We start from the raw sequence: 56022 nt of genomic DNA, 5'->3' as shown, positions 1-56022 counted from the left end.
GACCCCAAGTTTATGCACCGCAACTATACATGGCCAATCCACCCAAAACACGACAACAAAACAGGCAAAAACACGCCCACAAAACCCGGATTGTTCAACACATCTAGCCCCACAACCTGCACACATAGCTTAAAAAACACTCAGGTTTCACCACAGGCAACCCAACATGTTCAACAAACCCACCGACACCTGTCGACGGGTGTTCAACAATCAACCCACCCGCATATTATGCGCATATATGCAAGGGTTGGTAAGAGATTGCTAAGCAAATCGGGATTACCAGGCACGACATGTGTCATTCGACACGTGTCGCCGACACTATTAATACACAACCTTTTTATACCAAAAACCTTTCGTGGTCTGGTGTAGCCAAACTTAGGCCCTATGGATGCGTTAGGCAGACCTTTTCGTGATCGTTGAACAGTTGGTACCCCCGTGTTTTACCCCCGTTGGGTTGGGTCGAAAGTATGAAAGGCCCGAACCAGCATGATGCTTGTACTGGTTCGGGCCCGGCAAACAACGCCAACACATCGACGTTAACTCGCCCACTATCGCGTGAGATCTACATGTTCCCCGCCGCTCGCGCCTTCGCAACTACATCAGCGATGTTCTGGACAAAGTAGTCGACGTCCTCACGTGTGTTCGTTCGCCCCAGCGAAATTCGTAGCGCGCCCAAGCCGAGCGCTTCCTCCACGCCCATCGCCTCAAGCACATGACTCATTCGGGTCACACCACTTGCGCATGTAGACCCAGTTGATACAGCGATGCCCAACGAGTCGAGCAGCATCAGCATCGCGTCCCCGTGGGCACCGCGGAACATGAAGTGGGCATGCCCCTCCACAGCTGGCTCCTGGGTTGTTACCACCACGTCCGGGACCTCACGCTGTACACCTGCCACGAGTGCATCGCGAAGTTCCTTCACGCGTTCGCGTTCACGATCCATCTCAGAGCATGCTTCCGCCAGTGCTACAGCTGTTGCAGCGGCAGAGGCCACGTCTACCGTCCCTGGTCGCAGTCCACGTTCCTGGCCGCCACCGTGAATCGATGCGGTCGGCGCCGGCGAGCGTTTCGCTAGCAGTAGGCCGGTTCCGCGTGGCCCACCAAACTTATGTGCGCTCGCTGCCAATGTGGTAGCACCGAGGTCGTGGAAGTGAACGGGGACCTTTCCAACGGCCTGCACAGCATCCACATGAACAGGAGTGTTCTGAAGCGCAGCTCTGCGAACAACCTCCTTCACTGGCTGGAGTGCGCCAGTCTCATTGTTTGCCCACATCACTGCGGCCACAGCTGCCGGAGTGTCAAGCGCCTCGAGGTCCGACAGGTGGCCGTCGTCGCCTACCGGGAGCCAATCCACGTGCTGTGCTCCTAGTGCCTTGACAGTCTCGAGCACTGCCGAGTGCTCAACCGGTGAACACACCACCCGGTCCCCTTGCTTGCCACGCATGGCTTCGTAGAGACCGCGGACCGCGATGTTGTCTGCCTCGGTGCCCGAGCCTGTGAAAATCACTTCAACCGGGTCCGCGCCAAGCAACTCCGCGACTTGTTCTCTTGCATCGGCAAGCACCGCGTTGGCTTGGCGTCCCGCTGCGTGTTGCGCACCGGGATTCAACGCACCTGCGTGTTCAACCCAGGCATCGATTGCTACCTGACGCATCGGAGTAGTTGCAGCGTGATCGAGATACTTCATGCGCACTACCCTACGCGCTGATGCTCCCTTGCCTCGCAAATGTATGCAGTCGGGCTGTTGCCTGTTCGCGCAATAAGTACCGCCATCTGTCGGTGCCCTTTCAGCTTCATCTTCTTCCGAAGCTGGTCCGGGTTGACGTCTACCCCGCGTACGAGGATCTCAAGCGCCCCCGCTTGATAGTTGGCCAGTGCTGCCTTAAGACGCTTGAACGGCACAGCCTCTAAGAAACGGAAGCCACTCGTTGCTGCGGGAAGCTCATCACCCGTAAGAAATGCAATGTGCGGGTCCACCATCCACAAGCTGTGCCGGTGCGCCCAGTGGCGAACTAGCCCGGCGCGGATGATCGCTCCGTCGGGCTCGATCATCCAAGTACCTGGTTCGGCGACAGTGGTGTCGTCAGGCTCGTCCGACCTCACTATCTCTCGCGAACCGTCCGCGCGCAGCACCACCGCTTCGCGAATGCCGGATCCGAAACCTTCTGTGTACAGGCAGGTTTCTTTGACGCCGCCATCGAGAGAGACGACGCTGACGAGCCCGCTCCACTCGCTGTAGTCGATTCCGGGTGCACACTTTACTGCGAGTTCTCTGCCACGATGTGCTTCCACGAGGTCTGGCAGGGGTGGTAGGAGTTTTGCTGGGTCGGTGATTCGTCGGCCGTTGGCGCGTCGTGCTGGGTCAGCCACGATGACATCGGCGCGGCTAATGGGTTGCAGTGCATCGGCTTGGCAGAGGAGCACGTTGGCGTCGGCAAGGTTTGCTTGAGCCATCGCAAGCCGTACGCGATCGAGATCGGAGCCTATCCAAGAGAGCTGTTGTTTTCTTATCGACGCCCCTTCGCTTCCCACTGAACAGGTCACGTCGTGGACCGTGGCTGCTCCGAAATCCTTGATCAGCTGCGCTCTGTATTCGGCAACGAGCTGTGGCGTTGCTTGTTGCGCGGCGTCGCTATCGGTAAGCCAATGTTCGGGCATCTTCCCACGGGCGCTGCGCTGCGCAGCGAGTAACTCCGAAACGACACGGGCATGATCGCCGAATTCCTTTTCCAGTACGGCTCTGTCGCGAATTAGCGTACTTGGAATGAGTTCGAGGTCCGGTCCAAGCGCCAGAATCTTTTGCAGGTTGTCCCGTAGGAACCCAACCTCGTCCAAAGTAAAACTCATTTGGGCGTCCCGATCCTATCTGTCGGGTGCTGGTGGAAAAACTCGTGGTAGCGCGGATCATCGGCGGGGTCTCCGATGATCGGGCGCATGTCGGCGTTGCGTGCAAGTTTGACCGCATCCTCGAAGGTGTCGCAGGAGCACAGCTGTTGGAGTTGCCCCCATGTTGATGGCACGAAGCGAACGAGCCCGGCGCGCCATCCTTCCATGAGTAGCTTCGGGGAGAACCAGTTTGCGTCGTCTGCCTCGCCGGTTTCCGCGTCTGGTTCTTGTCCGATGGGTGCTTTTGCGAGGAAGCTGAAGGTGTCGAACCAGTTACCTCGGTGCGAGCAACCTACCCAGCGTGCAAATGGGATGAGGAGGTCGCTGCAGACGTTGAGTTCATTGGCCTGCAGCATGTCCGTAAGCGAGATCTCGTGCGAGACGAGTTTGAGCCGTTGGTCGTGGAAAGGACGTGCGTCGCCGAGTAGGGTTCCTTCGTCGTCAACGGCGAGCAGTGTTCCGGTTTCTTCGAACAATTCGCGAACAGCGGCAAACAGCAGGGCATGTGCCTTGTATTTGGTGACGCCGAGCCTTCGTGCAACAGAGACTGCCGACTTGCCAATCCACAGGTCTCCGTCATTCCAGGCGCGGGGTGGGAAGTCGCGACTATCGACGCCACCTCCGGGAAAAACTGTCATGCCTGGGTAGTTTTTCATGCTCATGACTCGTTCTTGCATCCACACCTTGATTCCGTCGGGAGTGTCGCGGATGAGGATGACGGTGGCAGACAGGCGTGACCCGTTGAACCCACTGGTTTCTGTTGCGTCGACGGCGTCTGTTGCGTCGACAGAAAATGCGCCGGTTTTGCGGTACACGGTGCTCCACCTCCTCGCGTGGTGTTATGCGCGGTGCGCACCACTTCGTGCGCTTCGTGCACGGCGTGCATAGAACCGGCCGTCGTCGTGCTGCACTTCGATTGGCTGATGATACGCCTTAGAGACGTTTTCACTGGTCAATACGTCTTCGATAAGACCTTGGGCGATCACTGTTCCTTCGTCGAGCAGCAAGGCATGTGTAAAACCATATGGGATTTCTTCCAGATGGTGGGTGATCATCACCATAGCTGGCGCATCGGGGTCGAGTGCGAGGTCGCCGAGGTATGCGATGAGGTCCTCGCGTCCGCCGAGATCCATACCTGCCGCCGGTTCGTCCATGATGAGCAGTTCTGGGTCGATCATGACCGCGCGGGCGATGAGGACGCGCTTCTTTTCTCCATCTGAGAGCGTTCCCCACGTGCGGTCGATAAGGTGCATAGCCCCGACCTGTTCCAGGACTTCGAGTGCTTGCTCGTAGTCGACGTCCTCGTACTGCTCGCGCCAACGCCCGACGACCGCGTAGCCTGCGGAGACGACGACGTCGCCAACTTTTTCACTTGGCGGAATCATCGAAGCAATCGCTGAGGACGTCAATCCGATTGCCGCGCGAAGGTCACGCATATCTGTTTTACCGATGCGCTCTCCGAGTACGAATGCGACGCCGCGCGATGGGAACTCTTGGGCAGCCGCCATTCGGATCAGTGTGGTCTTGCCGGCGCCATTTGGGCCGACGATGACCCAACGTTCGTCGAGCTCCACCTGCCAGTCGATAGGGCCAACAAGCGTGTTGCCTCCGCGAATAAACTCGACTCCTCGGAAGTCGATAAGCAGATCTGGATCAGTGGTTGGTTCGTTCACGGCTACCATTCTGGCTTCTTTCTACTTCGGCGTCTTGGTGGATAGAAAAACAAGCGACTGAGTTCTCAGTGTAACCATATCGTTGTATGAGAATCGCCACGGATGAAAGCGAACCCTTATGTCGATATTTAACGCGAGAGTTAGCTAGTCTGAGAGAAGAAAGAGCACACCTATAGGTGTGTCCGACTTCCATCGGCCACATGTGAGGACAAAAACGACATGGTTGCACGCTTTGGTATCGACGACGTACGCCCTCAAGTTTCCGGGCGAACTCTTCCGGCAAAGGCGGTGGTAGGTGAGGTTGTGCCAGTCTCTGCCCTGGTGTGGAGAGAAGGCCACGACGCTATCGCTGCAAGCTTGGTTATTACGGATCCGAATGGAGAACAGTACTCCATTCACATGCAGCAAGAACCGTACCGCCCGGACTACACCCATGCGGTGTTTGTCCCCGATGCTCAGGGGCTGTGGCGCTACCGCGTTGATGCGTGGAGTGACGTCATGGCGACGTGGCGCAACGCCGTCACAAAGAAGCTGGAGGCCGGGCAGACTACCGAAGAAATGGCGAACGACATCGCCCACAGCATCCACCTTTTTGAAGCCGCAATTGCGCAGACTCCGGCCCCAGACCGCGAGGTGCTCGAACGGGCCGCTGCGGCGCTTGATAATCCCGCGCTGCCACTGGCTGAACGAATTCTCGCCGGCATTTCTGACGAAGTACTCGAAGTACTCAATGCTTTTCCGCTTCGGGAGCTCGTCACCCATGGGCCTATTTGCGATATCTACGTAGAACGACGCGATGCGCTGGTGAACTCGTGGTACGAGCTCTTCCCGCGTTCCACCGGCGGTTGGGACGATGAAGGCAACCCGGTTCACGGTACCTGGGCTACCACTGCGAAGGCGCTCGATCGCGTTGCTGCAATGGGCTTTGACACGGTCTACTTCCCTCCTATCCACCCAATCGGTGAGATCAACCGGAAGGGCAAAGACAACACACTTGTCGCCGAGGAGGGTGATGTCGGCTCCCCGTGGGCGATCGGTTCACGAGACGGTGGGCACGATGCCTTCCACCCGCAGCTCGGTGGTGAGAAAGAGTTTTGCGCGATGCTTGACCATGCGCACGAACTCGGATTGGAGGTAGCGCTGGATTTGGCCTTGCAGGCTGCGCCGGATCACCCTTGGGCGAGCGAGCACCCCGACTTCTTCACCATCTTGGAAGACGGCACGATTGCTTACGCCGAGAACCCGCCGAAGAAGTACCAGGATATCTACCCGATCAACTTCGATAACAACCCGGAGAAGGTCTACGAGGAGATTTACCGGGTTGTCATGTACTGGGTAGACCTGGGCATCCGAACGTTCCGTGTGGACAATCCGCACACGAAGCCGGTGAACTTCTGGCACTGGTTGATCACCCGCGTCCACGAGACGCACCCCGACGTCATCTTCTTGGCCGAAGCGTTTACCCGCCCACCAGTGATGTACGGGCTGTCGAAGGCAGGGTTCTCCCAGTCCTACACTCACTTCACCTGGAAAGTATCTAAGAGTGACCTCATCGACTTCGCTGAGCACATGGTCGACGTCGCGGATGTCTCGCGCCCGAACCTCTTCGTGAACACGCCTGACATCTTGCACGCCTCGCTGCAGTACGGAGGTCCAGCCGCGTTCGCAATTCGCGCCACGCTTGCCGCCACAATGAGCCCATTGTGGGGCGTATATTCCGGCTTTGAGCTCTTCGAAGGCGAAGCCGTCGCAGAAGGTAGCGAAGAGTACAACCACTCCGAGAAGTATGAACTGCGCCCACGCGACTTCCAGACAGCCCTCGATAACGGGCAGTCTCTAGAGCCTTACATCACTTCGCTGAACCGCTTCCGCAAGGCGCAGCCTGCGCTGCAGCAGCTACGTCAAATTCGCTTCCATCACGTGGACAACGACCAGATCCTCGCGTACTCGAAGGTCGATGCGATCTCTGGCAACGCGGTCCTCGTCGTCGTTAATCTCGACCCTTGGAACGCGCAGGAAGGCACGCTGTACCTCGACGCGTCGGCAGTTGGTCTCGAATATGGTGCGCAGTTTGCCGTCCATGACTTGGTAACTGACGCGTACTACGACTGGGGATCAGAAAACTACGTGCGCCTCGCACCGGAAGTCAACGTCGCTCACATTCTCAAGCTGCCTGATGTTGCGCCACAGAAGCGAGAAGCGCTCGCATTCCGACAAATTTCAGATCACGACTACCGCCCATAACAACCGCGACCAAACAGACGCTAGAAAGATCATTATGTCTGCAAAATCAGTCAACCCAGCACTGCTGATCCCAGCACACGACCGGCACCGCCTCCTCGAATGCAAGCACCACGCACCGCACGACTTCTACGGATGGCACGCAGCACCCGAGGGCTCCCTCATTCGCACCCGATTCCTCGGCGCAACGAACGTCGAGTTACTCATCCACGATGAGATCCGGCAAATGCAGTCCCTTGGCGACGATATTTGGGCGATCGGCTTGACCGACACCACTGCGCCCGACTATCGCTTCAAGGTTCACTACCCCGAGGGCGACCCGGTGACCGTCGCCGACGCATATCACTTCCTGCCTACACTCGGCACGCTCGACCTGCACCTGATTAGCGAAGGCCGCCACGAGCGTCTCTGGGAGGTGCTCGGCGCCAACGTCCGTACTTACGAGACGACGCTCGGCACCGTCACTGGTACCTCGTTCGCTGTGTGGGCACCGAATGCACAGGGCGTGGCCGTCGTCGGTGACTTCTGTGCATGGAACCCAAACCAGTACCCGATGCGCGTCCTCGGTTCGACTGGAGTGTGGGAGATCTTCATCCCGGGCATTGAGGCAGGCACCACGTACAAATTTGCAGTACAGACGTCCGACGGCCGTCGCATCGACAAGGCCGACCCTCTGGCGAAGCAAACGCTGACACCTCCAGAGACCGTCTCCGTGGTTGCCGCCCCTTCCGAGTTCAAGTGGACAGATGAGGATTGGGCGCAAAAGCGCTGCGAAGCAGACCCGACCAACTCCCCAATGAGCGTCTACGAGTGCCACGTCGGCTCATGGAAGAAGGGCGCAACCTTCCAGACGATGCGCGACGAGCTCGTACCGTACCTCGTGGAAAACGGCTTCACCCATGTCGAGTTCCTCCCGGTGGCCGAGCATCCATTCGGTGGCTCTTGGGGCTACCAGGTCACGGGGTACTACGCTCCAACCGCCCGTTGGGGAACTCCAGATGATTTCCGCGCACTCGTCAACGACCTACACGCAGCAGGCATCGGGGTCATCGTCGACTGGGTGCCAGCCCACTTCCCGAAGGATGACTGGGCACTCGCCCGCTTCGACGGCACCGCCCTCTACGAGCACCCCGACTGGCGCCGTGGTGAGCAGAAAGACTGGGGCACCTACGTCTTTGACTTCGGACGCAACGAAGTTCGCAACTTCCTGGTCGCTAACGCCCTGTACTGGTGCGAAGAGTTCCACATCGATGGCCTCCGCGTCGACGCCGTCGCATCAATGCTCTACCTCGATTACTCCCGCCAGCCTGGCGAATGGCTCCCGAACCAGTTTGGTGGGCGCGAAAACTGGGACGCCGTCCAATTCCTGCAAGAGATGAACGCAACGGTTCACCGCAACCACCCAGGCATCGTGACCATCGCGGAGGAGTCTACTGCTTGGCCAGGCGTGACCGCTATGACGGAACACGACGGCCTCGGTTTCTCCCTGAAGTGGAACATGGGCTGGATGAACGACACCCTCGAGTACTTCTCTCTCGACCCGATTCACCGCTCATACCACCACAACGAAATCACGTTCTCACTGGTCTACGCGTTTTCCGAGCAGTACGTCCTGCCGTTTAGCCACGACGAAGTAGTCCACGGCAAGGGCTCGCTTTGGCAGCGCATGCCTGGCGATGACTGGAACAAGGCCGCCGGCCTTCGCACGCTCTTCGGCTATATGTTCTCCCACCCAGGCAAGCAGCTCCTCTTCATGGGCTGTGACTGGGGCCAGACCACCGAGTGGGACGAAGCGAACTCAATCAACTGGGATAATATTTCCGACGGCTGGGGCCACGAGTACCACCGCGGTATCCAGCAACTGGTTCGCGACCTCAACCGGGTGTACGTCGACACCCCTGCGTTGTACGCGCAGGACAACGTGCCTGCCGGATTCCAGTGGGTCAAGGGCGACGACTCACAGCACAACATCCTCGCCTACCTCCGGTGGGATACCGAGGGCAACCCTGTGCTGGCCGTCATCAACATGTCCGGAGCTTCCCAGCCAAATTACCGGATCGGCCTGCCGGTCGCCGGTGAGTGGGAGCTACTCATCAACACGGACGCAGGCGTCTACGGCGGTGCCAACAACGACCTGCCACACACTGTGCACAGTGACGATGTTCAGTGGGATCACTTCCCTTACTCGATCGAGCTGCACGTACCAGCAATGAGCGCACAGCTGTACAAGCTGAGCCGCTAGAACGCTAGAGCCCGGGCCTCAGGAGTTCCTGCAGGCCCGGGCTTTTGCATGTCACGCTAGAACAGAGCACTCGCAAGCTTCGTACGAGCGGCGAGCACACGCGGGTCGCCGGCGTCAAAAAGCCCGAAGAGCTCGAGCAGTCGCTCCTTCGCCTCTGGAGACTGCTTGATCAAGCCCAACAGACGGTCGAATGCTTTCTCAGGCGCACCGGACACGAGCTCAGCATCAGCAGCCACCAGCTGTTTCGCGACATCGTCAGGGTGCTCCGCAGCATCAGCAATAGGATCAACCGTCAAGTTCGCAGGGTCAAGCCGCTTGACGACGGCCACCGTCGCCTTCGCCTGCGCAACTTCTTTGTTACCAGGCTCCTCGCTCAGCATCGCATCGTAGATAGCCGTAGCCTGATCAAAATCACCTGCCTGCATCGCACGAGCTGCCTCTTCCAAACGCGGGTCCTCTGCTGGGGCAGCATCCTCAACGGGTTCCTCGTCTAGGCCCTGCAACTGCCTGCCAACGTTGCTCACCAATGCCTCGAGCCAAGGCTTCAATTCTTCCTCCGACTGATCCCCCTCGAAGCTCGTCAGTGGGCGCCCAGCAGCGAGCGCGAGCGTGGTCGGAACAATCCGTACACCAAGCGCCTGCGCGATCTGCGGAGTGGCATCAGCATCAACGTATGCGTACGCGAATCCTCGCTGACCGGTAGCCAACTTGGTCAACGTCGCCCGTAGCGACTCGGAATCAGCTGAACGCGCACTACCGACATGAACGACAACCGGAATCTGCATTGAGCGCTGCAGTACCTTGGCTTCCAAATCTGCCTCAGTAACCGTAAATACTGGGACAAACCCCTCGCGCTGCATTTCCTCGCGGGCCTCCGCTTGCTTCGCTACCTGAGCTAAATCAACGGCCCCTGCCGTAAATTGTGGTCCTGTCACGTCCTAGTTCTCCTCAAGATGCTTGTTCAAAGACTCCATCTTCTGGTGGAGCATATCTGTAAACCCACGGCGGATATCCGCCTTGATCACCAGCGAAACACGTGGAGACACTTCCTCCACCGCTTGCGTCGCACGCTTAATAACGTCCATGACTTCGTCCCATTCACCCTCAACCGTGGTGAACATGGCTGTCGTCTCATTCGGCAGCCCCGATTCACGAACTACTTTCACGGCGCGTGCCACGGCCTGCGACATCTCCGCGTTCGGCGTGTCAGTGACGGCTGGTGCTACTGAAAATGCTGCAATCATGCCTCATACCCTACCGCCTCGACCAACAATGTTTATGCCAGTGACGGCGATCATCCGCCCCGCGCCCCACTTCCTTCGGCCACGCAACGACATGGGCTACTCCTGGAGGGATGTTCTGATTACATCCCGGGCACACGTAGAACTTCCGCGCTGCGGAAGAACCAATCTGTCGCACTTTGTAGATCTCACCATGCGTCCACCGCGGCCCTTCCATTTCTTGGGTGCCGATAAACGTGGACCCATCCCGCGGGAGTATATAGCTCGGCTGGATGTTTTGACGCCGATTTCTTCGCGGCACTGCTACATCGCTCCTCTAAAACAGGCGCAGCTCATCTGATTCGATTCCACGCAGGTCGTCATAGTCCAGCACAATACAGCGAAAACCACGATCTTCCGCGAGCGTGCGGGCCTGAGGCTTAATCTCCTGCGCAGCGAACACACCCTGTACTGGACGAAGTACGCTATCGCGGTTAAGCAGTTCAACATACCTGCTGAGCTGCTCGACGCCGTCGATCCCTCCCCGGCGTTTCACCTCAACGGCAACTGTCTTGCCGTCTGCGTCCTTGGCGAGCAAGTCGACTGGGCCAATCGCCGTCGGATACTCACGGCGGACGAGCGTAAACCCATCGCCGAGCGTAGAAATATGCTCAGCCAACAGCTCCTGTAGGTGCGCTTCCACCCCGTCCTTCACAAGACCTGGATCTTCACCGAGCTCCACGTTGGTATCAGACACGATCTCCTCGACCGTTATGCGAAGCTGTTCGCCTTTTGGGTTCTCCACGATCCACAACTCGTCCCCCGTGTCTTCCCCATCAATATCCACGACGGCTTGTTCACGTATCGTGCACGGCGGTGTCATCCAGTTCAGTGGTTTATAAGCACGGTCGTCTGCGTGGATCGACACAGACCCGTCAGCTTTCATCAAAATAAGGCGAAGCGCAGACGGCAAATGCGCATCGAGACGACCAACATAATCTACTGAACAGCGAGCAATGACAAGACGCATGGATACTAGGCTACCGGTCGTGTCATTCTGTACGGAATTATCCCGCTAGTAGCGCTGATCGCGGCCGCGGTCACGCAGCGCACGCCGACGCAGCGCCTCGTAATCAACCTTTTCCTGCCGCTCATCAGGTGCAGACTCAATCCATGAAATCAACGCCATCTGCGCGCGCTTCTGGCCCGCGAATTCAATATCGCCATCGGCACCGTGCAGCAGTACGGCTTCCTTAATCCCTGGCATGAACGACTGCTCTTCTTGACTCAGCGCTCGCATTCCCTCGAAGCTGGTCTGGGTGCGCTCAATGCACATGTCGTACTGGAATGACAAGGACCGCAGTTTATAAAAACGGAGCTCCTCCGCGTGATAGATCAGCACACCGTGGCGCCAACCGTGGACCCCGGTGGCCGGGAGTTGTCGGAACAGGCCTATCGCGCCGGAGTTGCGGAACATTAAAAAGCGCCACACGCACACAGTAATAACAAAGAACACAAAGAACAATGCCACGTACAGTAAAACGATCACATTGCACCTCTGCTTCGTTCAAACCGACCTTGATGAAAGTATGCGCTTCATTTTAGCGACCTTCGCTGCCAGTGCAAGCAACGAAGAAACGGAAAGCCCCGCTGCTAAAACAGCGGGGCTTTACAAGGTTGAGCGTGGCGCTCTACCTTCCTCCTACGCGGTGACCGCGTTAGCGAGATTCACTGCGACGGACGGCAGCAAGCTCGGCCTCTGCACGAGACTTCGCGAGTGCGTCATCAATGTTCTGAAGCTCTGCCTGAGCTTCATCACGATTCACTTCGTGGGCGAAGATGGCGTAATCCGCAAGAATGGTCACTTTGTCACCTTGCACGGAAAGGAACCCACCCTGGACGGCGGCGACGATGCGCTCGCCGTCGATTGGGCGGATGGTCACGACACCATTGTCCTTGAGCTGACCAAGGATGGGTTCGTGGCCAGGCAGAATGCCGATCTCACCTTCGGTAGTCTGAGCAGTCACGATGCTTGCTGGACCCTTCCAGAGCAAACGGTCTACCGAGACTAATTGAGCGGTAAGTTCAGCCATTATTGCCTCCTAGCCCTGCAGCTTCTTGTAGGCAGCCTCAACGTCATCCAAGCCACCCAGGCCGTTGAATGCCTGCTCTGGGTATGCATCGAATTCACCGTTGCACAGCTTCTCGAAGGCGTCGATAGTCTCCTCGAGAGGTACGTAGGAGCCCTCGTCGCCGGTGAACTTCTTAGCGACGAAGAAGTTCTGGCCCAGGAAGCGCTCGATCTTACGAGCACGCATAACCGTGACCTTATCCTCTTCAGAAAGCTCGTCCATACCGAGAATTGCGATGATGTCCTGCAGTTCCTTGTTCTTCTGCAGAATACCGATAACTCGCTGTGCAACCTCGTAGTGACGCTCGCCAACGATACCTGGCTCAAGGATGCGCGAGGTCGAGGTCAGCGGATCCACTGCTGGGTAAATACCCTTGGAAGCAATGGAACGCGAAAGCTCGGTCGTCGCGTCCAGGTGAGCGAAGGTCGTGGCCGGAGCCGGGTCGGTGTAGTCGTCAGCCGGAACATAAACTGCCTGCAGCGACGTAATCGAACGGCCCTTGGTCGAGGTAATGCGTTCCTGGAGAACACCCATCTCGTCTGCCAGCGTTGGCTGGTAGCCCACGGCCGATGGCATACGACCCAGCAGGGTCGAAACCTCAGAACCAGCCTGGGTGAAACGGAAGATGTTATCGATGAACAGGAGCACGTCCTGGTTCTGAACATCGCGGAAGTACTCCGCCATGGTCAGGCCGGACAGCGCGACACGCATACGAACCCCTGGCGGCTCATCCATCTGGCCGAAAACAAGGGCCGTATCTGGAAGAACGCCCATGTCCTCCATCTCGAGGAAGAGGTCCGTACCCTCACGGGTACGTTCGCCGACGCCGGCGAACACGGAGGTACCGGAGAACTCGCGTGCAATACGCGTAATCATCTCCTGGATGAGAACTGTCTTACCGACACCAGCACCACCGAAGAGGCCAATCTTGCCACCCTTCACGTAAGGGGTAAGCAGGTCGATGACCTTAATGCCGGTCTCAAGGATCTCGGTCTTGCCTTCCAAGTCCTTGAACGCTGGTGGCTCGCGGTGGATGCCCCAACGCTCACCACCGACGCCGACCGATGGGTCGTCCAAGCACTGACCAAGCGCGTTAAACACGTGGCCCTTGACCTGGTCGCCAACCGGAACGGAGATCGGATTGCCGGAGTCGCGTACCTGTGCGCCACGGACCAGACCGTCGGTTGGTGCCATGGCGATCGTGCGGACGAGGCTGTCACCCAAGAACTGGGCTACCTCAAGCACGATGGTGCGGGACATTTCGCCGAGGTCGATGTCAACCTCAAGCGCGTTGTACAAAGCGGGCAGCTCGCCACGCGGGAACTCCACGTCGACGACTGCGCCGATGACGCGCACGACGCGGCCATTCTCAGACCCTGCCGGGTTCTGAGCGAAATCGGACTCATTCTGAGCCTGACCCGTTGGCTCCTCGCCGAGCTCGTCGTAAGAGTGAGCAGTAGTCATGATTTAGTCACTTTCTCCACTACCAGACAGCGCGCCAGCGCCGCCGATAATCTCGGTGATTTCCTGGGTAATTTTTGCCTGACGGGCTTGGTTAGCCTCACGGGACAAGTTGTTCGCCAATTCGGTCGCATTGTCCGTAGCGTTCTTCATCGCCGTACGGCGTGAAGCGGACTCCGCTGCAGATGCCTCCAAGAAAATCGAGTACAGCGAGCGAGAAACATACGCCGGAAGCAGTTCGTCCATCAGCGTATCCGCATCAGGTTCGAAATCCATGTCCGGTTGCACATCCCCGCTTGTGGTGAGCATGTCTTCCTGCTCGTACTCGTAATCCTCAAGCACCGGCTCAATTGGGAGCAACTGGTGCACCCTGGCTTCTTGTGTCAACATCGACACAAATTCTGTGTACACCACGTGTACCTGGTCGAAGCCACGAACCTCCTGACCCTCAGGGCCATGCAGGCCCTCGCGCCACTTAGCGGTCCCTTCAGAGCTCGCCATGAAGCCGTCGATCAGGTGACGACGAACGTCGTGGGTCGCTTCCCACGAAGGCTTCTGGGACCAACCAGTCCAAGAGCCTTCGACCTCCATATCGCGGAAACGGTAGTGGGTCACGCCCTTACCGCCCGTGATGTAGCGGACGACTTCGTAGCCAGCTTCCTCAAGCATGCGCTCGAGCTCTGCTGCCTTCTTCAACACGTTGTGGTTATACCCGCCGGCCATACCGCGGTCTGATGTGACCACGAGGACTGCTGCGACTCGACCATTCTCACGCTCACGGAGCATGGGGTGATCGAGGGAGCTCGCAGCTGCGAGGCGTTCCATGACGTCTTTCAACTCGTCGGCATACGGCTTTGCCGCTTCGACGCGCTGCTGTGCCTTGGTGATCTGCGAAGTCGCGATCAGCTCCTGGGCTTTAGTGATTTTCTTCGTGGAGTTTACAGACCTAATACGGTCACGTAGTTCGCGAAGTGTTGCCATGGTTTACTCTCCTCCCTTCCTATATGTAGACGTTTACGTCTTGTTCCAAGAACTACTTCTTGGAACGGCCGACGTTAAGGGTATTTTTCTTGACCTCACGCTTGTCCAGCGGATCCGCCTCTGGCTCGCGCACGATGTGCTCACCGGTGGAGGACTGGAACGAGCGAGCGAAGTCATCATTGACGCGCAGCAGCGTCTGCTTGCTCGTATCGTCGAGCGCAGCGCCACCGGAGATCTGTTCGTAGACTTCCGGAGCGACGGAGCGAATGTGCTCCTGCAGCTCGAACTCGTAGCGACGCACGTCTTCGACGGGAACGACGTCAAAGGCGCCTTCGTTTGCAAGCCAGATAGATACGATCTGGAACTCAACAGGCTGCGGAGCGTTCTCCGACTGCTTGAGGAGCTCTACGAGACGCTGACCGCGCTCGAGCTGGCGCTTCGAAGCTGCATCGAGGTCGGACGCGAACGCAGCGAACGCTTCCAGGTCACGGTATGCAGCAAGGTCGAGACGCAGGTTACCTGCAACCTTCTTCATACCCTTAGTCTGCGCAGCGCCACCGACACGGGACACGGAGATACCCACGTCAATAGCTGGGCGAACACCCTGGTTGAAGAGGTCGGACTGGAGGAAGACCTGGCCGTCTGTAATCGAGATGACGTTGGTAGGAATGAACGCACCCACGTCGTTAGCCTTCGTCTCGATGATCGGCAGTGCGGTCAACGAGCCTGCACCCAGCTCATCGTTGAGCTTCGCAGCACGCTCCAGCAGACGAGAGTGCAGGTAGAACACGTCACCTGGGTATGCCTCGCGGCCTGGTGGACGACGCAGCAGCAACGAGATGGCACGGTATGCCTCTGCCTGCTTGGTCAGGTCATCGTAAATCACCAGCACGTGCTTGCCCTGGTACATCCAGTGCTGGCCCAGCGCTGCACCAGAGAATGGTGCGAGCCACTTGAAGCCTGCGGAGTCGGATGCAGGTGCAGCCACAATCGTGGTGTACTCAAGCGCGCCGTGCTGCTCGAGGGTTGCACGAACGCCAGCGATCGTGGAGCCCTTCTGGCCCACCGCGACGTAGATGCAACGAACCTGCTTCGACGGATCTCCGGTCTCCCAGAAGTGCTTCTGGTTCAGGATCGTGTCGATGCAGACTGCAGTCTTACCAGTCTTACGGTCACCAATGACGAGCTGACGCTGACCACGACCGATTGGGGTCATGGCGTCAATAGCCTTGATACCGGTCTGCATTGGTTCCTCAACCGGCTGGCGGTCGAGAACGCCTGCAGCCTGCAGCTCAAGCGCGCGCTCTTCGTTGGATTCAATTGGACCAAGGCCGTCAATTGGCTGGCCCAGTGGGTTAATAACGCGGCCGAGGAATTCCTCCCCAACCGGGATGGACAGAACTTCGCCTGTCCGCTTTACTTGGTCGCCCTCGGTGAGGGTCTCGAAATTACCCAGAACCACGACACCGATCGAATCGGTCTCAAGGTTCTGTGCGACGCCAATGACGCCGTTCGGAAACTCGAGCAGCTCATTCGTCATGCATCCTGGCAGCCCGGAAACCTGGGCAATACCATCTGCAGCCGAAGTCACCACGCCGACCTCCTCACGGGAGGCCTCCGCGGAGTAGCTCGAGGTGTAGTTCGCTATCGCGCTACGGATCTCATCGGAGGAGATCGTCAGCTCCGCCATGTTCTTCCTGCTCTCGGTAGTTTGTTCCAGCATTATCTCTTACTAAAGGGTCGCGTTGGCGAGAAGGTCGGTGCGCATGCGGTTCAACTTACCGCGCGTCGACCCGTCAATCAGTTCATCGCCGACTCGGATGGTCAGTCCACCGAGGAGGCTGGGGTCAACCTCAGAATGGATCGCCATCTCACGACCGTAAATGTTCTCAAGTTTCTGTGCCAGTGCATCGCGCTGCGCATCAGAGAGCGCCTGTGCGGTGACCACACGTGCCACGGCCTTCCCACGCAACGCGGCGACGTCAGCTGCCAGAGCAGCGAGATCGTCTACCGGGTGGTGTTCTGGACGGCCAATGACCTGCAAAGCTAGCGCTTCAGTAACCGTGGTGACCTTGCCGTAAATGACATTCGCAAGCAGACCGCGCTTCTGTGCGGCTGTAGCGGTTCGGTCGGAGAGAAGCTGAGTAAGCTTCCGCTCCTTCTCAAGCAAGGTGGAGAGTTGGTACAGCTCGTTTTCGACCTGCTCCAACTGCCCTTGAGCCTCCGCGCCCTTCATCAGCGCGCGTCGACCTAGGTTGATCAGGCCTGCGCGGAACTCGCGCGGGTTTGACCACTCCTCGGAAGCTGCTGCAGCAAGGATCTGTGCCGTAGGCTCTGCCACCTTGGCACCGAAAACATCGTTGATGATCCCGCGACGCTGCGCGGCGTCAAGCGAGTTATCAGCGACAGCGATGCGCAGTGCACGCTCGGCGTCCAGCTGATCCACGGTCAGGAACAGTTCCGTACCAAGCTGCAATGCAACAGCAACGGTGTCCCCTGCCCCTTGAATCAGCTGATCAAGCTGCTCAGAAACTTTTGTTTGTGCTTCGCGACTAGCTGCCTTCATTTCGCCTACTTCCTCGTAGAAACGTTGTCGAGTTCGGCGAGGAAAGCATCAATCGTGTTCGAGCGGCGGGTATCATCCGAAAGCTCGGTACCCAGCAGACGCTCTGCCAGACTGATGGAGTTCTGACCCATCTCGTTGCGCAGTTCAGCGACGACCTGCTCGCGGGAAGCCAGAAGCTGCTTTTCGCCTGCTTCAACAATTCGACGAGACTCTTCCTCAGCGCGCTCACGAAGTTCTGCCTGAATCTCCTTGCCCTTTGCCCGGGCAGCTTCACGGATCTCAGCAGCTTCGGCACGTGCCTCAGCGAGTTCAGCGTTGTTCTTTTCTAGAGCAGCCTTAGCCTCGGCCTGGGCAACCTGAGCACGCTCAATGCCGCCCTTGATTCGGTCTTCGCGCTCCGCCAGTACTTCCTGGAACTTCGGAAGGACAAACTTCCAGAAGAGCAAGAACACGATGACGAAGACAACGGTCGACCAAACCACGTCGTACATGGCAGGCAGGAGAATGGACGGCTCCGTCTCAAGCGGAAGCTTCTCTCCCTCTGCCAACACGAAAATATCGTTGACGTTAGTCATTGGTTGCTCCTGATCTAAAAAGTGTACGTGGAATTCGTGAGTTCTTTTTAGAACAGGAAGCCTGCAACGAGGCCAATCAGGGCAAGTGCCTCAACGAAGGCGATACCCAGGAACATGGTGGTACGCAGCTGGCCGGCCATCTCTGGCTGACGTGCCATACCCTCAACGGTCTTACCGACCAGCATGCCGATGCCGATACCAGGGCCGATGGTAGCGAGGCCGTAGCCGATGGTGCCGAGACCGGTGTATTCGGTAGCGGCTGCTGCCTGAGCAAGAATGATGTCGTTCATGTGAAAGTCGTTCCCTTTCTTGGTGTTTGCTTGCAACGCTTCCTGCAAACAAACGAGTGACAATTTGTATGGGGTTTATTCAGTTTGACCAGTAGGTTGCGCTTTGTTAGTGCGCGTCTGCATGCAGCGACAGTTCGATGTACACCGCAGTCAACAGAGCGAAGATGTACGCCTGCAGGAAGATAATGATTAACTCATACAGGGTGAACAGCAACGCCGCGATCAGGGTCAGCCCTGACACACTCGTCCAGGCCGAGATCTGCCAGAAGAAGAAGTTCGTAGCAGAGTACAGCAGAACGAGAATGATGTGGCCAGCCAGGAAGTTCGCCATAAGACGAAGTGCCAGCGTGACCGGACGCAGAATGAACGTCGAGAAGAACTCGATCGGCACAACAAGGAAGTGCAGAGCGAACGGCAACCCAGGAATCACGGTCGAGTGCTTGAAGAAGGCAACGCCGTAGCGCTGCACGCCCGCGTAGATCATCGCGATGTAGGCGACAACGGCCAACACAATCGGCATACCGATACGTGCGTTTGGCGAGATGTTGAGGCCAGGGATGATCGTGGCGACATTCATGAACAGGATCGTGAAGAAGATTGTCGCGATTACCGGCAAGAAGCGCCGGCCCTCTTTCTTCCCCAGCGTGTCTTCGGCGATGTGGATGCGGACGAAATCCACGCCCAACTCACCGATATTCTGCAGACCCTTAGGAACCAGTTTTGGCTTCCTAAAAGCAATAACAAAGAGGACCACCAGTACTGCCGCCATGAACAGGCGAACCAGCATGATACGGTCCAGCGCGAACCAGCCATTGGCGAAATCTTCACCAATAAACTGGTCGAACGTGTGCCCCGGGAAAAATTCTGGACCCAATTGGGGTGCGTGGAATGTACCCTTCATGGCCAAAGTTGTAACGCTCAGCGTTCTCTCCCGTTCTCGGGCCGCACTTAATGTGCGGTGCGATGGACGTCTCCAACAAGCTGTCTCCGTGGCGGACTCCGTCGCACATCTTCTACCACGGGACAGGGGATGTATTTTCGTGCTTCTTCCAGCGAAAAATAAGGAAGCAGCAAACCTTAACTAACCCGCCCGATACTTTAACAGGTCACAGCGTATTTTCACGCTTTAGGGGGTCTTCCAAAGCTTCTTCTGAGCATTTTTCGGTACCACGCCATTAAATATGGCTGGTACTGGCGTTTTCACCTAAAATGTTACTTCCCCCACACCCGTTCCAAAAAGGGGTAGACACCCACAAATTCGGTAGTAATTCCCCTACATTCCGACATAGAAAAGCGTTGCCACCCCAAGGCGAGGGGGTAGCAACGCAAATGTCTGTACGCCTTAAGGCTTCTGAATATATGCCGTTCGTACGCTCAGTACCCCCATGGCTTCGGCGCCTAACGCAACAACAAGTGCCGCGATCGTAGTTACGCCGAATGCTGTCGAGTCGTAAAACGTCGCGTTCCGAAGCCCAAGCAAGATAAGCACGATGACGACCATCTTGATGAGCCAACCGCCGAGTACGACAGCCATCGTGGTTGTAGGGGTGGAATTTGACGTCACAAGAACACTGATAGCGGTCAACAGCACAAAGCCACCACCAATACCGACCCCCATCAATACAGCCCAAAGACCTGGCGCGCCGCTCACGGCTCCCCATGCCATCAGCGAAATGATAAGCAGCGCCAGCAATGCCAACGTTCCGAAGCGCAGCGCGCGCAGCAGCGGTCGCCGTTGGTCCTCATACTGCTCAGTGTCTGACACTTCCAGGTTCGGCGTCACAGGGTTCTTTGGAGTATCCACGATTGGACATCCTACACAGATACCGGGCCGATCTTGCCTTTCAGCCATGGAATGAGCGTCGCAACAAAGGCCACCACCAACGAAAGGACGGTAAAAGCTACAGCAAATCGGGTGGGGACGATCGAAAAGCTCACCGCACCGAGGGCTACTGCAGAAATCCACATATAGAGGACCAAAACAGTGCGTCTGTGTGTATGCCCGAGGCGAAGCAGTCGGTGGTGAATATGTCCGGCGTCTGCCTCCCACGGTCGCTGTCCACGAATCACCCGTCGAATAACCGCCCAAATCAGGTCAAGCAACGGCAAGGCAATTGCAGCAAGCACAACGATGATTGGGCTCACTAATGCCACCATGTCCGCAGCCCCATAGAGTGACATGTTGATCTTGCCCGACGCTGACGTCGACGCGGCTGCCAGCAGCAATCCAATAAGCATCGCGCCTGAGTCCCCCATGAAAATTCGGGCAGGCTCGAAATTATGCGGCAAGAACCCGGCACAAATTCCGACGAGAATCGAGCAAATGATCGCCGGCGGGTAGGCCGAAACAGCACCACCCTGGTCGTGGAGCACAGTGAGGGAGAAGAGAAGGATAGCTCCCCCGGCGATCATCCCCAGGCCAGCAGCGAGTCCGTCAATGCCATCAACAAAGTTCACAGCGTTGATAATCAACACAGTGAAGAACGCGGACAACAACATACCCTGCACTTGATCGAGGATTAGCGTGGTCCCCTCCCCAAACGGGACGTAAAAGACGGTAAAGACCAGTCCAAGAAAGCTCATGAGGCCAGCTACCAAGAGTTGTCCGCACAGCTTTACGACGGCCCCAAGCTCGTAGAGGTCGTCGATAATTCCAAGAATCACGATGCCGCTCGCACCAGCGAAGACTGCCGTCATTTCGGGCGTCACCGGTGCGAACCCACGTGTGAGCGCCGGGAGCTGCTGCGCAAGAAAAAGGGCGCACACGAGCCCTGTAAACATGGCAAGGCCACCGACAGAAGGCGTCGGCTGGGTATGCACATCGCGTTTGCGGATCTCTGCCACCCTGCCCGTCCGAACGAGCGCTGTGCGCACCACGCCTGTGAGCAGGTAGGTGATCGCTGCGGCAACAAGCAGAACCAAGCCCAATTCACGCAGCGGGACTCCGGCGCCGCCCATCTACTTCCTCCGCAACTGCTCTGGGTCAAGTTTTAGGACTTGAGCAATGCGTTCCGTGCTGATAGCTCCCTCTCGCAGGATGACTGGGCTAGGGCCAGAAATATCGATAATCGTTGACGGGGTGCCAACTTCGGCGGGCCCACCCTCGAGATACACGCCGACTGCCTCCCCGAACTGCTGGCGTGCAGCAGCCGCGTTGAGCGCTGGTGGATTGCCCGTCAGGTTCGCCGACGAGACCGCCATCGGGCCAGTTCGCTGCAGAAGTTCAAGCGCCAGGGGTTGATTCGGCATCCGCAACAACACGGTGCCACGAGTGTCGCCGAGATTCCAGGGAAGGCTCGGGGCTTCCGGAACGACGATTGAAAGCCCTCCCGGCCAAAACGCTTCAACGAGAGTTTTAGCGGTGTCCGTGAACTCCCGCACCAGCCCCTGGATAGTAGTCCAAGACCCTACCAACACTGGCACTGGCATATCGGGGCCCCGCCGCTTCGTTGCCAGCAGTGTCGCCACCGCCTGGTTATTAAATGCGTCGGCGCCGATGCCGTAGACGGTGTCAGTAGGAAGGACGATGCAACGCCCCTCTTTCACTGCGGCTTCTGCTGCCTGCAGTCCTTGTTCGCGTTCTTCTGGTTCGAGGCACTGGAAAACCCTACTCGCCATAATGCTCCTCGTCTCCTTTGTTCAGTACCGGACTAGCTTACTCGCTCCGCTTCCGGGCACAGACAAAGCGTTGCTTTCCGGTGAGGTCCGCTAACCGCTCCACTCTTTCGAACATGCCGGATGCCGTAACGGCGTCGACAGTCAGGTCAGAAGTTGCGTCATCATGTTCAACTGCAAATACTCCGCCCGGTTTCAGCAGCGCCGCAGCCACCGGAACCAGGCCACGTATCGCATCCATACCGTCGTCTCCGGAAAAGACTGCCTCCGGTGGGTCTACGTAGACCTCTGGGTCCAGACCGTCGGTATTGGGAACGTACGGCGGGTTGCTTACCACCATGTCTACGGTGCCATGCAGCGTAGACAACAAGTTGTGATCAGTCATGTCCCCTTCGACGATCCGGACGTTCAAGCCGAGTTCATCGCGATTTCGTTGGGCATACTCGCGAGCAGCTTCGGACCGCTCCACCGCGATCACCTCGGCGCACGGTGCCGCATGCGCGATGTAGAGCGCGAGCGCGCCCGAACCAGTGCCCAGATCCACGACAGTGGGCGCCTGCGAAGTGGCGGACTGCTGCAATGTCTTCACTGCCCAATCGGCTAGGACCTCGGTCTCCGGCCGCGGGATAAACACGCCTGGTCCGACACGCAGCGTCAAAGGCCCAAACGGCGCGGCTCCAACGATGTGCTGGAGTGGTTCGCGCGATGCCCGGCGTTGAATCGCTGCTTCAAACGCTGTTTCAAACTCCTGGTCAACGTCGAGGAACAGTACGTTCATCGGGGTGTCGTCGAGAAGCCAGGCAGCGATCAACCTCGCGTCGACTGCTGGCGTGGCAACGCCCGCGGCCGCAAGCATCTCCGCGCCACGGGCGATGACCTGTTGAGCGGGTTGTTTACTCGGCTTCAAGTCGTTCCTGCCGCTCGTGTGTCTGCAACGCCGTAATCAGATCGTCCATGTTGCCATCGAGCACCGTGTCAAGGTTGTTCGCCTTGTAGTTGATGCGGTGATCCGAAATACGGTTTTCGGGCCAGTTATAGGTCCGAATGCGCTCGGAGCGGTCCATAGTCCGCACCTGGGAAGCGCGTCCCTCGGCGGCTTCGGCCTCGGCCTTCTCGCGCTCGAGCTGGTCAAGGCGAGCTTGCAACACCTGCATTGCGCGGGCGCGGTTCTGAATCTGCGAGCGCTCGTTCTGACAGGTCACCACGATATTCGTCGGCAGGTGGGTAATACGCACGGCGGAGTCAGTGGTGTTCACACCCTGGCCGCCCTTGCCGGAGGATCGGTAGACATCAACGCGAATGTCTTTCTCATCAATATTTACCGACGCCACTTCGTCCGGCTCCGGGAACACATATACACCCGCGGCCGACGTCTGAATGCGGCCCTGCGACTCGGTGACTGGCACGCGCTGCACACGGTGTACGCCACCCTCAAATTTCAGCTTGGACCATGCACCGTCACGTGACGGCGTCTTCGCCTTCACCGCGACGGTCATATCCTTTACGCCGCCAAGGTCCGACTCAGACAAGTCGAGTACTTCCCAGGTCAAGCCGTGCTTCTCGCAGTACTTTTGGTACATGCGGGCGAGGTCGCCAGCGAAGAGGGCCGCCTCTTCACCGCCAGCACCGGCCTTGAGCTCCATGATGATGTCATCACCATCGTGCTCGTCGCGAGGTGCGAGCAGGTCCGCGAGTTCCTCCTCAAGCGCGACGATCTCTTTCGCAAGGCGTTCAGCTTCTTCGGCGAACTCTTTGTCTTCGTACGCCATCTCAGCCGCAGCTTCGTGATCTTCCCTCGCCTGGTTCAGCGCGTCGTTGACCTTGATGATCGGCTGCAGTTCGGCGTAGCGCTTTGAAAGCTTCCGGAATTTATCCTGGTCGCCCGCAATATCTGGGTCGCCCATCTGGGCCTGAATGCCCTCGTATTCGGCGACGTAGTCGTCGACGAGCGAAACTTCGCCAGCCATTAGATGTACTCCTCTGCGTCTTGATCGGCCACCATTGGTGCCGAGTTGGCAACGCCCATCAGGAACTCGCCGTTGCTCTTCGTCTTCTTCAACTGCTTGATCAGCATGTCGATGGACTGCTGCGGGTCAAGTGCCGACAGGATTCGACGCAACTTGTGCATCACGCGCGCTTCATCCGGCCCCATAAGCAGGTCATCCTTGCGGGTACCAGACGGGTTGACGTCGACAGCTGGGAAGACCCGGCGTTCCGCGATCTTACGATCAAGCTTCAGCTCGGCGTTACCGGTGCCCTTGAACTCCTCAAAGATGACGGTGTCACCAGCGGAGCCCGTCTCCACCATCGCCGTAGCGATGATCGTAAGCGAGCCACCCTCCTCGATGTTGCGCGCAGCACCCAGGAAACGCTTCGGCGGGTACAGTGCGTTGGAATCAACACCACCGGACAGGATACGGCCCGATGCCGGCGACGAATTGTTGTACGCGCGACCCAGGCGCGTGATCGAGTCGAGGAGGACTACAACGTCTTGGCCCATCTCAACGAGGCGCTTGGCGCGTTCAATCGCGAGCTCCGCGACAGCGGTGTGCTCTGACGGCGGGCGGTCGAAGGTGGAGGCGATAACCTCACCCTTCACACTGCGTTGCATGTCCGTGACTTCCTCAGGACGCTCGTCAACGAGGACGACCATCAGGTAGCACTCTGGGTTGTTCTTCGCGATTGCGTTCGCGATGTTCTGCAGAATTGTCGTCTTACCAGCCTTTGGAGGGGAGACGATCAGTGCACGCTGACCCTTACCAATCGGCATGACCAGGTCGATCACTCGCGTGGTCAGGATGTTTGGCTCTGTCTCCAGGCGCAGACGCTTATTCGGATACAGCGGGGTCAGCTTGTGGAATTGCTTGCGCTGCTTAGCGTCCTCTGGCGTCATGCCGTTCACGGAATCGACACGGACCAACTGGTTGTAGCGCTGGCGGTTGCGGCCAGAGCCATGCTGGTGACCCTGCCCGTTCGCGCGCACCTGACCGATGACCGCATCGCCGGAGCGCAACCCATTCGCCCGAACGAGGCGGTTGTTCACGTACACATCTGCGCTGCTCTGACGGTAACCAGTGGTGCGGATAAATGCAGCATTGTTGTCAATGACGTCGACGATGCCGGCTACTTCCTGCAGCTCTTCTGGTGGGATGTTCTGGTTATCCTGCTGGTCACGGTTGTTGTCACGGCCGCGGCGTCCACGACGGCCACGGCGTCCACGACGGCCTCCTCCGTCTTCGTCATGGTCGCGGTTGTTACGACCGCCGCGGTCATTGCGTTGGTTGCGGCCGCGGCCGCCGTTGCCGTCGTTGTTGTTTTCAGACTTTTCGTCGGCCGAGCCGTTATCGTGCTTTTCGGGCTTATCGTTCTTCTCGTCGTTCGAGTGCTTCTGTTCTGCGTCGGCATCGTGGGACTCATGATTGTGTCGCGCACGGTTTCGGCGAGCACGGCGTGCCGCAGATCGGGACTCATAGCGCCCCTCGTGCTGCCCGGACTGCTGCTCTTTGCCCTTTTCCTCTTTGCCCGTCTTGTCGCCTTGTTCCTCACTATTTTCAGCGGGATCTGCGGCCTTGCGGGTGGCGCGGCGACGGTTGTCGCTGTGAGTTTCCTCTTCTACTGCCTTCGCAGGTTCTACTGCCTTCGCAGGAGCCTTTCCAGGCACGGTGCCAGTAGTAATTGCTTGGATAAGCTCGCCCTTCCGCAGACCGGAGACACCTTTGAGGCCTTTTTCTGCAGCAAGTTTGCGCAGTTCAGGAATCTTCAGCGCTTGAAGGTCAGTTCCTGCTGCGTTTCCCGTATCTGTCACGGATGTCCTTTCGTCACTTCGCCAGCAAAGAGAGTGAACACTGATTCGAAGCTTTCGTGTGCATTGTGTCGTTTCGTTCACTGTGCGCTGCAACTTCGTTAGCAGTAACTGAATTGCCTGCGCGCTCCCCCATGGTCAGTGAAAACCATGTAATAAAACTACGCCACTGCACGTAGATTGCAAAAAGGGGAAGCGGATCGATGAGGTTGGCTGCGCAGCAAAGTTCGTGCGATGCGCGTGATCCGCCTCGTATTGTATCGCATGATTGAATTGCGCGTGCTTCATTCGCGCTAAAGTGGTGCCCATGCTTTCAACGATGCAGGAAGTGCCGTTTTCCGTCGGTCGCATTTTGGAGTATGGGCGCACCGCTCACGCCTCGACGAAGTGTACGACGTGGGGGCCCACGGGCGCCGAAGAGTGCACGTTTGCGGACATTGGCGCGCGGGCCAGCGCTTTTGCCAACGCTGCGGAAAACTTGCTGGGCATTGACGGGGACCAGCGCGTGGCTACGTTCATGTTTAACTGCTCCGAGCATATTGAGGTGATGTTTGGTACCGCCGCGAAAGGCGCCGTGTTCACCCCACTGAATATTCAGTTGATGCCGGATCAGATTGCCTATGTGGTGAATCATTCAGAGGCGAAGGTCATTGTGGCTGATCCGCGGCTAGCTGAAAAGCTTGGCCGAGTGATGGAGATGTGCCCGCTGGTTGAGCACATTGTTTTTATTGGCGCTCTGCTCAGCGACGACGTCCTTGGGTTGTCGTTCGGAGCTGCCAAGGTGCATAGCTACGAGCAGCTTCTCGACGGCCAAGCAACACGGTACTCGTGGCCGGAACTGCCAGAAAACACTGCAGCCGCACTGGTGTATTCGACAGCCACGACTGGCGCGCCAAAAGGCGTGGCGTATTCGCACCGTTCCCTTTGGCTCGAGGCGATGACGCTTCGCTCAACGGATTCACTAGCGATTACGCACGGCGAGTCTTTCCTGTGCTGCATCCCCATCTATCACGTGTTGAGCTGGGGCGTACCGTTTGCAGCGTACGTCACCGGCGCACCGATGGTGCTACCAGGTGCCGACGTTTCCGCACCGACGCTGGCAACGATTATTGCCTCGACGCACCCACGCGTGGCGCACGGTGTACCGACGCTGTGGATCCAGCTAATGGTGCACTATCTGCATACGCCGCCTGAGCGCATGAGTTTGCAGGAGATCTTCGTCGGAGGCTCTCCTGCCCCGCCTGCACTGATCAAGGTGTGGGAGGAACGCTACGGTGTCGACGTCGTCCACGTGTGGGGCATGACGGAAACGTCAACTGTCGGCACGGTGGCACGCCCGCCATCAGGCGCTTCAGGCGAAGCTCGCCAGGCGTATCGTGTGTCCCAGGGACGGTTTGTGCCATGGCTGGAATACCGGGTGGTCAACGATGGAGAGGTGATGGCATCAACTGACCTTTCACAAGGCGAGATGCAGGTGCGAGGAAATTTGGTTGCCAACGGCTACTACCACTCGCCAACCCAAGAAAAGGGCGAGTTGGCCTCGACGTTCCGGGGCAAAGAGATTAATGACGCCCGCCACCACTTCACTGAAGACGGCTGGCTGCGCACTGGTGATGTCGGAACGGTCACCGCCGATGGCTACATGACGTTGTACGACCGTGCACGCGACGTTATCCGATCTGGTGGCGAATGGATCTATTCCGCGCAGGTGGAAAACCTCATCATGGAAGCCGAAGATGTCATCGAGTGCGCTGTGATTGGCTTCCCCGACCGCCAGTGGGGCGAGCGCCCACTGGCTATTACCGTGCTTTTGGACGATATCCCGCGCACCGCGGAAACAGCGGAGCGGTTGCGAAAGAACCTCGCCGATGTGTTACCAACATGGATGGCACCTGAGTATTGGACGTTCGTCGATGTGATCGACAAGACTTCGGTGGGCAAGTTTGACAAGAAGGACCTAAGGAAACACCTCGCCAAGGGCGACTATGAGATTATCGCGCTGCCTGGCCCGGGTAACCGCGGAAGGAGGGCACAAACACCCGAGCAATAAACACGGGTTTTTCACTGCTAATTCTTGACCTGGCGTATTTCGTACTTATTATTGACAGCACTATGCCCATTCACCTTCCTCTTGCATCGCCGTTAGCGTCCCGCGCAGCTTCCGACGGTCCACTCGCACCAAACGCCAGCTTGGACCCAGGTGAGCAGCCCGCCCCGCGCACGCTCGACGATCGTTTTGGGCGTACGGCACGAGACCTCCGGGTCAGCCTTACCGACCGCTGCAACCTGCGTTGCACGTACTGCATGCCTGCAGAGGGCCTTGAATGGATGCCAACTGAAGAGGCACTCACCGACGAGGAGACTATCCGGCTGATCCGCCTGGCTGTGGAGCACCTCGGCATCCGCCAGGTGCGTTTCACAGGGGGCGAGCCACTGCTGCGGCGCTCGTTGGAACGCATCATCAGTGAGACGAAGACCATGCGCACCGACGAGGGCGTCGCACCCTCAACTGCGGTCACCACGAATGCCCTGGGCCTTGCGCGCCGGGCGCAGAGGCTTGCCGACGCCGGCCTCGACAGAGTGAATGTTTCGCTCGATACCACGGATCGGGAGCTTTACGCACAGCTCACCCGCAGAGACCGCATCGACGACGTGTTTGCGGGCATCGACGCCGCAGTGGAAGCAGGCCTTCAGCCGGTGAAGGTCAACGCGGTAGTGATGCCGGGCATCAACGAAGACGGTGTCACAGACCTCGTGCGCTTTGCGCTGGAACGCGGGCTGCAGCTGCGTTTTATCGAACAAATGCCGCTGGGCCCACGCGAGCAGTGGAAGCGCACCGACATGGTGACGGCGCATGACTTGGTTGAGCGTCTCCGCCACGATTTCACGCTTGCACCTGCCGTCGAGCCACGGGGTTCTGCACCCGCTGCCCTATGGGATGTCACAGACGGTACTCGCAGCGGCAAGCTTGGGATTATCGCGTCTGTGACACACCCTTTCTGTGGCGCCTGCGACCGAACCCGCCTCACGACTGACGGCTCCATCCGGTCCTGCCTGTTCTCGAAAGCGGCCGACGAGGTCTCGCTCCGCGACGTCATGCGTGGGGGCGCCTCCGACGCGGAGCTCGCGGACCTCTGGTCGAAAGCCATGTGGCTGAAAAAGCCCGGACACGGCATTGATGACGAGGGCTTCCTGCAGCCGGAGCGCCTCATGAGCGAAATTGGTGGTTAGCAACTAATGAACACTCTTCCTTCTGTCAACGAACATCTGGCCCGTGTCCTGGCTGCGGCGCGGCCCCGTATTAAGCGCGACGTCCCATTAGGTGACTGCGTAGGCCAGGTACTCGCAGCCGACGTCGTGGCACGGTTCCCAGTGCCACCTTTTTCAAACTCGGCGGTCGACGGCTTCATAGCCCACGAGTCGGATCTATTCGGTGACGGGCCGTGGGTACTGCCTGTAGCTGGTGAGATCCCGGCCGGACATGACGCAATCGATTGTCCAGCTGGCCACGCAGTCCGAATCATGACTGGCGCACCGATGCCGCAACAGGACGGTCTTCATGTCGTCCCCGTCGAGCAGACGAATATCCCTCGAGGCCCTTATCCTCTCCCTGACGAGGTCCAGATTACTTCTGTTGACCTTGGCCGTTCCCACATCCGACATGCTGGTGAGAATGTCGGCGTCGGTGAAGTCGTTGCGCGAGAGGGAACACGGATTGATGCTGGCACACTCGCCGCACTTGTCGCCACTGGTGTCCGCACTGTGGACGTTTTCGAACGCCCGACCGTCGCAGTCGTCTCTACTGGCGACGAGCTCGTTGCCTGGCCCGGCGACATTCGCGGCGCGCAAATTCCCGATTCAAACCTGCCAATGGTGGCGACGCTTCTGCGCGAAAGCGGCTACGCCAAGGTATTCACGATGCACGCTGATGACGATACGCAATCGACCGAGGTCTTACTCCAGCAGGCCGCGCAGCAGGCAGACATCGTGGTCACTACCGGCGGAGTCAGCGCTGGAGCGTACGACGTAGTCCGCACTGTCACAGCCTCCTCACCAGATATGTGGTTCGGCCATGTCGCCCAGCGCCCGGGAAGTCCGCAGGGCGTTGGACGTTGGTCTGAAGCTGCATTTATTTGCCTGCCCGGAAATCCAGTTGCGGCGTTCGTCTCGTGCGCGCTGTACGCGATCCCGTTACTGCGCGCGAGTGCCGGGGACCACACGCGTTGCAGCATGGACGAGCGAACAATGGTGGAAGCGGACGTCGATACGCACTTCCCCGCCCCGCGTGCTGATCGTCATGTATTCGTACCTGTGCGCCTGCACACCGAACACGGTGCTGTCCGCGCTGAAGCCTTTGCCGGCGGACATGGCGGCTCCGGATTCGTGGCTTCCCTACCTGCAGTGGACGGAATCGCGGTCCTTGCCCCTGGAACCGACGCCCCCACTCGCATCCCAGTGATGCTGTTTTAAAGAAAGAAAGACTCAACATGAAATTTACCCATCTCAATGCTGCTGGCCAGGCCTACATGGTTGACGTTACGGAGAAGCAGCCAACCGTTCGGAATGCAACCGCGCAAGGTGAAGTCGCTTGCTCGCCTGAGGTGATGAAGGCACTGCGTGAAGGCACCGTGCCGAAAGGCGACGTGTTAGCCGTTGCACGCGTCGCAGGCATTTCGGCTGCGAAGCGCGTGCCGGACTTGCTGCCACTCGCCCACACGATTGGCGTACACGGTTGCGCGGTAGACGTGGAGTTGCGCGAAGACCACGTTTTCATCGAGGCCACCGTTCGCACGGCGGACCGCACCGGTGTCGAGATGGAGGCGCTGACCGCTGTCAGCGTTGCGGCACTTGCCATCGTGGACATGGTCAAGGGTGTCGACCGTTCGGCTTATGTGCGCCGGATGGGGATCGTGGCAAAGTCTGGTGGCCGCTCTGGCGACTGGTCGCGCGAGCTTCCCGAGACATAGCGTGCGAGGCGTGCGAAGCGTGCAACACAAGTGGGAGGATGTTGGCGTCATTGTGCTCGCTGGGGGACGCTCGACACGAATGGGCGCCGATAAAGCCCAGGTGAAAGTGAATGGCACCCGCCTCGTTGATGCGGTGTGCGCCCGCATTCCTGATGATGTGCCGCGCATCGTCGTCAGTCCGAAACCGCTGGGAATGCCTACGGTGAGTGAGGATCCGCCGTTCGGGGGTCCCGTCGCAGGGATTGCTGCAGGGCTCTCGCGTATCGACGCCCCCTTCGTCGCTATCGTCTCCGTCGACGCACCACGATCCCCTGAACTGATCCCGGTACTCTCTCGAGCCGCTCGCGACGGTGCGGACGTTGCGGTCGTTGAAGCTGCGGATGGGTATCTGCAACCGTTATGTGCGGTGTGGAACCGGGCCTCCTTAGTAGCTGCACTCGACGCTGCGGGCTCACGCGACATTCCCGCGAAGCGCCTCTTCGACGCGGTTGAGCACGTAGTACGAGTCCAGGGCACTGGCGCTGAGCGCGACTACGATACGCGGTTGGAACTCGACGAGCTTGGGGACGTCGAGTTTCCCGCTACCGAGTAGCGTCTGGTTAGCGAACCCACTCTGTCAGACTAGGCCACAGCGCAAGGATGACACCGAGGGTGTCTCGCACGCCACCGTGCGAACTCGGGGCGTTGACGATGAGGCTTGCACCAGGCTCCCGGGAAGTGAGACCAATGAGGCCTCGGCAAAGTCCGGCGCGCGGTGAATGCTCCAGCCCGTCGATCAGTACTTGGGTTTCGATGCCGTGGAGCCGTGTGGAGATGAACTCTTCGCTTACTTCAGGGGTGAGGTTGCGCGGTCCGAGCCCGGTGCCACCGCAGGTAAGGATGAGCGAGTTTCCATCCTTCACCGCCTGTGCCATTGCGTTCCGGAGCGCTTCGTCACCTTCCGGGACGATCACCGGCTGCGTGACCTGGAATCCGGCTTCAGTGAGCAGCCGGGTGGCTGCGGGGGATGCTTTGTCTTTTCGCTCGCCCCCGAAAACCCGGTCCGAAACGACGATAACTATCGCTGTGGGGTCCGTAGTTGTTTCCATGAAGTGTTCCTTCCCTGCGCAAATACCAGCATCTGTACAAATCGCCGAATTAAGACACATATATGTTGCGAAATTATACACGACTTTTTTCGTGGATAAGTTGATAGTAGCAGCTCACTGCTACTATTCTTAATATTAGTTGCGGGTTTTTCTGACATTTTTATTCACCCGGAGCATGTAGACCTTTATTGTATTTCTGAAGAGGATTTCACTCCATGTCCAAGCTTGACACTTCCCAACGGGTACTCACCGGTTGGGACGCTGAAGATCCAGAAAAGTGGGACGCTGGCATTGCATGGCGCACACTTTGGATCACGACGATTTCGATGTTCTTCGGGTTCGTCACCTGGTACATCGTGGCGGCGATTGCGCCGCGGCTCAATGAGATCGGGTTCGACCTCACTGCTGCACAGCTTTACTGGCTTACTGCAGTCCCAGGACTGGCAGCTGGTATCTTCCGCCTGATTTGGATGTTCTTGCCACCAGTTCTTGGTACCCGAAAGCTCATTACGCTTTCGACAGCACTCTTCCTCATCCCACTGGTCGGCTGGTATTTTGCGGTCCAGAGCCCCGAGACTTCATACGCAACCCTGTTGATCCTGTCCTTCATGACAGGTATCGGCGGCGGCATCTTCTCTGGCTTCATGCCGTCGACGGGGTACTTCTTCCCGAAGGCAAAGTCCGGTACAGCGCTCGGCCTCCAAGCCGGCCTGGGCAACCTCGGCATGTCCTTCGTACTGTTGCTGGCGCCTTGGCTGATCGGCATCACCATGATCGGTTCCATTGAGGCATCGGATGGCTCTGGCGCAGCAATTAACGTGCACAATGTCCCAGCGTTCTTCGTCCCTTGGGTCATCATCATGGTGATTGTGTCCTGGCTGATGCTGAAGGACGTTCCGGTCAAAGCAAACTTCCGCCAGCAGATCGATATTTTCGGAAACAAGAACACCTGGATCCTCACCATCATTTATGTAATGACGTTCGGTGCACTTGCCGGGTTCGGCGCGCAGCTTGCTCTGTTGATGAAGAACTCCTTCGGTGAGAACGCGACGAAGCTGCTCGGATGGGCGTTCATGTACGCCCTGCTTGGTGCGCTGATCCGCGCACTGTGGGGCCCACTGTGCGACAAGTACGGCGGTGCAATCTGGACGTTCGTCGCCGGTGTCGGCATGACCGTCACCACTGCAATTGCCGCAATTTTCCTTGCCCGCGGTGGCGACGCCGCAGCACCGTTCTTCTACACGATGCTTGCCATGTCTGTCTTCGCTGGTATCGGCAACGCCGGCACGTTCAAGCAGATGCCGATGATCCTGCCGAAGCGACAGGCAGGCGGTGTCATCGGCTTCACCGGCGCAATCGCCGCGTTCGGCCCGTTCATCGTCGGCGTGCTGCTCACGCTGATGAGCGCAACAACGTTCTTCTGGGGCTGCGTGGTCTACTTCATCTTCGCTACGGCACTCGCATGGATCTACTACGCCCGTCCGAACGCTCCGTTCCCTGGTTAACATCCATTTCATTCACGACCCCGTTTTCTCACTTTCATCCAAGGAGATTGTGAACCATGACTGATGCGACACAGTCCAACCCGCTGTTTAAACTTGGTGGGTTCGTTCGCAAAGGCGACGTCACGCCTTCCGGCCAGCAGATTTTCCTCGAAGGCGGCCGACAAGCCGACGTGTTCTACCGCAACCGTTGGTCCTTCGACAAGATGGTGCGCTCCACACACGGTGTGAACTGCACCGGTTCCTGTTCCTGGAAGGTTTACGTCAAGGATGGCGTCATCACCTGGGAATCCCAGGCGGTTGACTACCCGACTACCGGCCCTGACTTCCCAGAGTACGAACCTCGAGGGTGCCCGCGTGGCGCATCCTTTTCCTGGTACACCTACTCGCCGACGCGCATCCGCTACCCGTACGTGCGTAGCGCGCTGCTGGAGATGTACCGCCACGAAAAGAAGCAACACGACGGCGACCCTGTCCTCGCCTGGCGTGCGATCCAGGAAGACCCAGTCAAGCGTCGCGCCTACGTCGGTGCCCGCGGCAAGGGCGGCCTGGTGCGCGTTGCCTACGAAGAGGCCGTCGAGATCGCTGCAGCAGCACACGTGTACACCATCAAGCAGTGGGGCCCGGACCGCATCGCTGGCTTCACAGTGATTCCTGCGATGAGCCAGGTCTCCTACGCCGCCGGTACCCGTTTCTTGGGGCTGATCGGTGGCGCGATGCTGTCCTTCTACGACTGGTATGCAGACCTGCCCCCTGCCTCCCCGCAGACGTTCGGCGATCAGACGGATGTGCCTGAGTCGGGCGACTGGTTCAACTCTTCCTACCTGATGATGTGGGGCTCGAACATCCCGGTGACCCGTACGCCGGACTCACACTTCATGACCGAGGTGCGTTACAAGGGCACCAAGATCGTCGTGGTTTCCCCGGACTACAACGATGCGGCGAAGTTCGCCGACGAGTGGATGCGCATGTCGCCGGGCACCGACGGCGCGCTCGCCTTCGCGATGGGCCACGTTATCTTGAGCAAGTTCCATGTAGCGCAGCAACCGCAGTACTTCATGGATTACATGCTCAAGTACACGGATGCGCCGTTCCTGGTAGAGCTTGATCAGCTCGAGGACGGCACCTTGGCTCCAGGCAAGTTCCTCACCGCAGACAAGCTTGACGACGCCTCCCTGGCCAGCAGCGATAACGCACAGTACCGTCTGCTCAACATTGAAGCGGACGGTACCGTTGTCGACCCAGGTGGCACTATCGCGGACCACTACAAGACCGATCCGGGCAAATGGAATCTCCGCCACGATAACGCGAACCCGGTGATGTCCATGGCGGATACCAACTCCTACGGCACAGCCGAGGTGTGCTTCCCACGCTTCGACATGGATGCCTCGCGCGAGGCTTTGGACTCGGACGGTCCTATCGGCGCTGGCGTCTACCGCCGCGGTGTTCCGGTCCGCGAGGTCGCAGGCCGCACCGTCACCACCGTGTACGACCTCATGCTGGCGCACTACGGTGTGAACCGTCCGTCGCTGCAGCTGCCTGGCTCTTGGCCGGCTGACTTTAACGACGCCTCTGAGGTCGGCACGCCCGCATGGGCAGAAGAGCTGTCGAGTGTTCCGGTTGCGCAGATCGAGCGCATCGCTACAGAGTTCGCGCAGAACGCGCTGGACTCGAAGGGCCGCTCCCAGATCATCATGGGCGCGGGCGCGAACCACTACGTCCACGCGGACTCGATCTACCGCACTTTCCTTGCGCTGACTTCTATGTGTGGCACCCAAGGTGTCAACGGCGGCGGTTGGGCGCACTACGTGGGTCAGGAGAAGCTGCGCCCTCAGTCGGGCTGGAGCCAGTACGCGTTCGCGAATGACTGGAACCGTCCGCCGCGCCACATGATCACCACCGGGTTCTACTACCTGACCACGTCCCAGTGGCGGTACGATAACTCGAAGGCTTCCAGGATGGCCTCGCCGCTGGCTCGTAAGGGCGCGTCGGAAGATAAGTTCCTGTCGGAGACGCTGGTCGAGGCCATGAAGCGTGGCTGGATGCCGTCGTATCCGCAGTTCAACCGCAACCCACTGCTGCTTGCTGAGCAAGCGAAGGAAGCGGGCATGGATGTGAAGGACTACGTCGTCGACCAGCTCGAGTCGGGTCAGATGGAGTTCGCTGCTGAGGATCCGGATGCTCCGGAGAACTGGCCTCGCATCCTGCTGAACTGGCGCACGAACCTGATGGGTTCTTCGGCAAAGGGTACCGAGTACTTCCTGCGCCACATGTTGGGGGTTGATTCGGATGTCTCCGCGGAAGAGCTGGCCGAGGATGAGCGCCCGAAGTCGATTCGCTGGCGCGAAGAGGCACCGATGGGCAAGCTCGACCTGATGATGACTACGGACTTCCGTAACACCTCGACCACCCTGGTGTCAGACATCGTTTTCCCTGCGGCCACCTGGTACGAGAAGAACGACTTGTCCACGACGGATATGCACCCGTTCATCCATACGTTTAACGCTGCGATCAACCCGCCGTGGGAGGCCCGCAGTGACTGGGAGATCTTCCGCGATATGTCCGACGCTGTTTCCCGCATGGCCGGCAAGTGGCTGGGAGTACAGACGGACATCGTCACCGCGCCTATCTCCCACGACGCACCGGACGAGATCAACCCGAACATGGCGAACGGCGTGGTGCCCGATATCAAGGAAGTCGGCATGATTCCGGGCCAAACGATGGCAAAGCTGGTCCCGGTTGAACGCGACTACACCAAGGTGTTCGAGAAGTGGATGTCTTTCGGCCCACTGACCGAGAAGGCTGGTACGAACGTACACGGCACGCCGTTTAACGTTGAAAAGCAGGTTGGTGAGCTCTTCGGTATGAACGGCGTCGCTGAGACTGCTTCAGCAGGCGACCGCCCAGCATTGAACTCTGCGGTGAAGGCCGCACAAGCGATCCTGCACCTGTCCGGTGTGTCCAACGGCGAAGTCGCACGCAACGGTTTCGAAAACCTGGGCAAGATGCTCGGTTCGGACACTAGCGAGTTCTGGGAAGGCACCGAGGACGCCCAGATCGTGTGGGACAAGGTCAAGGAACGCCCGCAAGAGGTCATCACCTCGCCGGAGTGGTCTGGGGACAAGCGCGATGGGCGTCGCTACACCGCGTTCTCGCTGAACCTCGCGATGGACAAGCCCTGGAACACGCTTTCCGGTCGCATGCACTACTTCATCGATCACGACTGGTTCATTGACTACGGCGAGCAACTCCCCGTGTTTAAACCTCCGCTTGACCGCATGCGTCTTAATGGTGAGACCCGTCCGGGCGAGATTCTCAAGGGCGAGGACGGCAATCCAGAGATCACGGTGCGCTACCTCACCCCGCACAATAAGTGGTCGATTCACTCGCAATACTTCGACAACCTTCATGTTTTGTCCATCTCCCGCGGTGGCCAGGTCGTCTGGATGTCGGATGCGGATGCTCAGAAGATCGGTGTCAAGGACAACGAGTGGGTTGAGCTCTACAACCGCAACGGTGTTGTCTCAGCGCGTGCTGTGGTCACCCACCGCATTCCGGAAGGAACGGTCATCATGAACCACGCGCAGGAACGCACAGTGGGCACACCACTGAACGAGCGTTCCGGCCGACGTGGCGGCACGCACAACTCGCTGACCCGCATCACCATCAAGCCACTGCATGTGGCTGGTGGCTACGGCCACTTGACCTACGGATTCAACTACATCGGCCCAACCGGCAACAACCGCGACGAGGTTACCCGCATCCGTCGTCGCTCCCAGGAGGTGCAGTACTAATGCGAGTTATGGCGCAAATTGCCATGGTCATGAACCTGGACAAGTGCATCGGATGCCATACGTGTTCGGTGACGTGTAAGCAGGCATGGACCAACCGTGAAGGCACGGAGTACATCTGGTTCAACAACGTTGAAACCCGTCCCGGTGTGGGCTACCCACGCTCGTGGGAGGACCAGGACAAGTGGAAGGGCGGCTGGAAGCTTGACGGCAGCGGCAAGCTCAAGCCACGCCAGGGTGGACGTATCAAGCGTCTGGCCACTATTTTCCACAACCCGAACATGCCGACGATCGAGGACTACTACGAGCCGTGGACCTATGAGTACGAGAAGCTCATCAGCGCCCCAGCTGGCCAGAAGACGCAACCGACGGCTCGGCCGAAGTCGCAGATCACTGGCAAACCGATCGACACGATCTCCTGGTCTTCGAACTGGGATGACAATCTTGGTGGTTCGACGGCAACCATGGACGATGACCAAGTCCTGGAGAAGATGAACCTGGAGGTGAAGAAGGAAATTGAAGAGTCCTTCATGTTCTACCTCCCGCGCATCTGTGAACACTGCCTGAACCCAACGTGTGTGTCTTCCTGCCCGTCAGGCGCGATGTACAAGCGCACTGAGGACGGCATCGTCCTGGTTGACCAGGACAGCTGCCGCGGCTGGCGCATGTGCGTCTCTGGCTGCCCGTACAAGAAGGTGTACTTCAACCACAAGACGGGCAAGGCCGAAAAATGTACGCTGTGCTACCCGCGCATTGAGGTCGGCCAGCCGACCGTGTGCTCGGAGACATGTGTGGGGCGTCTGCGTTACCTTGGCGTACTGCTCTACGACGCGGACCGTGTTGCAGAGGCGGCGTCGACACCCGATGAGAAGGACCTGTTTGAGGCGCAGAAGTCGCTCTTCCTCGATCCACGCGACCCTGAGGTCGTCCGCGCGGCGACCGAAGAGGGCATCCCGCACTCTTGGATCGAGGCGGCGCAGAACTCCCCGATCTACGATCTGATTTTCACGTACGGTGTGGCGCTGCCGCTACACCCAGAGTTCCGCACACTGCCGATGGTGTGGTACATCCCGTCGCTGTCGCCGATCGTCGATCAGGTGACCAAGACTGGTGCTGACGGCGAAGACCACAAGGTACTGCTCAGCGCGATCTCCAACATGCGTATCCCGCTCGAGTACCAGGCTGGCCTGTTCACTGCAGGTGACACCGTCCCAGTCGAGCTTTCGCTGCGTAGGCTCGCCGCGATGCGTTCCTACATGCGCGACATCAACCTAGGCCAGCCGACGAACGAGGCGATTGCAAGCGCCGTCGGTATGACTGGCAAAGACCTGGAAGCGATGTATCGCCTGCTGGCGATCGCCAAGTACGACGACCGCTACGTCATCCCGACCACCTCGCCGGAGACCCCGCGTGGTGTTGCCTCGCTGGATCCGTTTGGCGGCGTCGACCCTGCCAGTGGCGACCTGATGGCCAACCTGGGCATGGGTGCGCCGAGCGCCTGCCACGAAGAGGCAGACAACGCGCAGCCTGGCAAGGTGTCACTCATGTCGTGGACCGGCGACCGCCCTGACGCGATGTTCCCCACCGCGCTGAAGACTCGCGAGCCGAAGACTGCAAGCGAGAACTACCGCCCTGCTGCTCCGGAAGCATCGACTCCAACGCCGAACCCGGTTGAGGAAGGACCGAGTGCTGACGGCAACATCGCGCGACGCGAGGGTGAGCAGTAATGAGCACCCGAACCCAAATCGGGGTTGTACCCGAGGACCTAGTGGCACCAGTGGCGTGCGATACGCAGCAGCGTCAGATCGCAGCGATGGCGCTCAGCCTCACGTTGCGGTACCCAGAAGAGGAGTTCTTCTCCACGCTGGAGACCGTCGAGGAGCAGCTCGGGCTGCTTCCAGCCCCTGTTGCTGCAGAAATCGCGGAGTTCATCGGCAGGGCACGTGGCCTCGGACTCCTGCCGCTCCAGGAGCACTACGTCGAGACCTTCGACCAGCGGCGTCGCTGCGCGCTGCACCTCTCCTACTATTCGGTTGGTGATACCCGCCAGCGCGGTGCCGCGATATTGGCGTTTCGTCAACAGTTGGCAGGTCTAGGTATGGAAGAGATCTCGGAGGAGCTCCCGGACCACCTTTGCGTCGTCCTGGAAGCGCTTGCGTTCGCTGACTCCGACTCCCAACAGCACGCCTTAGAGATGATTGCCGCGCACCGAGACGGCCTCGAGGTGCTGCGTCACGCTCTGGTCGGACTGGGTAGCCCGTACGCTCACTTGCTCACGGCTGTGTGCATGTTGCTGCCCAGCATTGACGAGGAAACTATCGCTCGCTACATCAACCTGATTCGCCAGGGCCCTCCTGCGGAGATGGTCGGTATTGAAACTACTCCCCTGCCGTTTCCAACGGCTTCTCCCAACCACAGTTAAAGGACTGAACTCACTATGACTGGTATTGAAGAATTCCTGTGGGTGGCCTTTCCCTGGTTGGCCATCGCTGCGTTTGTCATCGGCATTATCTGGCGCTGGCGTTATGACCAGATGGGCTGGACTACCCACTCGTCACAGATTTACGAATCGAAGTTGCTGCGGCTTTCCTCGCCACTGTTCCACTGGGGCATGGTCTTCGTGGTCATTGGCCACCTCATGGGCCTAGCGATTCCGAAGACTTGGACCCGAGGCATGGGCATCAGCGACCATGCCTACCACCTCATCGCAACGATTCCTGGCACGATTGCGGGTATCGCCGTGGTGTTGGGGTTGCTTGGCTTGCTCTACCGTCGTGTGGTCAACCGTTCGGTGTTCTTATCGACGGCCACCTCCGACAAGTTCATGTATGTGTTCCTGACAATCGCAATCTGCTCCGGCTTTATCGCGACCGTCTCGACGCAGGTCTTCGGTGTGCCCGGCGGCTACGATTACCGCGAAACGATTTCACCGTGGCTGCGCCAGCTGCTGATTTTCAACCCAATGCCGGACCTGATGGTGCAGGCTCCGTGGCAGTTTAAGGTCCACGTGCTTGCTGGCTTCACCTTGATCGCCTGCTGGCCGTTTACCCGACTTGTCCACGCGTTCTCGGCTCCGGTCGGCTACTCCACTAGGCCGTACGTGGTCTACCGCTCGCGCGGTGAAGAGGTCCAGGGCCGCCGCTCTGAGGCCCAGTGGGAGCCGATCCGCTCGAACGGACGTCAATTGAAGCGCTAGTGCTTCAACCCGCTCGCCAGTGCTGCCCCCGGAGCTCTTCTTCCGGGGGCATTCTTCGTGTCTACCCCTTTTTTAAGATAATTTATATTCATATTCAAACCACTACTCGAAGGAGTTCTCATGCGCTCTACTCGCCTTGCCACATTGTTCGTGGCTGCCCTGGCCGCGACCGGTCTGACCGCCTGCGCCGGTGGCACCGATTCCGAAAGCGCCGCCTCAAAAGCACCGACCGCTGAGGCACCCAGCGACCTCATCGTGATGGGCGCGGCTTCCACGCGCGTACTCAACGAGGACCTTTCGGAAATGTCGGAGAACAACCTCGAGTTCGTCAACGCCGGCTCCTCTGACCTGGTGCAGCAACTGAAGGAGGGCGCACCTGGTGACGTGTTGATCACAGCTGACCAGAAGAACATGGACAAGGCTGTCGAAGCGGGCGTCGCAAAAGACCCGAAGGTAGTGGCGACGAACTCGATGGTGCTCGTGGTGCCGAAGGGCAACCCAGCGGACATCAAGAGTGTCGAAGACGTACAGAAGGACGGCGTGAACTTGGTCGTCTGTGACGCCCAGGTTCCTTGCGGCTCCGTGACCAACGAGCTCGTGACGGCGAACAACCTCACCATCAATCCGGTGTCCCTGGAACACAGCGTGTCTGACACCTTGGGCAAGGTTGTCTCGGGCGAGGCTGACGCAGGCTTTGTGTACCGCACCGATGCTGCTGCCGCTGGCGATGCTGTGGAGGTCCTCGATATCCCTCACGCTGACGAGAAGCCGAACTCCCTCGTCGCCGCTGTAACCACCAACACCACCGACGAGGCTGCCGCGCAGAATCTCTTCGAACTGCTTGCAAGCCCAGAAATGGCCGTGGTGTGGGAGAAGTACGGCTTCACCCCTGCTGCGCAACAGTAACCACCGGGTAGAGTCCGTATTCATGCAGCAATCAACGCTTCGCCAGGCCCCACGCCAGACACCAATGTTGGTGTGGGGCCTGGCGCTTCTTGCACTCGCCGCCATTGTGCTGCCGATCCTGGCGCTTGGTGCACGTGTGCCATGGGACCAGCTCGGTGAGATCCTTGCCTCCGCATCGACACAGCAGTTGCTCCGCGTCACGCTGCGCTCCGCTGTCCTGGCGTGCGTCATCACACTCCTGCTGGGCACACCGCTTGCGCTATGGATGCAACACTTGCGACGAGGTGCAGGCCTTGCGCGAGTACTCGTGCTACTTCCGCTAGCGATGCCGCCGGTCGTCGGTGGTTTAGCGCTCAGCGCGTTTCTCGGACGCCGAGGCTTGGCTGCGCCGCTGTTGGACGCGCTGCATATTCAGTTCGCGTTCGCGTTTCCGGGTGTCGTCGCTGCACATGTGTTCATTGCGCTGCCGTTCGTTGTCATCACACTTGACGCGGCGCTGCGGCAACTCGATCCGGAGATTACATACTCGGCCGCAGGCGTGGGGCTGAGCCCCTCGACGATTACTCGCAAGATAATCCTACCTGCAATCGCGCCCTCACTCGTCTCTGCGGCCGGGCTAGCGTTTGCGCGCTCGCTCGGCGAGTTCGGCACCACGTTGACCTTCGCCGGCTCGATGCCTGGCACCACGCGCACCATGCCGTTGGGCATCTATATTGCCCGCGAAGTGGATCAGGATGTCGCGTATGGGCTATCAGCCATCCTCATCGCACTGGCGGTGCTCACGCTTGCCGCATCGACGCTGCCGACGGTCTTCCTGTCGCGTACGCGCTCCCGTGAAGTCGCTCGCGCTACCCACGAGGTGGACACGGAACGGCTGCGCCTACTGACAAGCCCCGAGGACGGGGGCGTACCCGTCGTCATCGGTGAAACAACGTTCCCTGCGAACGCCACGACGGCGCTCATAGGCTTGAACGGCTCGGGGAAGACCACGTTGGTTGGCAGGATTGCAGGGCGCCTCGGCGGTTTGCGCACCTTGATCGGCGACCGCGTGGTTGATGCGGGCACGTCGTCGAGCAAGCTTGTCCCGGCGCACAAACGCGGAGTTGTGTTGCTTACCCAGAACCCCGGTCTGCCACCTACGTCGACCCCACTGAAGGCTGTCGCGATGGTCACTGGCAGCAAACAGCGCGCACTTGAGCTGCTGACCTCAGCGGGCCTGTGCGACCTTGCCGACGTCCCCGTCCGTGCTCTCTCTGGCGGTCAAGCATCGCAGGTGTCGCTAGTACGAGCGCTCGCCCCGCGCCCCCGCGTGCTAATTCTTGACGAGCCACTCGCTGCGATCGACGTGAACTCTGCGCATCACTGGCGCCAGGTACTGCGGGCTACAGCGCACGACCGCACCACGATCGTGATTACGCACAACCCATTGGACGTGGCCAACCTTGCGGAATACGTTGCGGTAATGGACCGAGGCAACGTCATCAGCCTGCAGCCGACGGCCGAGGAGCTCAAAGTTCCGGCGACGCAGTTTTCTGCACGGCTCGCTGGCGTGAACTGGTTGCCCGCTAGCGTGAACTGGATTCCAGCGCACATGGTGGGTGCCGCGCACCAAGGTTCCGTTGCGTGCGTGGCAACCACAGTCGGTGAGCTCACCGGTGTCGCCTCAGAGCAGTGCGAACAGCATGAGCATGCCGTCGTAGTCTTCGCGCCGCAGGACGTCTCGCTGCACGTCCCAGCCGGAGCAGCGCCGGGAGATTACAACTCGCTGGAGGCCACCGTGGCCACAGTCGATGTCAGTACCTCGGGTGGCCTCACTGTGGAGCTCGACGTCCACGGTGCGGTTGTGGCGCTCCCGGTCCAGCGTCAGGAGGCACTCGATGCGGGCATTGAGCCCGGCGCATCTGTAACGTGCTACGTCAAAACGGATGACATCGCCATCTACCCAAAGCCGACGGATTAGCCCCCAGCGAACGGTGGCAAGACATCAACGCGCTCAGCGGACTCGAGCGAGTCAGTCTGCTGGGCGCGTTTTCCGTCGATCAGGAAGGTGCAGCGCGCCAGGATGTCTGCGAGCGTTTGGCCTGCGTCGGTGGTGCCGTTGTGGCGCGAAGCGGCGTCGGCAAGCAGTTCCTGCAGTGTGGCAAAGTTCCCAACTTCTTCCTGTGCGACGCCTGTGGCCGCGCGTGCGGCGGCAAAGTAGTGAATTTGCATGTCGTCCATGGTAGCGAACTGGTGGTGGCGCGTAGAGTAGGCGCCATGACACGAACTACTGAGGAGCACCTGAATGCGGTGCGCGAGGCCGTCGGCCCTCGGCTTTCGGAGCGCATCAGCGTCGTTGAAGCTGGCAAGCAGCAGCGTGTGCTCGCGGCCGATGTTGTTGCCGTGCGCAAGCAACCGACCTTCGACAACTCGCAAATGGACGGGTACGCGTTGACGCAGGTGAAAGCGCACACAGCGACGATCGGCCCGACGATTGCCGCAGGCGCTGACCCCGACGAACTGTATCCAGAAGGCCTGCAGGGCGTTGTGGCGCCGATCATGACCGGCGCGAAACTTCCTCGTGGCACGGTAGCAGTCGTCCCAGTGGAGCGTTGCACCCCGCCGACGTTCGGGGCGACTGGTGAACCTGTCAAGATCCCTGAGGTCAAGCGTGGTCAGTTCATGCGCCTTGCGGGCAGCGATATCCAGCCCGGGGCTTGCATTGCACATCGCGGTGATGGGGTGACACCGGCGCTTGTTGGCGCCGCGATCAGCCAGGGAATCGAGACCGTTGAGGTCAAGCGCACTGCTCGCATCTTAGTGATCACGGGTGGCGCTGAGGTCTCCCCGAGCGACCAGGCCACAGGCCCCGCGACAATTCCGGACTCGAACGGTCCGATGCTTGAGGCGCTAGCCGCGCGCCATGGCATCGAGGTTGTAGCGCGCCTACTGACCAACGACGATCCTGAGGCACTCGAGCGAGAGGTCGCAGCAGCGGTCGAGGAGTACCAACCGGATGCGATTGTGACCTCAGGCGGGATCAGCCACGGCAAGTTCGAGGTCATCCGTCAGGTGTTTACGGATGGCTGGTACGGACATGTCGCTCAGCAGCCCGGCGGGCCACAAGGCATCTCTGCGTTTCACGGTGTGCCTGTGCTGAGCCTGCCAGGCAACCCGATTTCCACCATCGTGTCATTCGTCCTGTACGTCGCACCAGTGTTGGGACGCGCGCCGGCTCCCGTACGCGTTGCTATAGATACAGAGGGCGTTGGAATCGCCGGCAAGGATCAGTTCCTGCGCGGTGAAATTCGAGAGGGCCTTGTGCATCCGTACCACGGTACAAGCTCGCACCTGCTTACCCAGGGTGCCACCGCGACCTGCCTGATCCGCATTCCCGCCGCGGCTACGGTTCCCGCGGGTACACCAGTCATGGTCTATCCGCTGTAGATTGTGCCTATGAATACCAATCAACGTACTGCACGGGTTATCGTGGCTTCTACGCGAGCAGCCGCAGGTGTCTACGAGGACAAGTCAGGTCCGATCGCGGTCAGGTTCCTGCGGGAAGCGGGGTTCGACACTCCAGACGCCACCATCGTGGCCGATGCCGACCTTTCGGATGCGGTCCAGGAGGCACTCGGCGCTTCCCCGTCGGTACTGCTGACCTCGGGCGGAACCGGCATTACACCGGATGACCAAACGGTTGATATTGTGGAGCCTCTGTTGGACCGGCAGCTGCCAGGTATCGTGCACGCGTTCTGGGCCTATGGCCAGCAGCAAGTCGCGACGGCAGTGCTGTCGCGTGCTGTCGCCGGAGTGGCGGGTCGCACGTTTGTCATGACACTGCCAGGTTCACGCGGCGGGGTGAAGGACGGGTGTGCCGTACTCGCTCCCCTGCTCGACCACATCACTGCACTCATAGAAGGATCACATGAGCACTAGTTCACAACCAGCCTCTACTTCGGACCCACAGTTCGTCGCCGAGCAGGTCAATACCGTCATCGACGCACGCATTACCGAAACGCCGCTTGAGCAGTTCGCTGCGGATGCGGCCACGGCTACAATGACGCGCTCCATGGGTGCGCTCGTCCGCTTTGAGGGCGTTGTCCGCGACCATGACGGCGGGCAGGCAGTGCGTTCGCTGACGTACGAATCGCACCCCAGCGCCCAAGACGAGCTCCGCGCGATTGTCGAAGACATCGCCCAACAACACCCGGTGCGAATCTGGGCCGCCCACCGAGTCGGCTCCGTGCCGATCGGCGAGATGGCGTTCCTGGTCCTCGTGGCCAGTGCGCACCGCGCCGAGGCATTCGCCGCCTGTGAAGAGGTCACCAACAGAGTGAAATCACAGGTCCCAATATGGAAAGAGCAGTCCATGGCGGACGGCGCAACGCAGTGGGTTGGTATCGATGACGCTCGATGAGCGCTACCTACGGCAAACCACACTCATCGGTGAGAGGAAGCAGCAACAACTTTTCGACGCCCACGTCGTTGTTCTTGGCGCCGGAGGCTTGGGGTCTCCGACCCTGCTGTACTTAGCCGGTGCTGGCGTCGGCACGATCACTGTCATCGACGACGACCGGGTGGATCTGTCCAATCTGCACCGGCAGGTCATCCATACCACCGCTGCCATCGGTACCGCAAAGACGGCGTCGGCAAAGGCACAGATGCTGGCGTTGAACCCGGATATCAACGTCCGCACTGTATCCGACCGCCTCACCTGGGATAACGCACTGCAGCTGCTCAGTGACGCTGACATCATCGTCGACGGCACTGACAACTTCCAGACTCGCCACATCGCATCGCACGCGGCCACGCGCTTGGGCGTGCCGCACGTGTGGGGGTCAATCCTCGGGTTTGAAGCACAGCTCACGGTGTTTTGGGCAGGCCACGGGCCAATCTACGAGGACCTCTTCCCCGTTCCACCAGCACCAGGCAGCGTGCCCTCTTGTTCCCAGGCAGGCGTGGTCGGTCCACTTGTAGGCGTTGTCGGGTCCGCGATGGCAATGGAAACCATCAAGCTCATCACCGGACTCGGTTCGCCACTAATTGGCCAGATTGGCTACTTCGACTCACTCACAGGTATGTGGGAGTACATGCCGCTTGTCGCAGACCCAGAGGTCACTGAGCGCGTGCGTACGAGCGCACCTCCACAAGGACCGGCGGAAGTCACCACCATTCCGGAAGGCGCCACGATTCTCGACGTCCGCGAGCCCGAAGAGTTCGCTGACTTCCACCTTGACGGCGCCATCAATGTGCCGCTCGGCACCATTATCGATGGCTACACACCGCCAGAAGCGCAGCCCGGCACCATTGTGGTGTGCGCCCGAGGGGCGCGCTCAGCGCAAGCTGTTGCAGCGCTCGATGCGCGCGGTGTGACCGGCACAGCGAGCCTGCGCGGGGGCGTCGAACAGTTCCGCCCCCTTTCAGGCCTGTAACAGCCAGGACGGATTAAGCGCGGGTCAGCTCGCCGCGTACCGGACCCGCTACCTCGAGCTCGATGACGCGTAGTCCGGCCTCGCGGGCGTCGTCAAGCAACTCCTCGTCAACGTCCGTCGTGGTCAGAACCAGCGCGGTCGGGCCCGCACCAGAGACGAAGGCTGCGTAGCCGCGGTTGCGCAAGCGGTTGACCCACTCAGCGGTCACCGGCAGCACGTCGGCACGGTACGGCTGGTGCAGGCGGTCGCGGGTGCCCTCCCAGAGCAGCTCGGGGTGGGACTGGATGGCAACCGTCATCACCGCGGTACGCGACACGTTGAAACGCGCATCCGTGTGCGTGACGTGGCTCGGCAACACCTGCCGCACCGCGTTGGTCGAGGCGTGGAAGTTCGGCACCAGCGCCACCGCACGAATCGAGGGATCCACGGGGACCCCGACAGCCCGGTAGACCGGATGCGATACACCATCGACAGGAATCTCGGTCCAGGAGACAACCGCCCCACCGAGCACGGATGCGGCAGCATTATCAGGATGCCCCTCGAACGCCGAGGAAAGCTGCACAACTTCCTCTGTGGAAAGCGGGTTACCAGCCAGTGTGTTTGCCGCTACAACGCCTGCGACAGCCGCAGAGGCCGACGAACCAAGCCCACGAGACTGCGGGATGTTGTTCGTGCACACTACGCGAAGGCCTGGTACAGAAACATCAGCGGCTTTGAGGCCAGAACGAATCGCTTTGACTACGAGGTGGGAACCGTCGCGCGGCAGGTCCTCGGCGCCTTCGCCGAAGATCTCCACCTCAAGCCCGGACTCGATGACCTCAACCTCGACAGTGTCGTAAATGGAGAGAGCGAGCCCCAACGTATCGAAGCCCGGTCCTAAGTTCGCCGACGAACCCGGCACCGTCACAGTCGCCTTTAGGCCTACTTCAATGTCTGTCGCCATGATGTGCTCCTTGTCTGTAGGTATCTCAGCTTAGGCGTCTAGGCGGATCACCGAGTTGATTTGCTGCACATCCGGGTGCTGCGAGAGGCGCTCCACGATGTCACGCAGGTCCTTCTCTAGCGCCTTGTGCGTTACCACGATCAGGTGCGCCTCATCGCCGGACTCCTCCTGGCGCACTGCGGAGAGCGACACGTTTGCCTCCGCAAACTTTCGGGTCAGCTCCGCCAGCACACCAACGCGGTCGTTGACGGTCATGTTCACGTGGTAGCGAGTCGCCACCTCGTCGAAGCCGACCACTGGGTAGTTCGCGTACGGGTTCTCCGCTGGTGCACGGCCGCCGTGCACCTTGTTGCGGGCTGCACCGACCAGGTCACCCAGCACTGCAGACGCGGTAGGAGCGCCACCAGCACCGTTACCGTAGAACATCAGGCGGCCAGCGGCCTCAGCCTCGACGAAGATGGCGTTGTACGACTTATCAACGCTCGCCAGCGGGTGCTCATTCGGGATGAGCGTCGGGTGAACGCGAGCATTAACAGCAGTGGTCTTACCGTTTTCGTCGTAGAGGCGCTCACAGATCGCCAGCAGCTTAATCGTCTGGTTCGACTGCTTCGCCGCAGCAATATCCTCAGCGGTAATCTTCGTGATGCCCTCGCAGGACACATCGTCGAACGTGACTCGTGTGTGGAAGCCCATCGAGGCAAGGATCGCTGCCTTGGAAGCCGCGTCGTGCCCCTCAACGTCGGCGGTCGGATCAGCCTCTGCGTACCCCAAACGGGTCGCCTCAGCGAGTGCTTCCTCGTAGGTCGCTCCAGTCGAAGCCATCGCGTCCAAGATGAAGTTAGTCGTACCGTTCACAATGCCGGAAATGCGCTGAACCTGGTCACCGGCCAACGAGCGACGCAACATACCAACAACTGGAATCGCCGCAGCAACCGCTGCCTCATAATAGAGATCGACGCCTACTTCATTCGCGGCGTCGGCAAGCTCGGAACCGTGCGCTGCAACCAGCGCCTTGTTTGCCGTAACAACGGACTTACCTGCCTTCAGAGCAGACAACACCAGTTCACGCGGGTAGTCGATGCCGCCGATGACCTCGACTACAACATCAACGTCATCGCGAGTGATCAGCGAGCGAGCGTCATCAGTCAGCTCAATGCCTTGCACCTCAGGCGCATCCTTGTGCTTTTCCACGTTGGAGACCGCAACACCGCGCACCTCAAGTGGGCCACCGATACGCTGCTCAAGATTGTCAGAAAACTCCCGAATGAGGCGAAGCACCTCACTGCCCACAGTGCCTTTCCCCAAAATAGCGACACCGACCGGCTGACCAATTCCCTTACCTGGGTAATTACCGTTACGGCTCTCTGCAGATTCGACCGACATCTCTAGATTCTCTCCTACTTCGATACTGGTACGTTCAGCTACGGCGCAGTGTACCGCTTTGTCTATTTCGCACAGAATACATTCTTATTTATATTCACGCGAGAGAATGTCTTCAACAGTTTCTCGCCGCACCATCGGCTTGATCTTTCCAGCCCGGACCGCGACCACGGCAGGGCGCCCAAATGAGTTGTAATTCGAGCTCATCGGGTAGCAATACGCTCCTGTCGCAGGCATCGCGATCAGGTCGCCGCTGACAATGTCGTCCGGCCACTGAGCATCCTCGATGAGAATATCGCCGGACTCACAGTGGGAACCCACCACACGAGTTGCCACCGGCTGGCCGCCTGTAAACCTGTTGACCACCCGGCCCTCGTAGACGGCGTCGTAAAGCGCTGGACGAATGTTGTCGCTCATGCCACCGTCAACGGAAATGTAGCGACGCGTCTTGGTGTACGAAATCTCGACGTCTTTGACCACGCCCGCGCTGTATAGCGTAATGGCGGATGGCCCGGCGATCGCACGGCCAGGCTCGACAACCACGGTCGGCGACGAGATGCCGAGTTCACCGGCAACCTCGTCGACGGCAGCCAACAGATCTTTCGCAACCGCAGCAACGTCCAATGGCGCTTCTTCCTCAAGCTGCGCGATGCCATATCCGCCGCCAAGGTCCAAGTACTCAAGCGCAACGCCGCGCTCGGTCCAAATCTGCGCATACAGCGCAAGCACACGTTCCGCGGCGAGCTTGAACCCCTCTGCATCAAAGACCTGGGAGCCTACGTGGCAGTGCAGGCCGGACAGGCGCAGATGCTCCGCATCGATCGCGGCACACGCCGCCTGATAGGCAGAGCCAGACGCCAAGGAAATACCAAACTTTTGGTCCTCGTGGCTCGTCGCGATGAATTCGTGTGTGTGCGCGTCTACGCCTGGCTTCACGCGGATAAAGACCTCTTGGGTGGTCCCCATTTCCCCGGCAAGCTCATTGAGCTCTCGAAGCTCCTGGTGCGAATCAAGGACGACGTGCGCTACCCCAGAATCGATGCACAGCTGCAGAAAGCTGCGCGACTTGTTATTCCCGTGCACCGTAATCCGCTCTGGCGGAAAGTTTGCAGCAAGCGCAATGCGAAGCTCATTTTCGCTCGCAACATCAAGCGCGAGGCCTTCCTCGTCAACCCAGCGGGCAATGTGCGTGGTCAAGAACGCCTTCGACGCGTAGTGCACATGTGCTGGGTCACCGAACGCCTTTGCCATATCGCGACACCGCGAGCGGAAGTCGTCCTCATCCACCACCATGACGGGCGTACCGTACTCTTCGGCAATCTCTGGAAGGGGCACGCCAGCGATAGTCACGACCCCGTCTTCTTCTCGTCTGGTGTTGCGTGGCCATACGTGCGCGGGAAGCGCATCAAACGCTGCGGTCATGTACTTCCTCCTACATCCGTTCCGGCGCGCTCACGCCGATCATGCCGAGTGCGTTTGCAAGTACCTGGCGCGCTGCCATCGCCAGTGCAAAGCGCGCGGTATGCAACGGCTCAACTTCTTCGCCAGGCTTCGGCAGGATCTGGCAGGCGTCGTAAAACTTGTGGAAGGAGCTAGCTAGTTCCTCTGCGTAGCGCGCGATTCGGTGCGGCTCGCGCAGCTGCGCGGCGGTGCTCACCACCTCCGGGAACTCACCCAGGGTACGAATGAGGTCGCCCTCCTTTTCGTGCTCAAGCAACGCAACGTCCGCGCCGTCGATAGTGACGCCAGCTTCCTTCGCCTTGCGAGCGATGGAGCACAGACGCGCGTGACCGTACTGCACGTAGTACACGGGATTGTCGGAGGACTGCTTAGTCCACAGGTCAAGGTCAATGTCCAGCGTGGAATCTACAGAGGAGCGCACGAGCGAGTAGCGAGCCCCGTCAACGCCAATAGCGTCCACGAGGTCGTTGAGAGTGATGATCGTCCCGGCGCGCTTCGACATCTTGACTGGCTGGCCATCACGCACAAGGTTGACCATCTGACCAATGAGCACCTCGACAGCCTCAGGATCATAGCCAAGAGCCTGCGCTGCGGCGCGGAGGCGCGCAATGTAGCCGTGGTGGTCCGCGCCAAGCATGTAGATCGCAAGCGTGTGACCGCGGTCAAACTTGTCTGCCACGTACGCGATGTCGCCCGCGATGTAGGCGGCGTCGCCATCGGACTTCAGCACGACACGGTCCTTGTCGTCGCCAAACTGGGAAGAGCGCAACCACCAGGCGCCCTCGTTTTCGTACAGGTTGCCGTTGTCTTTGAGCGTTGTAATCGCCTTATCGACGGCCCCACTCTCAAACAGCGAATTTTCGTGGAAGAACACGTCGAAGTCCACGCCGAACTCGTGTAGGGACTCCTTGATCTGAGCAAACATCATTTCCACGCCTGCGGCACGGAACGTTTCCTGCACGTCTTCGGGGCTGCCATCAAGCGCATTCGGCTGCTTCGCCACAATGTCGGCGGCAATGTCATTGATGTAGGAGCCGCCGTAGCCGTCCTCTGGAGTCGGCTCCCCCTTTGCCGCTGCTACTAGTGAACGTGCGAAGCGGTCAATTTGGCCACCGTGATCGTTGAAGTAGTACTCGCGGGTCACCTCGGCACCGCTCGCCTCTAGCACGCGGCCAAGCGAGTCGCCCACAGCTGCCCAGCGGGTCCCGCCAAGGTGGATCGGGCCGGTTGGGTTCGCCGAGACGAATTCGAGGTTGATACGCTGGCCGTCAAGAAGAGATGAATTGCCGAAGGTCTCGCCTGCCGCCAAGATGTCCGCAACCAGCTGTCCCTGCGCGTCCGTGGCGAGGCGCAGGTTCAAGAACCCTGGGCCTGCGACGTCAGCTTCTGCGATTGCGGGGTTTTCCAGGAGGGCGTCGGCAAGCCACTGTGCAAGCTCGCGCGGGTTCGTACCGGCTTTCTTCGCCACCTGCAGTGCGATATTCGTCGCGTAATCGCCGTGCTCAGGGTTGCGCGGACGCTCGACGGTCACTGCATCGGGCACGACGGATGCGTCGAGATTGTGGTCGGAAAGCACCTTGACGGTCGCTTCATGAACTGTTGGAGCGAGATCAGCTGGAGTCATGGGCAAACAGTCTAATTCACGTGCCGGACATTCTCCCTATTCCCCCATAAATGCCGCGCGACCCCCATTTGACTACCCCCACCATAGGTACTGAAAACGCTACTAGCTTGAACTTCTACAGACCTCATCCATTTGTGTGACCTAGCATACTTTTTGGTTTTCTCATTGCAGATGTCACCACAGTACTTTGGGGAGGTATTTTGTGTAGCCCTCTGACTCCAAGGAGTGTCTCAGTGGACAAGTTTCAAATTATTACCGACGCAGTAGGGGGAAGCCTCGGGCTTTCTGCGCTCGTTTCCACGATTCCCCTTCTCACATTTTTCTTCATGCTGCTCGCGGTCAAGGCCCGCGCGCACACATCCGGCGCAGTAGCGCTGGTCGCAGCTATTGCAGTCGCCGTTTTCGGCTTCAACATGCCAACCGAGATGGCACTTGCGACTGCACTACGCGGCGGATTGTTCGGACTCTTTCCAATCGTGTGGGTGATCTTGACCGCGATCTGGTTTTACCAAATTACGGTTGCATCGCGTCGCTTTGAAGATCTTCGCCTGGTCTTTGACAAGATGGGCAGCGGCGACGTCCGCATCCAAGCAATGCTGATCGCGTTCTGCTTCGGTGGCCTACTCGAGGCCCTCGCTGGATTCGGCGCACCCGTCGCGATTACCGCGACGATGATTCTGGCGCTCGGCATCCCACCTTTGAAAGCCGCAACGGTAGTCCTGATTGCAAATACAGCGCCTGTGGCATTCGGCGCCGTCGCCATCCCCATTACCACCGCGGGCGAGGTCGGTGGCCGCACCCTCGAGCAAACGCAGAACATCGCCGCGATCGTTGGCCACCAGACCCCTCTGCTCGCATTCTTTGTTCCTTTCATCATCGCAGCAATTATCGACGGCTGGCGAGGCATCAAAGAAACCGCGCCTATCGCGGTGGCGATCGGGCTGAGCTTCGGCATTGCCCAGTGGTGGACATCGAACCACTTCGCCTACCAGCTCACGGATGTCGTAGCCTGCATCGTTGCCCTTGGGGCTGCCTTCGTGGCGCTTCGCTTCTGGAAGCCTTCGACTACTGCCGCTCTCCGCGAACGCCTCGGCTTGCCTGAGCACGAGGACAATACTGAACTGCCTGGCACCCGAGTCTGGATGGCGCTGATGCCGTACGCAGTCGTGGTTGTCGTCTTCGGTCTAGCGAACCTGGGCACAACCATCCCGCAGTGGCTGAGCTCGTTCAAGATCAGCCTGACATGGCCTGTTATCGAGCGCGGACTGCTCTTCAACCAGCTGGGTGAGCCAATCAACACCGACTACACCTTCGCCTACATCAACAACCCCGGCACGCTCCTGGTCATTTCTGGCCTCATCGTCGCTATCGCCTACATGATCTTTGACGGAAACGGTCTCTACCAGCTCAACTGGGCACAGGTGGGACGTGAGTTCGTCGATACTTTCTGGCGCATGCGTTGGTCATCCACCACTATCATGTTGGTGCTCGCGTTGGCCTACGTCATGAACTACTCGGGCCAGACCGTTTCGATCGGCGAGTTTTTCGCCAACATGGGCGGCGTATTCGCATTCGCTGCCCCAGTGCTTGGTTGGGTCGGCGTGGCAGTAACCGGCTCCGACACCTCCGCCAACGCGCTCTTCGCCAATCTGCAAGTGACTGCGGCGAATAAGTTGGGGCTGAACCCAGACCTGATGCTGGCGGCGAATACGACCGGTGGTGTCGTCGGCAAGATGATTTCGCCGCAGTCGCTCGCTATTGCCGCAACCGCTGTGAATATGGAGGGTAAAGAATCTGAACTCTTTAAGAAGGTCGCTGGCTTCTCGGCAGCATTCTTGGTAGCAGTGTGCGTAATTGTGTTCCTGCAAACCAACATACTGAGTTTTCTAGCCCCAACTGTTGTACCGTAGACGTATTACCATTATCTGTATCGTTCACGACCAACAAAGGAGTCCACATTGCGAGTAGCACTGTTTTCTACTTGTATCGGTGACGCCCTGTTCCCTGACGCGCACAAGGCTTCAGCGCTTGTTCTCTCTCGTCTGGGCTACGAAGTAGTCTTCCCTGAGGGCCAAACCTGCTGTGGCCAGATGCACGTCAACACGGGCTACCAGGAACAAGCTGTGCCGATCATCCAGACATACGCCGATGCGTTTGCCGACCCTTCCATCGACTATGTCGTGGCCCCCTCCGGCTCCTGCGCAGGCGCAGTTCGCGAACAGCACGTGCGCCTCGCCGAACGATACGGCAACAAAGCACTTGTCGACGGCGCTACGCAAGCAGCGAATAAAACCTACGAGCTCACCGAGTTCATCGTGGACGTCGCTGGCGTGACCAACCTCGGCGCGTTCTTCCCACACAGGGTGACTTACCACGAGTCTTGTCACTCTCGCCGCTTCCTGAAGGTCGGCGACCGCCCTTACAAGTTGCTTGAAGCCGTCGAAGGCATCGAGCTCGTGGACCTGCCGAACGTCGAAGAGTGCTGCGGATTCGGCGGCACCTTCTCGGTGAAACTGCCCGAGGTTTCCGCGGCGATGGTTTCCGACAAGGTGCGCCACATCAAGGAGTCAAAGGCGGAGTTTGTCACTGCCGGTGACTCCTCGTGCTTGATGAACATCGCTGGCGCGATGAGCCGCCAGCACAACGGCATCCGCGCGCTGCATATTGCAGAGATTCTCGCATCCACGAAGGAACACCCGTGGACGCCTACGACCGCTGCGTATTCGAAGGAGAAAATGCTGTGAAAGTTGCACTCGGCAAGCCAACGATGCCCCCAGTGGCGCAAGGACCGAACCACCTGCGTGGCTCGGAGCGCTTCGGACAGGCTGCGCACCACGAACTCGATAACGTTACGAAGCGTCGTAACCTCAACTACGCAACCACTGCTATTCGTGTAAAGCGTCAAAACGTTGTCGACGAGCTCGACGACTGGCAGGAGCTTCGCACCGCTGGCTCCACCATCAAGCAGGATGTTGCGGCTCGCATGCCTGAGCTGCTCGAGGAGTTCGAGCGCAACGTCACCGCGCGTGGCGGCCACGTCCACTGGGCGCGCGACGCCAAGGAAGCCAACGACATCATCGCTTCGCTCATTGAGGAGACAGGCGAGACTGAGGTTGTCAAGATCAAGTCGATGGCAACGCAGGAGATCGCGCTCAACGAAGAGCTGGAGAAGCGCGGCATCCACGCACAGGAAACTGACCTTGCGGAGCTCATCGTGCAGCTTGGTGAGGACTTCCCGTCGCACATTCTCGTGCCCGCAATCCACCGCAACCGCGAAGAAATCCGAAACATCTTCGTGGATAAGATGCCAAACACCGACGACTCACTGACGAACAACCCGGCAGAGCTCGCCGAAGCCTCCCGAACCTTCCTACGCGAACAGTTCATGAAGGCGAAGGTCGCGATCTCGGGTGCCAACTTCGGCATCGCGGAAACCGGTACCGTATCCATCGTCGAGTCCGAGGGCAATGGCCGCATGTGCTTGACCTTGCCGGAAACACTGATCTCAGTGATGGGCATCGAAAAGCTCCTGCCATCGTTCGAGGACCTCGGTGTCTTCCTGCAGTTGCTGCCACGCTCCTCCACCGGTGAGCGCATGAACCCGTACACCTCGCTGTGGTCCGGTGTTACTGAGGGCGACGGCCCGCAGAACTTCCACATCGTGCTCCTGGACAACGGTCGTACCCACGCGATGTCGAATGAGATCGGCCGCGAGGCGCTGAAGTGCATTCGCTGCTCCGCATGTCTCAACGTGTGCCCGGTCTACGAGCGCGCTGGTGGCCACTCCTACGGCTCGACGTACCCTGGCCCAATCGGCGCGATTATCACGCCGCAGCTGACCGGCATGGAGTCCGCCGAGGACCCGAACGCGTCGCTACCGTTCGCATCTTCCCTGTGTGGGCGCTGCAACGAAGTGTGCCCAGTGAAGATCCCGATCACAGACATCCTGCTTGAGCTTCGCCACCAAAAGGTAAAGGAGCACAAGCCTTTCCTGGAATCCACGGCCTTCGGCGCTATTTCCCTGCTGTGGGGCAAGCCTGCACTGTGGAACGCCGCAATGCACGTT

General features: G+C 59.2%; 49 protein-coding genes and 1 pseudogene (1 of these 50 only partly in view). 21 read left to right on the top strand and 29 right to left on the bottom strand.

Features of this window, described 5'->3' with window-relative positions:
* Window positions 1-562: 562 nt before the first annotated feature.
* Genes KBX14_RS03575 through KBX14_RS03560 form a run of 4 tightly spaced genes read right to left on the bottom strand, consistent with a single transcriptional unit; the run spans window position 563 to window position 4568 of the window.
* Window positions 563-1687, bottom strand: a complete 1125-nt coding sequence (locus KBX14_RS03575; protein WP_070363537.1) for a cysteine desulfurase family protein — start codon at window positions 1685-1687, stop codon at window positions 563-565.
* 5 nt (window positions 1688-1692) lie between these two features.
* Window positions 1693-2847 carry an SAM-dependent methyltransferase gene (locus KBX14_RS03570; RefSeq protein WP_070362602.1) on the bottom strand — a complete coding sequence of 385 codons (1155 nt, stop codon included), beginning with the start codon at window positions 2845-2847 and terminating at the stop codon, window positions 1693-1695.
* Complete coding sequence (locus KBX14_RS03565) at window positions 2844-3701, bottom strand: NUDIX hydrolase (RefSeq protein ID WP_070362603.1); 858 nt, start codon at window positions 3699-3701, stop codon at window positions 2844-2846. The genes KBX14_RS03570 and KBX14_RS03565 overlap by 4 nt, the downstream gene beginning before the upstream one ends.
* A gap of 24 nt (window positions 3702-3725) precedes the next feature.
* A complete protein-coding gene (locus tag KBX14_RS03560) occupies window positions 3726-4568 on the bottom strand; it encodes an ABC transporter ATP-binding protein (protein WP_070362604.1) in 843 nt (280 codons plus the stop codon).
* Window positions 4569-4778: 210 nt separating this feature from the next.
* On the opposite strand from KBX14_RS03560, the gene KBX14_RS03555 reads away from it, so the two are divergent.
* Together KBX14_RS03555 and glgB are read left to right on the top strand one after the other, a co-directional pair.
* Window positions 4779-6803 carry a maltotransferase domain-containing protein gene (locus KBX14_RS03555; protein WP_256041850.1) on the top strand — a complete coding sequence of 675 codons (2025 nt, stop codon included), beginning with the start codon at window positions 4779-4781 and terminating at the stop codon, window positions 6801-6803.
* A 34-nt stretch (window positions 6804-6837) separates the two neighbouring features.
* Complete coding sequence (glgB, locus tag KBX14_RS03550) at window positions 6838-9042, top strand: 1,4-alpha-glucan branching protein GlgB (RefSeq protein WP_256041849.1); 2205 nt, start codon at window positions 6838-6840, stop codon at window positions 9040-9042.
* A gap of 56 nt (window positions 9043-9098) precedes the next feature.
* Here the strand turns inward: glgB and KBX14_RS03545 are convergent, their stop codons facing one another.
* The 19 genes from KBX14_RS03545 to rho all read right to left on the bottom strand — a co-directional run bounded on the left by KBX14_RS03545 (window position 9099) and on the right by rho (window position 25687).
* Entirely contained in the window at window positions 9099-9977 is an 879-nt protein-coding gene (locus KBX14_RS03545; protein ID WP_256021078.1) for a tetratricopeptide repeat protein, read from the bottom strand.
* A gap of 3 nt (window positions 9978-9980) precedes the next feature.
* Window positions 9981-10286 (bottom strand): MTH1187 family thiamine-binding protein, encoded by a 306-nt coding sequence (locus KBX14_RS03540; RefSeq protein WP_070362607.1) that lies wholly within the window; start codon window positions 10284-10286, stop codon window positions 9981-9983.
* Window positions 10287-10296: 10 nt separating this feature from the next.
* Window positions 10297-10584 carry a hypothetical protein gene (locus KBX14_RS03535; protein ID WP_071573411.1) on the bottom strand — a complete coding sequence of 96 codons (288 nt, stop codon included), beginning with the start codon at window positions 10582-10584 and terminating at the stop codon, window positions 10297-10299.
* Between the two features lie 15 nt (window positions 10585-10599).
* A complete protein-coding gene (gene nucS / locus KBX14_RS03530) occupies window positions 10600-11292 on the bottom strand; it encodes an endonuclease NucS (protein ID WP_070479532.1) in 693 nt (230 codons plus the stop codon).
* 45 nt (window positions 11293-11337) lie between these two features.
* A complete protein-coding gene (locus KBX14_RS03525) occupies window positions 11338-11811 on the bottom strand; it encodes a DUF2550 domain-containing protein (RefSeq protein WP_070362609.1) in 474 nt (157 codons plus the stop codon).
* Between the two features lie 169 nt (window positions 11812-11980).
* The gene (locus KBX14_RS03520) at window positions 11981-12355 is read right to left on the bottom strand and encodes a F0F1 ATP synthase subunit epsilon (protein WP_070362610.1); all 375 of its coding nucleotides are present in this window, start codon (window positions 12353-12355) and stop codon (window positions 11981-11983) included.
* A 9-nt stretch (window positions 12356-12364) separates the two neighbouring features.
* Window positions 12365-13858: a F0F1 ATP synthase subunit beta gene (atpD, locus tag KBX14_RS03515; RefSeq protein WP_070362611.1), complete on the bottom strand. Its 1494-nt coding sequence runs from the start codon at window positions 13856-13858 to the stop codon at window positions 12365-12367.
* A gap of 3 nt (window positions 13859-13861) precedes the next feature.
* Window positions 13862-14836 (bottom strand): F0F1 ATP synthase subunit gamma, encoded by a 975-nt coding sequence (locus tag KBX14_RS03510; RefSeq protein WP_070362612.1) that lies wholly within the window; start codon window positions 14834-14836, stop codon window positions 13862-13864.
* Window positions 14837-14888: 52 nt separating this feature from the next.
* Window positions 14889-16559 (bottom strand): F0F1 ATP synthase subunit alpha, encoded by a 1671-nt coding sequence (gene atpA / locus KBX14_RS03505; RefSeq protein WP_252931755.1) that lies wholly within the window; start codon window positions 16557-16559, stop codon window positions 14889-14891.
* Window positions 16560-16568: 9 nt separating this feature from the next.
* Window positions 16569-17402 (bottom strand): F0F1 ATP synthase subunit delta, encoded by an 834-nt coding sequence (locus KBX14_RS03500; RefSeq protein ID WP_070362614.1) that lies wholly within the window; start codon window positions 17400-17402, stop codon window positions 16569-16571.
* 5 nt (window positions 17403-17407) lie between these two features.
* Window positions 17408-17977 (bottom strand): F0F1 ATP synthase subunit B, encoded by a 570-nt coding sequence (locus KBX14_RS03495; protein ID WP_070362615.1) that lies wholly within the window; start codon window positions 17975-17977, stop codon window positions 17408-17410.
* A gap of 47 nt (window positions 17978-18024) precedes the next feature.
* The gene (locus KBX14_RS03490) at window positions 18025-18267 is read right to left on the bottom strand and encodes an ATP synthase F0 subunit C (protein WP_070362616.1); all 243 of its coding nucleotides are present in this window, start codon (window positions 18265-18267) and stop codon (window positions 18025-18027) included.
* 106 nt (window positions 18268-18373) lie between these two features.
* On the bottom strand, window positions 18374-19168 hold the full coding sequence (gene atpB, locus KBX14_RS03485) for a F0F1 ATP synthase subunit A (RefSeq protein ID WP_070362617.1): 795 nt from the start codon (window positions 19166-19168) through the stop codon (window positions 18374-18376).
* A gap of 441 nt (window positions 19169-19609) precedes the next feature.
* Window positions 19610-20071 (bottom strand): hypothetical protein, encoded by a 462-nt coding sequence (locus KBX14_RS03480; RefSeq protein ID WP_240492719.1) that lies wholly within the window; start codon window positions 20069-20071, stop codon window positions 19610-19612.
* Between the two features lie 11 nt (window positions 20072-20082).
* Window positions 20083-21225 carry an MraY family glycosyltransferase gene (locus KBX14_RS03475; RefSeq protein ID WP_070362618.1) on the bottom strand — a complete coding sequence of 381 codons (1143 nt, stop codon included), beginning with the start codon at window positions 21223-21225 and terminating at the stop codon, window positions 20083-20085.
* A complete protein-coding gene (locus KBX14_RS03470; RefSeq protein ID WP_070362619.1) occupies window positions 21226-21885 on the bottom strand; it encodes an L-threonylcarbamoyladenylate synthase in 660 nt (219 codons plus the stop codon).
* A gap of 37 nt (window positions 21886-21922) precedes the next feature.
* Window positions 21923-22789 carry a peptide chain release factor N(5)-glutamine methyltransferase gene (prmC, locus tag KBX14_RS03465; RefSeq protein ID WP_305083514.1) on the bottom strand — a complete coding sequence of 289 codons (867 nt, stop codon included), beginning with the start codon at window positions 22787-22789 and terminating at the stop codon, window positions 21923-21925.
* A complete protein-coding gene (gene prfA, locus KBX14_RS03460) occupies window positions 22776-23849 on the bottom strand; it encodes a peptide chain release factor 1 (RefSeq protein WP_070362621.1) in 1074 nt (357 codons plus the stop codon). Before prfA ends, prmC begins: the two co-directional genes overlap by 14 nt.
* Entirely contained in the window at window positions 23849-25687 is a 1839-nt protein-coding gene (gene rho / locus KBX14_RS03455) for a transcription termination factor Rho (protein ID WP_070362622.1), read from the bottom strand. The genes prfA and rho overlap by 1 nt, the downstream gene beginning before the upstream one ends.
* A 304-nt stretch (window positions 25688-25991) precedes the next feature.
* Here rho and KBX14_RS03450 point away from each other — a divergent pair, with 304 nt between their 5' ends.
* From KBX14_RS03450 to KBX14_RS03430, 5 genes are all read left to right on the top strand, one after another.
* Complete coding sequence (locus KBX14_RS03450; RefSeq protein ID WP_256041848.1) at window positions 25992-27734, top strand: long-chain fatty-acid--CoA ligase; 1743 nt, start codon at window positions 25992-25994, stop codon at window positions 27732-27734.
* 62 nt (window positions 27735-27796) lie between these two features.
* A complete protein-coding gene (gene moaA / locus KBX14_RS03445; RefSeq protein ID WP_084028587.1) occupies window positions 27797-28915 on the top strand; it encodes a GTP 3',8-cyclase MoaA in 1119 nt (372 codons plus the stop codon).
* 6 nt (window positions 28916-28921) lie between these two features.
* On the top strand, window positions 28922-30154 hold the full coding sequence (locus KBX14_RS03440; RefSeq protein WP_256041847.1) for a molybdopterin molybdotransferase MoeA: 1233 nt from the start codon (window positions 28922-28924) through the stop codon (window positions 30152-30154).
* 17 nt (window positions 30155-30171) lie between these two features.
* Complete coding sequence (gene moaC / locus KBX14_RS03435) at window positions 30172-30651, top strand: cyclic pyranopterin monophosphate synthase MoaC (protein WP_256041846.1); 480 nt, start codon at window positions 30172-30174, stop codon at window positions 30649-30651.
* Between the two features lie 10 nt (window positions 30652-30661).
* The gene (locus KBX14_RS03430) at window positions 30662-31243 is read left to right on the top strand and encodes a molybdenum cofactor guanylyltransferase (protein WP_256041845.1); all 582 of its coding nucleotides are present in this window, start codon (window positions 30662-30664) and stop codon (window positions 31241-31243) included.
* A 7-nt stretch (window positions 31244-31250) separates the two neighbouring features.
* Here KBX14_RS03430 and KBX14_RS03425 read toward each other — a convergent pair whose 3' ends face one another.
* Window positions 31251-31739, bottom strand: coding sequence for a molybdopterin-binding protein (locus KBX14_RS03425; RefSeq protein ID WP_070362628.1), 489 nt, complete (start codon window positions 31737-31739; stop codon window positions 31251-31253).
* A gap of 215 nt (window positions 31740-31954) precedes the next feature.
* On the opposite strand from KBX14_RS03425, the gene KBX14_RS03420 reads away from it, so the two are divergent.
* From KBX14_RS03420 to KBX14_RS03390, 7 genes and pseudogenes are all read left to right on the top strand, one after another.
* A complete protein-coding gene (locus KBX14_RS03420; protein WP_256041844.1) occupies window positions 31955-33244 on the top strand; it encodes an MFS transporter in 1290 nt (429 codons plus the stop codon).
* Window positions 33245-33300: 56 nt separating this feature from the next.
* The gene (locus KBX14_RS03415) at window positions 33301-37035 is read left to right on the top strand and encodes a nitrate reductase subunit alpha (protein WP_256041843.1); all 3735 of its coding nucleotides are present in this window, start codon (window positions 33301-33303) and stop codon (window positions 37033-37035) included.
* Window positions 37035-38615 (top strand): annotated as a pseudogene (gene narH / locus KBX14_RS03410) (nitrate reductase subunit beta); the annotation flags it as partial. The gene KBX14_RS03415 and the pseudogene narH, both read left to right, overlap by 1 nt.
* A 143-nt stretch (window positions 38616-38758) precedes the next feature.
* Window positions 38759-39454: a nitrate reductase molybdenum cofactor assembly chaperone gene (gene narJ / locus KBX14_RS03405; protein ID WP_256041840.1), complete on the top strand. Its 696-nt coding sequence runs from the start codon at window positions 38759-38761 to the stop codon at window positions 39452-39454.
* A gap of 15 nt (window positions 39455-39469) precedes the next feature.
* On the top strand, window positions 39470-40228 hold the full coding sequence (gene narI, locus KBX14_RS03400; RefSeq protein ID WP_070362631.1) for a respiratory nitrate reductase subunit gamma: 759 nt from the start codon (window positions 39470-39472) through the stop codon (window positions 40226-40228).
* A 120-nt stretch (window positions 40229-40348) separates the two neighbouring features.
* Entirely contained in the window at window positions 40349-41134 is a 786-nt protein-coding gene (modA, locus tag KBX14_RS03395) for a molybdate ABC transporter substrate-binding protein (RefSeq protein ID WP_070362632.1), read from the top strand.
* A gap of 22 nt (window positions 41135-41156) precedes the next feature.
* Window positions 41157-43094, top strand: coding sequence for an ATP-binding cassette domain-containing protein (locus KBX14_RS03390; protein ID WP_256041839.1), 1938 nt, complete (start codon window positions 41157-41159; stop codon window positions 43092-43094).
* Here the strand turns inward: KBX14_RS03390 and KBX14_RS03385 are convergent.
* Window positions 43091-43345, bottom strand: a complete 255-nt coding sequence (locus KBX14_RS03385) for a MoaD/ThiS family protein (protein ID WP_070363540.1) — start codon at window positions 43343-43345, stop codon at window positions 43091-43093. The two genes, KBX14_RS03390 and KBX14_RS03385, sit on opposite strands and share 4 nt — an antisense overlap.
* Before the next feature lie 45 nt (window positions 43346-43390).
* Here KBX14_RS03385 and KBX14_RS03380 point away from each other — a divergent pair, with 45 nt between their 5' ends.
* From KBX14_RS03380 to KBX14_RS03365, 4 genes are read left to right on the top strand one after another with little or no spacing between them, the layout of a single operon-like run.
* Window positions 43391-44560, top strand: coding sequence for a molybdopterin molybdotransferase MoeA (locus KBX14_RS03380; RefSeq protein WP_070362634.1), 1170 nt, complete (start codon window positions 43391-43393; stop codon window positions 44558-44560).
* A 9-nt stretch (window positions 44561-44569) separates the two neighbouring features.
* A complete protein-coding gene (locus KBX14_RS03375) occupies window positions 44570-45052 on the top strand; it encodes a MogA/MoaB family molybdenum cofactor biosynthesis protein (protein WP_070479507.1) in 483 nt (160 codons plus the stop codon).
* On the top strand, window positions 45042-45533 hold the full coding sequence (locus KBX14_RS03370; protein ID WP_070479506.1) for a molybdenum cofactor biosynthesis protein MoaE: 492 nt from the start codon (window positions 45042-45044) through the stop codon (window positions 45531-45533). The genes KBX14_RS03375 and KBX14_RS03370 overlap by 11 nt, the downstream gene beginning before the upstream one ends.
* Window positions 45520-46548, top strand: coding sequence for a ThiF family adenylyltransferase (locus tag KBX14_RS03365; protein WP_071573389.1), 1029 nt, complete (start codon window positions 45520-45522; stop codon window positions 46546-46548). The genes KBX14_RS03370 and KBX14_RS03365 overlap by 14 nt, the downstream gene beginning before the upstream one ends.
* A gap of 13 nt (window positions 46549-46561) precedes the next feature.
* On the opposite strand, the gene thrB is transcribed toward KBX14_RS03365, so the two are convergent.
* From thrB to argS, 4 genes are all read right to left on the bottom strand, one after another.
* Entirely contained in the window at window positions 46562-47491 is a 930-nt protein-coding gene (gene thrB / locus KBX14_RS03360) for a homoserine kinase (protein ID WP_070362638.1), read from the bottom strand.
* Between the two features lie 30 nt (window positions 47492-47521).
* Entirely contained in the window at window positions 47522-48874 is a 1353-nt protein-coding gene (locus tag KBX14_RS03355) for a homoserine dehydrogenase (RefSeq protein ID WP_070362639.1), read from the bottom strand.
* A gap of 84 nt (window positions 48875-48958) precedes the next feature.
* The gene (gene lysA, locus KBX14_RS03350) at window positions 48959-50293 is read right to left on the bottom strand and encodes a diaminopimelate decarboxylase (RefSeq protein WP_256041838.1); all 1335 of its coding nucleotides are present in this window, start codon (window positions 50291-50293) and stop codon (window positions 48959-48961) included.
* Window positions 50294-50303: 10 nt separating this feature from the next.
* Window positions 50304-51956: an arginine--tRNA ligase gene (argS, locus tag KBX14_RS03345; RefSeq protein WP_256041837.1), complete on the bottom strand. Its 1653-nt coding sequence runs from the start codon at window positions 51954-51956 to the stop codon at window positions 50304-50306.
* Between the two features lie 233 nt (window positions 51957-52189).
* On the opposite strand from argS, the gene KBX14_RS03340 reads away from it, so the two are divergent.
* The 3 genes in view from KBX14_RS03340 to KBX14_RS03330 are tightly spaced (at most 48 nt apart) and all read left to right on the top strand, a layout consistent with a single transcriptional unit that may run on beyond the window.
* Entirely contained in the window at window positions 52190-53866 is a 1677-nt protein-coding gene (locus KBX14_RS03340; protein ID WP_256041836.1) for an L-lactate permease, read from the top strand.
* 48 nt (window positions 53867-53914) lie between these two features.
* The gene (locus KBX14_RS03335; RefSeq protein WP_071568621.1) at window positions 53915-54700 is read left to right on the top strand and encodes a (Fe-S)-binding protein; all 786 of its coding nucleotides are present in this window, start codon (window positions 53915-53917) and stop codon (window positions 54698-54700) included.
* Window positions 54697-56022, top strand: partial view of a LutB/LldF family L-lactate oxidation iron-sulfur protein gene (locus tag KBX14_RS03330; RefSeq protein ID WP_070479495.1) — the 5' portion only. The gene runs 204 nt beyond the window's last position; the window shows 1326 of its 1530 coding nt (coding positions 1-1326); the start codon lies at window positions 54697-54699; its stop codon lies off the right edge, out of view. Before KBX14_RS03335 ends, KBX14_RS03330 begins: the two co-directional genes overlap by 4 nt.

This window comes from Corynebacterium sp. CCUG 61414, assembly GCF_024453945.1.
GTDB lineage: Bacteria > Actinomycetota > Actinomycetes > Mycobacteriales > Mycobacteriaceae > Corynebacterium > Corynebacterium pseudogenitalium.
This window is presented reverse-complemented; position numbering and strand designations above follow the sequence as displayed.

What these genes read in the sequence shown, in the direction of transcription:
- modA (WP_070362632.1), top strand. Translation starts at nt 40,349, where the DNA reads ATGCGCTCTACTCGCCTTGCCACATTGTTCGTGGCTGCCCTGGCCGCG.
- KBX14_RS03475 (WP_070362618.1), bottom strand. Translation starts at nt 21,225, where the DNA reads ATGGGCGGCGCCGGAGTCCCGCTGCGTGAATTGGGCTTGGTTCTGCTT.
- thrB (WP_070362638.1), bottom strand. Translation starts at nt 47,491, where the DNA reads ATGGCGACAGACATTGAAGTAGGCCTAAAGGCGACTGTGACGGTGCCG.
- KBX14_RS03510 (WP_070362612.1), bottom strand. Translation starts at nt 14,836, where the DNA reads ATGGCAACACTTCGCGAACTACGTGACCGTATTAGGTCTGTAAACTCC.
- nucS (WP_070479532.1), bottom strand. Translation starts at nt 11,292, where the DNA reads ATGCGTCTTGTCATTGCTCGCTGTTCAGTAGATTATGTTGGTCGTCTC.
- KBX14_RS03380 (WP_070362634.1), top strand. Translation starts at nt 43,391, where the DNA reads ATGACACGAACTACTGAGGAGCACCTGAATGCGGTGCGCGAGGCCGTC.
- atpB (WP_070362617.1), bottom strand. Translation starts at nt 19,168, where the DNA reads ATGAAGGGTACATTCCACGCACCCCAATTGGGTCCAGAATTTTTCCCG.
- prfA (WP_070362621.1), bottom strand. Translation starts at nt 23,849, where the DNA reads ATGGCTGGCGAAGTTTCGCTCGTCGACGACTACGTCGCCGAATACGAG.
- KBX14_RS03440 (WP_256041847.1), top strand. Translation starts at nt 28,922, where the DNA reads ATGAACACTCTTCCTTCTGTCAACGAACATCTGGCCCGTGTCCTGGCT.
- KBX14_RS03375 (WP_070479507.1), top strand. Translation starts at nt 44,570, where the DNA reads ATGAATACCAATCAACGTACTGCACGGGTTATCGTGGCTTCTACGCGA.
- narI (WP_070362631.1), top strand. Translation starts at nt 39,470, where the DNA reads ATGACTGGTATTGAAGAATTCCTGTGGGTGGCCTTTCCCTGGTTGGCC.
- KBX14_RS03385 (WP_070363540.1), bottom strand. Translation starts at nt 43,345, where the DNA reads ATGCAAATTCACTACTTTGCCGCCGCACGCGCGGCCACAGGCGTCGCA.
- KBX14_RS03570 (WP_070362602.1), bottom strand. Translation starts at nt 2,847, where the DNA reads ATGAGTTTTACTTTGGACGAGGTTGGGTTCCTACGGGACAACCTGCAA.
- glgB (WP_256041849.1), top strand. Translation starts at nt 6,838, where the DNA reads ATGTCTGCAAAATCAGTCAACCCAGCACTGCTGATCCCAGCACACGAC.
- KBX14_RS03355 (WP_070362639.1), bottom strand. Translation starts at nt 48,874, where the DNA reads ATGTCGGTCGAATCTGCAGAGAGCCGTAACGGTAATTACCCAGGTAAG.
- moaC (WP_256041846.1), top strand. Translation starts at nt 30,172, where the DNA reads ATGAAATTTACCCATCTCAATGCTGCTGGCCAGGCCTACATGGTTGAC.
- moaA (WP_084028587.1), top strand. Translation starts at nt 27,797, where the DNA reads ATGCCCATTCACCTTCCTCTTGCATCGCCGTTAGCGTCCCGCGCAGCT.
- KBX14_RS03470 (WP_070362619.1), bottom strand. Translation starts at nt 21,885, where the DNA reads ATGGCGAGTAGGGTTTTCCAGTGCCTCGAACCAGAAGAACGCGAACAA.
- KBX14_RS03555 (WP_256041850.1), top strand. Translation starts at nt 4,779, where the DNA reads ATGGTTGCACGCTTTGGTATCGACGACGTACGCCCTCAAGTTTCCGGG.
- narJ (WP_256041840.1), top strand. Translation starts at nt 38,759, where the DNA reads ATGAGCACCCGAACCCAAATCGGGGTTGTACCCGAGGACCTAGTGGCA.
- KBX14_RS03560 (WP_070362604.1), bottom strand. Translation starts at nt 4,568, where the DNA reads ATGGTAGCCGTGAACGAACCAACCACTGATCCAGATCTGCTTATCGAC.
- KBX14_RS03540 (WP_070362607.1), bottom strand. Translation starts at nt 10,286, where the DNA reads ATGATTGCAGCATTTTCAGTAGCACCAGCCGTCACTGACACGCCGAAC.
- KBX14_RS03420 (WP_256041844.1), top strand. Translation starts at nt 31,955, where the DNA reads ATGTCCAAGCTTGACACTTCCCAACGGGTACTCACCGGTTGGGACGCT.
- KBX14_RS03520 (WP_070362610.1), bottom strand. Translation starts at nt 12,355, where the DNA reads ATGGCTGAACTTACCGCTCAATTAGTCTCGGTAGACCGTTTGCTCTGG.
- atpA (WP_252931755.1), bottom strand. Translation starts at nt 16,559, where the DNA reads ATGCTGGAACAAACTACCGAGAGCAGGAAGAACATGGCGGAGCTGACG.
- KBX14_RS03415 (WP_256041843.1), top strand. Translation starts at nt 33,301, where the DNA reads ATGACTGATGCGACACAGTCCAACCCGCTGTTTAAACTTGGTGGGTTC.
- KBX14_RS03575 (WP_070363537.1), bottom strand. Translation starts at nt 1,687, where the DNA reads ATGAAGTATCTCGATCACGCTGCAACTACTCCGATGCGTCAGGTAGCA.
- KBX14_RS03500 (WP_070362614.1), bottom strand. Translation starts at nt 17,402, where the DNA reads ATGAAGGCAGCTAGTCGCGAAGCACAAACAAAAGTTTCTGAGCAGCTT.
- KBX14_RS03365 (WP_071573389.1), top strand. Translation starts at nt 45,520, where the DNA reads ATGACGCTCGATGAGCGCTACCTACGGCAAACCACACTCATCGGTGAG.
- KBX14_RS03425 (WP_070362628.1), bottom strand. Translation starts at nt 31,739, where the DNA reads ATGGAAACAACTACGGACCCCACAGCGATAGTTATCGTCGTTTCGGAC.
- lysA (WP_256041838.1), bottom strand. Translation starts at nt 50,293, where the DNA reads ATGACCGCAGCGTTTGATGCGCTTCCCGCGCACGTATGGCCACGCAAC.
- KBX14_RS03450 (WP_256041848.1), top strand. Translation starts at nt 25,992, where the DNA reads ATGCTTTCAACGATGCAGGAAGTGCCGTTTTCCGTCGGTCGCATTTTG.
- KBX14_RS03370 (WP_070479506.1), top strand. Translation starts at nt 45,042, where the DNA reads ATGAGCACTAGTTCACAACCAGCCTCTACTTCGGACCCACAGTTCGTC.
- atpD (WP_070362611.1), bottom strand. Translation starts at nt 13,858, where the DNA reads ATGACTACTGCTCACTCTTACGACGAGCTCGGCGAGGAGCCAACGGGT.
- KBX14_RS03490 (WP_070362616.1), bottom strand. Translation starts at nt 18,267, where the DNA reads ATGAACGACATCATTCTTGCTCAGGCAGCAGCCGCTACCGAATACACC.
- KBX14_RS03390 (WP_256041839.1), top strand. Translation starts at nt 41,157, where the DNA reads ATGCAGCAATCAACGCTTCGCCAGGCCCCACGCCAGACACCAATGTTG.
- KBX14_RS03495 (WP_070362615.1), bottom strand. Translation starts at nt 17,977, where the DNA reads ATGACTAACGTCAACGATATTTTCGTGTTGGCAGAGGGAGAGAAGCTT.
- argS (WP_256041837.1), bottom strand. Translation starts at nt 51,956, where the DNA reads ATGACTCCAGCTGATCTCGCTCCAACAGTTCATGAAGCGACCGTCAAG.